The organism is Janthinobacterium sp. GW821-FHT03C08, assembly GCF_059420905.1.
The window spans coordinates 1-57,092 of the sequence record NZ_JBWKUP010000006.1 but is presented as its reverse complement, the minus strand read 5'-3'; the positions used below and the strand labels follow the sequence as shown (position 1 = coordinate 57,092).

The 57,092-nt window shown below is 63.7% G+C and carries 50 protein-coding genes, 1 pseudogene and 1 riboswitch; of the genes and pseudogenes, 28 read left to right on the top strand and 23 right to left on the bottom strand.

Features of this window, described 5'->3' with window-relative positions; genetic code table 11:
* The first annotated feature begins 62 nt into the window (after positions 1 to 62).
* From AC07VL_RS09675 to AC07VL_RS09665, 3 genes are all read left to right on the top strand, one after another.
* Entirely contained in the window at positions 63 to 1,343 is a 1,281-nt protein-coding gene (locus AC07VL_RS09675; protein WP_494805642.1) for a TCR/Tet family MFS transporter, read from the top strand.
* 100 nt (positions 1,344 to 1,443) lie between these two features.
* Complete coding sequence (locus AC07VL_RS09670) at positions 1,444 to 2,265, top strand: substrate-binding periplasmic protein (RefSeq protein ID WP_494805641.1); 822 nt, start codon at positions 1,444 to 1,446, stop codon at positions 2,263 to 2,265.
* A gap of 9 nt (positions 2,266 to 2,274) precedes the next feature.
* Entirely contained in the window at positions 2,275 to 3,132 is an 858-nt protein-coding gene (locus tag AC07VL_RS09665) for an EamA family transporter (protein WP_494805640.1), read from the top strand.
* On the opposite strand, the gene AC07VL_RS09660 is transcribed toward AC07VL_RS09665, so the two are convergent.
* Complete coding sequence (locus AC07VL_RS09660; RefSeq protein WP_494805639.1) at positions 3,129 to 5,072, bottom strand: CocE/NonD family hydrolase; 1,944 nt, start codon at positions 5,070 to 5,072, stop codon at positions 3,129 to 3,131. The two genes, AC07VL_RS09665 and AC07VL_RS09660, sit on opposite strands and share 4 nt — an antisense overlap.
* A gap of 296 nt (positions 5,073 to 5,368) precedes the next feature.
* Here AC07VL_RS09660 and trpS point away from each other — a divergent pair, with 296 nt between their 5' ends.
* From trpS to AC07VL_RS09645, 3 genes are all read left to right on the top strand, one after another.
* On the top strand, positions 5,369 to 6,445 hold the full coding sequence (trpS, locus tag AC07VL_RS09655) for a tryptophan--tRNA ligase (RefSeq protein ID WP_494805638.1): 1,077 nt from the start codon (positions 5,369 to 5,371) through the stop codon (positions 6,443 to 6,445).
* Between the two features lie 124 nt (positions 6,446 to 6,569).
* Complete coding sequence (locus AC07VL_RS09650) at positions 6,570 to 8,165, top strand: pyridoxal-dependent decarboxylase (protein ID WP_494805637.1); 1,596 nt, start codon at positions 6,570 to 6,572, stop codon at positions 8,163 to 8,165.
* A 44-nt stretch (positions 8,166 to 8,209) separates the two neighbouring features.
* Positions 8,210 to 8,284, top strand: a riboswitch (Fluoride riboswitch).
* A 95-nt stretch (positions 8,285 to 8,379) separates the two neighbouring features.
* Positions 8,380 to 9,642: a voltage-gated chloride channel family protein gene (locus AC07VL_RS09645; RefSeq protein WP_494805636.1), complete on the top strand. Its 1,263-nt coding sequence runs from the start codon at positions 8,380 to 8,382 to the stop codon at positions 9,640 to 9,642.
* Here the strand turns inward: AC07VL_RS09645 and AC07VL_RS09640 are convergent.
* Positions 9,639 to 13,511: a DUF3857 domain-containing protein gene (locus AC07VL_RS09640; RefSeq protein WP_494805635.1), complete on the bottom strand. Its 3,873-nt coding sequence runs from the start codon at positions 13,509 to 13,511 to the stop codon at positions 9,639 to 9,641. The genes AC07VL_RS09645 and AC07VL_RS09640 overlap by 4 nt on opposite strands.
* Positions 13,512 to 13,731: 220 nt before the next feature.
* Here AC07VL_RS09640 and AC07VL_RS09635 point away from each other — a divergent pair, with 220 nt between their 5' ends.
* A complete protein-coding gene (locus tag AC07VL_RS09635) occupies positions 13,732 to 14,463 on the top strand; it encodes a class I SAM-dependent methyltransferase (protein ID WP_494805634.1) in 732 nt (243 codons plus the stop codon).
* 7 nt (positions 14,464 to 14,470) lie between these two features.
* On the opposite strand, the gene AC07VL_RS09630 is transcribed toward AC07VL_RS09635, so the two are convergent.
* Positions 14,471 to 15,028: a helix-turn-helix domain-containing protein gene (locus tag AC07VL_RS09630; RefSeq protein ID WP_494805633.1), complete on the bottom strand. Its 558-nt coding sequence runs from the start codon at positions 15,026 to 15,028 to the stop codon at positions 14,471 to 14,473.
* Positions 15,029 to 15,079: 51 nt separating this feature from the next.
* On the opposite strand from AC07VL_RS09630, the gene AC07VL_RS09625 reads away from it, so the two are divergent.
* Positions 15,080 to 15,985 (top strand): DMT family transporter, encoded by a 906-nt coding sequence (locus AC07VL_RS09625; protein ID WP_494805632.1) that lies wholly within the window; start codon positions 15,080 to 15,082, stop codon positions 15,983 to 15,985.
* 3 nt (positions 15,986 to 15,988) lie between these two features.
* Here AC07VL_RS09625 and AC07VL_RS09620 read toward each other — a convergent pair whose 3' ends face one another.
* From AC07VL_RS09620 to AC07VL_RS09595, 6 genes are all read right to left on the bottom strand, one after another.
* Positions 15,989 to 16,936, bottom strand: a complete 948-nt coding sequence (locus tag AC07VL_RS09620; RefSeq protein ID WP_494805631.1) for a cupin-like domain-containing protein — start codon at positions 16,934 to 16,936, stop codon at positions 15,989 to 15,991.
* 52 nt (positions 16,937 to 16,988) lie between these two features.
* Entirely contained in the window at positions 16,989 to 17,981 is a 993-nt protein-coding gene (locus tag AC07VL_RS09615; protein WP_494805630.1) for a chemotaxis protein CheB, read from the bottom strand.
* 292 nt (positions 17,982 to 18,273) lie between these two features.
* The gene (locus AC07VL_RS09610; RefSeq protein WP_494805629.1) at positions 18,274 to 19,017 is read right to left on the bottom strand and encodes a DNA-binding protein; all 744 of its coding nucleotides are present in this window, start codon (positions 19,015 to 19,017) and stop codon (positions 18,274 to 18,276) included.
* Between the two features lie 150 nt (positions 19,018 to 19,167).
* Positions 19,168 to 19,785, bottom strand: coding sequence for an LON peptidase substrate-binding domain-containing protein (locus AC07VL_RS09605; protein WP_290603925.1), 618 nt, complete (start codon positions 19,783 to 19,785; stop codon positions 19,168 to 19,170).
* A gap of 67 nt (positions 19,786 to 19,852) precedes the next feature.
* Positions 19,853 to 21,091, bottom strand: a complete 1,239-nt coding sequence (locus AC07VL_RS09600; protein WP_494805628.1) for a DEAD/DEAH box helicase — start codon at positions 21,089 to 21,091, stop codon at positions 19,853 to 19,855.
* A 119-nt stretch (positions 21,092 to 21,210) separates the two neighbouring features.
* The gene (locus AC07VL_RS09595) at positions 21,211 to 23,433 is read right to left on the bottom strand and encodes a TonB-dependent receptor plug domain-containing protein (protein WP_494805627.1); all 2,223 of its coding nucleotides are present in this window, start codon (positions 23,431 to 23,433) and stop codon (positions 21,211 to 21,213) included.
* A 239-nt stretch (positions 23,434 to 23,672) separates the two neighbouring features.
* On the opposite strand from AC07VL_RS09595, the gene asd reads away from it, so the two are divergent.
* A complete protein-coding gene (gene asd, locus AC07VL_RS09590) occupies positions 23,673 to 24,521 on the top strand; it encodes an archaetidylserine decarboxylase (protein WP_494805626.1) in 849 nt (282 codons plus the stop codon).
* 15 nt (positions 24,522 to 24,536) lie between these two features.
* Here asd and AC07VL_RS09585 read toward each other — a convergent pair whose 3' ends face one another.
* Positions 24,537 to 25,442 (bottom strand): LysR family transcriptional regulator, encoded by a 906-nt coding sequence (locus tag AC07VL_RS09585; RefSeq protein WP_494805625.1) that lies wholly within the window; start codon positions 25,440 to 25,442, stop codon positions 24,537 to 24,539.
* 114 nt (positions 25,443 to 25,556) lie between these two features.
* Here AC07VL_RS09585 and AC07VL_RS09580 point away from each other — a divergent pair, with 114 nt between their 5' ends.
* From AC07VL_RS09580 to AC07VL_RS09570, 3 genes are all read left to right on the top strand, one after another.
* Positions 25,557 to 26,156: an FMN-dependent NADH-azoreductase gene (locus AC07VL_RS09580; protein WP_494805624.1), complete on the top strand. Its 600-nt coding sequence runs from the start codon at positions 25,557 to 25,559 to the stop codon at positions 26,154 to 26,156.
* 57 nt (positions 26,157 to 26,213) lie between these two features.
* Positions 26,214 to 27,089 (top strand): pirin family protein, encoded by an 876-nt coding sequence (locus tag AC07VL_RS09575; protein ID WP_494805853.1) that lies wholly within the window; start codon positions 26,214 to 26,216, stop codon positions 27,087 to 27,089.
* 117 nt (positions 27,090 to 27,206) lie between these two features.
* Complete coding sequence (locus AC07VL_RS09570; protein WP_494805623.1) at positions 27,207 to 28,157, top strand: cation diffusion facilitator family transporter; 951 nt, start codon at positions 27,207 to 27,209, stop codon at positions 28,155 to 28,157.
* Positions 28,158 to 28,297: 140 nt separating this feature from the next.
* On the opposite strand, the gene AC07VL_RS09565 is transcribed toward AC07VL_RS09570, so the two are convergent.
* From AC07VL_RS09565 to AC07VL_RS09555, 3 genes are read right to left on the bottom strand one after another with little or no spacing between them, the layout of a single operon-like run.
* Complete coding sequence (locus tag AC07VL_RS09565) at positions 28,298 to 30,550, bottom strand: RelA/SpoT family protein (protein WP_494805622.1); 2,253 nt, start codon at positions 30,548 to 30,550, stop codon at positions 28,298 to 28,300.
* A gap of 40 nt (positions 30,551 to 30,590) precedes the next feature.
* Positions 30,591 to 30,941, bottom strand: coding sequence for a RidA family protein (locus tag AC07VL_RS09560; protein ID WP_102294719.1), 351 nt, complete (start codon positions 30,939 to 30,941; stop codon positions 30,591 to 30,593).
* Between the two features lie 46 nt (positions 30,942 to 30,987).
* The gene (locus AC07VL_RS09555; protein ID WP_494805621.1) at positions 30,988 to 31,869 is read right to left on the bottom strand and encodes an alpha/beta fold hydrolase; all 882 of its coding nucleotides are present in this window, start codon (positions 31,867 to 31,869) and stop codon (positions 30,988 to 30,990) included.
* Between the two features lie 272 nt (positions 31,870 to 32,141).
* Between AC07VL_RS09555 and AC07VL_RS09550 the strand changes: the two genes are divergently transcribed.
* Positions 32,142 to 33,479, top strand: a complete 1,338-nt coding sequence (locus tag AC07VL_RS09550) for a dicarboxylate/amino acid:cation symporter (protein WP_494805620.1) — start codon at positions 32,142 to 32,144, stop codon at positions 33,477 to 33,479.
* Positions 33,480 to 33,719: 240 nt separating this feature from the next.
* On the top strand, positions 33,720 to 34,130 hold the full coding sequence (locus tag AC07VL_RS09545; RefSeq protein WP_494805619.1) for a DoxX family protein: 411 nt from the start codon (positions 33,720 to 33,722) through the stop codon (positions 34,128 to 34,130).
* A gap of 51 nt (positions 34,131 to 34,181) precedes the next feature.
* Here AC07VL_RS09545 and AC07VL_RS09540 read toward each other — a convergent pair whose 3' ends face one another.
* Entirely contained in the window at positions 34,182 to 34,832 is a 651-nt protein-coding gene (locus tag AC07VL_RS09540; protein ID WP_494805618.1) for a CoA transferase subunit B, read from the bottom strand.
* 20 nt (positions 34,833 to 34,852) lie between these two features.
* Positions 34,853 to 35,554 carry a CoA transferase subunit A gene (locus AC07VL_RS09535; RefSeq protein WP_494805617.1) on the bottom strand — a complete coding sequence of 234 codons (702 nt, stop codon included), beginning with the start codon at positions 35,552 to 35,554 and terminating at the stop codon, positions 34,853 to 34,855.
* A 146-nt stretch (positions 35,555 to 35,700) separates the two neighbouring features.
* Between AC07VL_RS09535 and AC07VL_RS09530 the strand changes: the two genes are divergently transcribed.
* Positions 35,701 to 36,267: a PAS and helix-turn-helix domain-containing protein gene (locus AC07VL_RS09530; protein WP_290603952.1), complete on the top strand. Its 567-nt coding sequence runs from the start codon at positions 35,701 to 35,703 to the stop codon at positions 36,265 to 36,267.
* A gap of 170 nt (positions 36,268 to 36,437) precedes the next feature.
* Here the strand turns inward: AC07VL_RS09530 and AC07VL_RS09525 are convergent, their stop codons facing one another.
* On the bottom strand, positions 36,438 to 37,214 hold the full coding sequence (locus tag AC07VL_RS09525; protein ID WP_034752351.1) for an SDR family oxidoreductase: 777 nt from the start codon (positions 37,212 to 37,214) through the stop codon (positions 36,438 to 36,440).
* Between the two features lie 251 nt (positions 37,215 to 37,465).
* Here AC07VL_RS09525 and AC07VL_RS09520 point away from each other — a divergent pair, with 251 nt between their 5' ends.
* The 3 genes from AC07VL_RS09520 (at position 37,466) to AC07VL_RS09510 (ending at position 41,717) form a co-directional block, all read left to right on the top strand.
* Entirely contained in the window at positions 37,466 to 39,142 is a 1,677-nt protein-coding gene (locus AC07VL_RS09520) for an electron transfer flavoprotein-ubiquinone oxidoreductase (protein WP_494805616.1), read from the top strand.
* 233 nt (positions 39,143 to 39,375) lie between these two features.
* On the top strand, positions 39,376 to 40,518 hold the full coding sequence (locus tag AC07VL_RS09515) for a flagellin N-terminal helical domain-containing protein (RefSeq protein WP_494805615.1): 1,143 nt from the start codon (positions 39,376 to 39,378) through the stop codon (positions 40,516 to 40,518).
* 95 nt (positions 40,519 to 40,613) lie between these two features.
* On the top strand, positions 40,614 to 41,717 hold the full coding sequence (locus AC07VL_RS09510; RefSeq protein WP_494805614.1) for a hypothetical protein: 1,104 nt from the start codon (positions 40,614 to 40,616) through the stop codon (positions 41,715 to 41,717).
* A gap of 55 nt (positions 41,718 to 41,772) precedes the next feature.
* Here the strand turns inward: AC07VL_RS09510 and AC07VL_RS09505 are convergent, their stop codons facing one another.
* From AC07VL_RS09505 to AC07VL_RS09475, 7 genes are read right to left on the bottom strand one after another with little or no spacing between them, the layout of a single operon-like run.
* On the bottom strand, positions 41,773 to 43,860 hold the full coding sequence (locus tag AC07VL_RS09505; RefSeq protein ID WP_494805613.1) for a flagellar biosynthesis protein FlhA: 2,088 nt from the start codon (positions 43,858 to 43,860) through the stop codon (positions 41,773 to 41,775).
* Positions 43,857 to 44,996, bottom strand: a complete 1,140-nt coding sequence (flhB, locus tag AC07VL_RS09500; RefSeq protein ID WP_494805612.1) for a flagellar type III secretion system protein FlhB — start codon at positions 44,994 to 44,996, stop codon at positions 43,857 to 43,859. Before flhB ends, AC07VL_RS09505 begins: the two co-directional genes overlap by 4 nt.
* Positions 44,986 to 45,786 (bottom strand): flagellar biosynthetic protein FliR, encoded by an 801-nt coding sequence (locus AC07VL_RS09495; RefSeq protein ID WP_494805611.1) that lies wholly within the window; start codon positions 45,784 to 45,786, stop codon positions 44,986 to 44,988. The genes flhB and AC07VL_RS09495 overlap by 11 nt, the downstream gene beginning before the upstream one ends.
* A gap of 11 nt (positions 45,787 to 45,797) precedes the next feature.
* Positions 45,798 to 46,070: a flagellar biosynthetic protein FliQ gene (locus tag AC07VL_RS09490; RefSeq protein ID WP_289905390.1), complete on the bottom strand. Its 273-nt coding sequence runs from the start codon at positions 46,068 to 46,070 to the stop codon at positions 45,798 to 45,800.
* 3 nt (positions 46,071 to 46,073) lie between these two features.
* Positions 46,074 to 46,844, bottom strand: coding sequence for a flagellar type III secretion system pore protein FliP (gene fliP / locus AC07VL_RS09485; RefSeq protein WP_494805610.1), 771 nt, complete (start codon positions 46,842 to 46,844; stop codon positions 46,074 to 46,076).
* Entirely contained in the window at positions 46,841 to 47,206 is a 366-nt protein-coding gene (locus AC07VL_RS09480; RefSeq protein ID WP_070220030.1) for a FliM/FliN family flagellar motor switch protein, read from the bottom strand. The genes fliP and AC07VL_RS09480 overlap by 4 nt, the downstream gene beginning before the upstream one ends.
* Position 47,207: 1 nt before the next feature.
* The gene (locus tag AC07VL_RS09475) at positions 47,208 to 48,083 is read right to left on the bottom strand and encodes a FliM/FliN family flagellar motor switch protein (protein ID WP_494805609.1); all 876 of its coding nucleotides are present in this window, start codon (positions 48,081 to 48,083) and stop codon (positions 47,208 to 47,210) included.
* Between the two features lie 550 nt (positions 48,084 to 48,633).
* Here AC07VL_RS09475 and fliE point away from each other — a divergent pair.
* The 10 genes and pseudogenes from fliE to AC07VL_RS09425 all read left to right on the top strand — a co-directional run.
* Entirely contained in the window at positions 48,634 to 48,972 is a 339-nt protein-coding gene (gene fliE / locus AC07VL_RS09470) for a flagellar hook-basal body complex protein FliE (protein ID WP_494805608.1), read from the top strand.
* Between the two features lie 60 nt (positions 48,973 to 49,032).
* A complete protein-coding gene (gene fliF, locus AC07VL_RS09465; RefSeq protein WP_494805607.1) occupies positions 49,033 to 50,766 on the top strand; it encodes a flagellar basal-body MS-ring/collar protein FliF in 1,734 nt (577 codons plus the stop codon).
* Positions 50,744 to 51,784: a flagellar motor switch protein FliG gene (locus tag AC07VL_RS09460; protein WP_290604001.1), complete on the top strand. Its 1,041-nt coding sequence runs from the start codon at positions 50,744 to 50,746 to the stop codon at positions 51,782 to 51,784. Before fliF ends, AC07VL_RS09460 begins: the two co-directional genes overlap by 23 nt.
* Complete coding sequence (fliH, locus tag AC07VL_RS09455) at positions 51,781 to 52,470, top strand: flagellar assembly protein FliH (RefSeq protein ID WP_494805606.1); 690 nt, start codon at positions 51,781 to 51,783, stop codon at positions 52,468 to 52,470. The genes AC07VL_RS09460 and fliH overlap by 4 nt, the downstream gene beginning before the upstream one ends.
* The gene (gene fliI, locus AC07VL_RS09450; protein WP_494805605.1) at positions 52,467 to 53,777 is read left to right on the top strand and encodes a flagellar protein export ATPase FliI; all 1,311 of its coding nucleotides are present in this window, start codon (positions 52,467 to 52,469) and stop codon (positions 53,775 to 53,777) included. Before fliH ends, fliI begins: the two co-directional genes overlap by 4 nt.
* Positions 53,778 to 53,785: 8 nt before the next feature.
* On the top strand, positions 53,786 to 54,223 hold the full coding sequence (locus AC07VL_RS09445; protein ID WP_494805604.1) for a flagellar export protein FliJ: 438 nt from the start codon (positions 53,786 to 53,788) through the stop codon (positions 54,221 to 54,223).
* A gap of 86 nt (positions 54,224 to 54,309) precedes the next feature.
* On the top strand, positions 54,310 to 55,713 hold the full coding sequence (gene fliD, locus AC07VL_RS09440; RefSeq protein WP_494805603.1) for a flagellar filament capping protein FliD: 1,404 nt from the start codon (positions 54,310 to 54,312) through the stop codon (positions 55,711 to 55,713).
* Positions 55,714 to 55,782: 69 nt separating this feature from the next.
* Positions 55,783 to 56,172, top strand: a complete 390-nt coding sequence (gene fliS / locus AC07VL_RS09435) for a flagellar export chaperone FliS (RefSeq protein WP_290604009.1) — start codon at positions 55,783 to 55,785, stop codon at positions 56,170 to 56,172.
* A complete protein-coding gene (fliT, locus tag AC07VL_RS09430; RefSeq protein WP_494805602.1) occupies positions 56,165 to 56,482 on the top strand; it encodes a flagellar protein FliT in 318 nt (105 codons plus the stop codon). The genes fliS and fliT overlap by 8 nt, the downstream gene beginning before the upstream one ends.
* Positions 56,479 to 57,092 (top strand): annotated as a pseudogene (locus AC07VL_RS09425) (hypothetical protein); the annotation flags it as partial. The gene fliT and the pseudogene AC07VL_RS09425, both read left to right, overlap by 4 nt.

The window sequence follows — 57,092 nt, the reverse complement described above, 5'->3', positions numbered from 1 at the left end:
CAACGCCAACAACTGAACCCCGCCGGCCGCATGGCGGCGCGGGGTGCGCGCCGAAAGCATGCATGTCCGATAAAACCAGCCCCGACCGCCCTTCCCCATCCGCCGCCGCGCCCGCGCGCGCCGGCAACCTCAACTTCATCCTCGTCTGCGTCTTCATCGACATGCTGGGCATCGGCCTGGTGGTGCCCGTGCTGCCCATCCTGATCGGCGACTATGTGAGCGGCAAGGAAGCGCAGGCCTTCTGGTACGGCATCATGGCAGCCGTCTTCGGCTTGCTGCAATTCATCTTCATGCCCATGCTGGGCGCCATCAGCGACCGCGTGGGCCGCCGTCCCGTGCTGCTGTATTCGATGGCGGGCATGGGCGTGAACTTCCTCGCCACGGCGCTGGCGCCGAACCTGGCCTGCCTGTTCATCGGCAGGGTCATCGGCGGCATCTCGTCGGCCAGCATGTCCGTCGCGTCCGCCTATGCGTCCGACATTTCCACGCCGGACAACCGCGCCAAGAGCTTCGGCAAGATCGGCGCCGCCTTCGGCCTGGGCTTCATCTGCGGCCCCATGCTGGGCGGGCTGCTGGGCGACGTCAACCTGCACCTGCCCTTCTTCGTGGCGGCGGGACTGTCGGCGGCCAATTTCCTGTACGGCTACTTTTTTGTCCCCGAATCGCTGGCGCCAGGCCCCCGCCCACCCTTCACCCTGGCCCGCATCAACCCGTTTGCCGCCCTGCTGAAACTGGTGCGCCGCGTGGACATCCGCGGCCTCGTGCTGGCCTTCGGCCTGATGACGTTTGCGCAAATGATGCTCAACACCACCTGGGTGCTGTACACGCACTTCCGCTTCGACTGGACGCCGCGCCAGAACGGCATCGCCCTGTTCTGCGTGGGCCTGTGCGCGGCCGTGGTGCAGGCAGGCCTGCTGGGCCTGCTGATCAAGCGCCTGGGCGAAGTGCGCCTGTCCCTGCTGGGCATGGCTTCGGGCGCCCTCACCTACCTGCTGTACGGCCTGGCCACGCAGGGCTGGATGATGTACGCCTTGATCCTGTGCAACCTGCTGGCCTTTGCCGCCGGGCCGGCCCTGCAAGGCATCATTTCGAAGTCATCAAGCGCCAGCGAACAGGGTGAACTGATGGGTTCCCTGCAATCGATCAGCAGCCTGGGCATCATCATCATGCCTTTGCTCGGCAGCATGATCCTCGGACAGGTGAGCCACCTGCCGCCACAGGACTGGCGCATCGGCAGCACCTTCTTCCTGTGCGCCATCATGCAAACCCTGGGCATCCTCGTGGCCTGGCGTTACTTCAAGGCGCGGCGCGCGGCGAGAATTGCGGTTTCCACCATAAAGTAGTCGGCAGGATAATATTGTATTTAAGAAATAAATAGGCGAGAATGGCGCAATCAGCCGCGCGTTACCGACGCCCGGCATTCGATGGTGAGCAAGGATGGGTATGACTGACTTTTATTCCAGCGCCTGGCGCCGAACCGTGGCCATGCTGGCGCTGGCGTTGCCGTCCCTGGCGGGCGCACAATGCTCGCGCGATATCCAGGTGCCCGTCTCGGCCATCGGCGCCAGCGTGGTGGTCAACGGCGCCAGCATCAGCGGCATCTACCCGGACCTGCTGCGCAGCCTGGGCGCCAAGGCCGGCTGCAATTTCATCTTCACGGCCGTGCCGCGCGCGCGCCTGGAAGCGATGTTTGAGGCGGGCAAGGCGGACCTGCTGATACCGGCCAGCAGCACGCCGCGGCGCGACCAGCACGGCCTGTTCATTCCCATGCTGGGCAACCGCCCCCTGCTCATCTCGCTGCAAGGCGCGCGCGCGCCCATCAACACCATGCAGGACCTGATCGAGCGGCGCGAACTGCGCGTGGCGCTCGTGCGCGGCTACGACTACGGCGCCTCCTACCAGGCGCTGGCCAAGGACTTGAGCAGCCAGGGCCGATTGTTTTATGAAGTCGATGCGCTGTCCGTGGCGCGCCTGATGCAAAGCGGCTTCATCGACGCCACCATCATGGGTCCCACCATCCTCGCCGGCGTGGCGCAAAACGACGCGCGCGTGTACGGCCTCGTCGACCGCCTGCGCCTGGAAGCGCTGCCTGAGTTGCCGTGGGGCATGAGCGGCGTCTACCTGTCGCGCAAGTCGCTGACGGCGGAAGACCAGGCCACTCTGCGCGAACTGCTGGAAAAGGCGGGCCGCTCGGGCGTGCTGATGGAAGGCTTCCAGCGCCACCACCGGCAGGAACTGCTCTCGCTGAGCATCCGTCCCCGCTAAGGCCGGCGCATGTCCGGCCTGGTCGTCGCCGTCGTCCTGTTCGCCGCCCTGCTGCACGCCAGCTGGAATGCCATCGTCAAGTCGGGCAAGGATACTTTCCTCACCACCGTGCTCGTCTCCGTGGGCGCGGCCCTGATCTCGCTGGCCGTCCTGCCCTTCGTCGATGCCCCCGCCGCCGCCAGCTGGCCCTACCTGGCTGCCTCGGCCGTGGCCCAGCTGGCCTATTACTCGCTGCTGGCGGCCGCCTACCGGGCGGGCGACATGAGCCACGCCTATCCGCTGATGCGCGGCAGCGCGCCCCTCATCGTGGCGCTGGCCAGCTGGCCCCTGATCGGCGAACGTCTTTCTTTCATGCAGATGGGCGCCGTCGCCTGCATCTGCGCCGGCATCCTGGCCCTGTATGCCGCCGCGCGCCAGCCCGCCAGCGCCACGGTGCGCAAGAGCACGGGACGCGCCACCGCCTTTGCCCTGGGCAACGCCTGCGTCATCGCCAGCTATACCCTGATCGACGGCCTCGGCGTGCGCCTGTCCGGCGCGCCGGCCGCCTATACCATGTGGATTTTTGTGCTGAACGGCGCGGGACTCTTGCTGTGGACGGTGCTGCGCCGCCGCGCCGGCCTGCTGGCGTATGCGCGAACGCAATGGCATCTGGCCGCCTTCGGCGGTTTCGGCACCCTGGCCTCGTACGGCCTGGCCCTGTGGGCCATGACGCAGGCCCCCGTGGCCGCCATCGCCGCCCTGCGCGAAACGTCGATTTTGTTCGCCATCGCCATCGCGGCCCTGTTCCTGCGCGAAAAAATCAGCCCCCGCCGCTACCTGGCCATCGCCCTGATCGCGGCGGGCGCCATGCTCATGCGCATGGGCTAGCGGGCGTCGAGCGGCGCGATCGGCAACTCGATGGCGCTGGCCGCCCCTGCCGCGTGGTACACGCGCTGCGTCGCCTTCCGATAATCGCCGGGCTGGGCCAGGAAGATGTTCGGCACGAAGGTTTGCGGATTGCGGTCGTACAGGGGGAACCAGCTCGACTGCACTTGCACGGCGATGCGGTGGCCGGGCAGGAAGACGTGATTGGCGTTCGGCAAGGCGAAGCGGTAGCGCTCGATCTTGCCGGCAGAAATCGCCGTCGGATGCTCGAGGCTGTCGCGGTAGCGGCCGCGGAAGATATCCATCGCCACGCCCAATTGATACCCGCCCAGGGCCGGCTGCGACGGCACTTCGTCCGGATACACGTCGATCAGTTTCACCACCCAGTCCGCATCCGTGCCGCTGGTGGCGGCGAACAGCTTGACCATCGGCGCGCCGGCGATGCGCACGGCCGTTTTCAACGGTGCGGAAACATAGCTGAGCACGTCCGTGCGGTCCGCATAGCCGCGCTGGTCGCTGACCAGCCACGGTTTCCACACGTCGCCATCGTTCAGGCGCACGGGACGGGGCACGAAGGGCACGGGCTTGGCGGGATCGGCCACGTAGTCGTCGAAGGCGCCGCTGGCCGCATCGGCAGCATTGGCGGGCGCCGCAAAGCCCAGTTTGTTACCATCCTGCAAGTAGATGGGCGTCAGCTTCGTCTCGCACGTTTCGCAAGCCAGCGGCCACTGCTGCAGGCGCTGCCACTGGTTCGTGCCGCTCTGGTACGACGTCACGGGCGCCGTGTTCGCTTCCGGCGCGCCATCCTTCAGGTACTGGTTGAGGAAGGGTTGCATGACCTTTTCGCGGAACTGGCGCGCCGTGTCGCCGTCAAACTTCAGGGCGCCCAGGCTGGAACCTTCATAGTTGACGCCGCTGTGGCGCCACGGGCCGATGGCCAGGTAGTTGAGGTTATTGCGCTTGTCGCGTCCTTCCATGGCCCAGTAGCTGGCGTACGGCCCATAGATGTCTTCCTGGTCCCATTGCCCCACCACGTGCATGGTGGGCACGATCAGCGGACGCTGCGCCAGGATCTTGTCCAGCGCCTGTTCCTGCCAGTAGCTGTCGTAGGCCGGATGCTCGAACAGCTTCTTCGTGTAGGTCAGCTTGTCGATGCCGAACTTCTTCGCGTAGTCGCCAGCCGAGCCGATGCGCAGATACGCGTCGTAATCGTCGTAGACGCCCAGGGCCGGCGATTCGCCGCCGCCGCGCACGCTCGTCTGGCCCGCGATGTAGGACAGGCTGGGCATGCGGAAGGCGCCGTTGTGGAACCAGTCGTCGCCGCGCCAGCCATCGACCATGGCGCTCATGGGGATGGCCACCTTCAGGGCCGGATGCGGGTCCACCAGGGCCATCAGCACCGTATGGCCTTCATAGGACGATCCCAGCATGCCCACCTTGCCATTGCTTTCCGGGACGTTCTTCACCAGCCAGTCTATGGTGTCCCATGCATCGGTCACATTATCGACCTTGGTATTGTTGAGCGGGCCGCGCACGGGACGCGTCATCACGTAGTCGCCTTCCGAGCCGTACTTGCCGCGCACGTCCTGGAACACGCGGATATAGCCATTTTCCACCAGGGTATCATCGCCCTGCGGCAAGGTGGCCAGCATGCTGGGACTGGCCGCGCGCTGGGCACGGCGCGCCGCATTGTAGGGCGTGCGCGTGAGCATGATGGGGGCGCGCTGCACGCCCTTCGGCACGACGATCACCGTGTACAGCTTGACGCCGTCGCGCATGGGCACCATCACGACGCGCTTGACGTAATCGTTCAGGTCGGGCATCACCAGTTTGGCGCCGATATCGGGCGTCATCGGCGGCGTTTGCGCCAGCGCGGAGGCGCTGAACAAGGTACTGACCAGCAGGGCCAGTGCGCCCAGGCGGATGGGGGATACGACAGGCATACGCTTCTCCAAAAAATTCATGTCGGCAATAGTACCCGGAAAGCAAGGTTGACATAAATCAAGCGTCCAGCGGCCCGCAGATAAATCGGGGCGCAACTTGACAGAACGCGTGCGAACTGCAACCATAACGCCATGAAATTTATCCCGTCACAACACGCCTGCTTGAATTGGTGGTCCCGCTCACTTTCGCGCGGCCACTGCATAGTGATGTGAATTTGATCCACGCCGCCTCGATCGGTGGCGTAACAGGCTCAGCCTGGATCAACCCCGATGCAGGCGGCTCAAAAGGAAACTTGATGAGCTTGCCTAACACCCCAGATACCCAAGACCAGAACGACGCCCCGGCAGCACCGCTGTCGGCCGCCGCCATCGCCTCGCAGTCCGTGATCCTGACGGGCGACCGCCCCACCGGCCCCTTGCACCTGGGCCACTTCGTCGGCAGCCTGCGCGACCGCGTCGCCTACCAGAACAGCTACAAGCAATTCATCATGCTGGCCGACGCGCAGGCGCTGACGGACAATATGGACGACATCGACAAGGTGCACCGCAACGTCGTCGAAGTGGCGCTCGATTACCTGGCCGTCGGCATCGACCCGACCAAGACGACCGTGTTCATCCAGTCGCAGATCCCGGAACTGGCCGAGCTGACCTTTTACTACCTGAACATCGTCACCGTGGCGCGCCTCGAACGCAACCCCACCGTCAAGGAAGAAATCCGCCTGCGCGGCTTCGAGCGCGACATTCCAGCGGGCTTTCTGACCTACCCGGCCAGCCAGGCGGCCGACATCACGGCCTTCAAGGCGGGCGTGGTGCCCGTGGGCGAAGACCAGATCCCGATGATCGAGCAGACGAATGAAATCGTGCGCCGCTTCAACCGCATGTACAACCGTGAAGTGTTGATGGAATGCAAGGCGCTGGTGCCCGACATCGGCCGCCTGCCGGGCATCGACGGCAAGGCGAAGATGAGCAAGTCGCTGGGCAACACCATCAACCTGGGCGCCACCCCGGCCGAAATCACGGCCGCCGTGAAAAAAGTCTACACGGACCCGCTGCACCTGCGCGTGGAAGACCCGGGCCACCTGGAAGGCAACGTGGCCTTCACCTACCTGGACGCGTTCGACCCGGAAAAAGCGGCCCTGGCGGAAATGAAAGCCCATTACGTGCGCGGCGGCCTGGGCGACAGCATCGTCAAGAAGCGCCTGGACGTGGTCTTGCAGGAAATGCTGGCGCCGATCCGCGCCCGCCGCGAAGAGTTCGCCAAGGACAAGGGCCAAGTCATCCAGATGCTCAAGGAAGGCACCTTCAAGGCGCGCGAAGTGGCGGCCCGCACGGCCGATGAAGTCAAGTCGGCGCTGGGCCTGAATTACTTCTGATTACCATTTACCAATAGCAAACTGATGCGCCTTGGCGGAGTCGGGTAAAATCCCGTCTCCGCCAGGGCGCAATGCATTTGGTACCGTGGCATCAGCAATCCGTAGAGAAGAAGACAAACGCGCAATGACCGATACCGCTATCGAACGGCTGCTGCAGCAGCATTTTTCCATCGATGCGCTGCAGCAGGCGCCCGCGCCCCTGCAGCAGGCCCTGCGCATGCTGGGCGGCTGGCTGTCCGCCGACCGCGACACGGCCTACCCGCATACGCCCTACACGGAACTGCTGACGCAACTGTCCGATACCTGCCTGCCCGCGCACGGCATGCCCGTGGCCGATTTCCTGCAAGAACTTGACGCCACCGTGCTGGCCAATACGGCCCAGCTGAACCATCCGCAATACATCGGCCACATGACGCAGGCCTTGCCCTGGATCAGCGTGCTGGCCGAAGCGTTCACGGCCACCCTGAACCAGAACCAGGTCAAGATCGAGACGGCGTATGTGTCGACCCTGATCGAAAAGCAGATCCTCGGCTGGCTGCACCGCCAGGTGTACCGGCAGCCGGACGCCCTCTACGCGCAAGCCATGGCCGCCACCAGCGGCGCGCTGGGCAATGTCGTCAATGGCGGCACCATGGGCAACTTGACGGCCCTGGCCGTGGCGCTGGAAAACCAGTTGCCCGGCACGCGCAAGCGCGGTTTGTTTGCCGCCATGCAGGAATCCGGCTATGCGGGACTAGCCGTGATCGGCTCGGCCCGCAGCCATTATTCCGTGAAAAAGGCGCTGGCGACTTTGGGCCTCGGTGAAGACGCCCTGCACCTGGTGGCCGTCGACCGCGACAACCGCATCGACATCGCCGCGCTGGAAGCGACCATTGCCGATTTGAAATTGCGCAAGATCAAGGTCGTCGCCATGATCGGCATCGCCGGCACGACGGAAACGGGCGCCATCGACCCGCTGGCCGCCATGGCGGCAATTGCCGCGCGGGAAAACATCTGGTTCCACGTGGATGCGGCCTGGGGCGGCGCCCTGCTGATCGCGGAGCAGTACCGGCCCCTGTACGACGGCATCGCCCTGGCCGACTCCGTCGTCATTGACGGGCATAAATTGCTGTGGGTGCCGATGGCGCAAAGCATGGTGCTGTTCAAGGACGGCGCCAGCCTGAACCGGCTGAAACACAACGCCAACTACATCTTGCGCGACAACTCGGGCGACCTGGGCCAGACGTCGCTGGAAGGCTCGCGCCGCTTCGATGCCTTGAAACTGTGGACCTCGTTCAAGGTGCTGGGCGTGTCCGGCTACACCACCCTGCTGCAGCAGGCCGCCACCCTGTCCGGCCAGCTGCAGGAGCTATTGGCCGACCAGCAGGATTTCGAACTCGTCACGCGCTCCGACACCTTCATTCTCACCTACCGCTACGTGCCCGCGCACTTGCGCCAGCGCATGGACGCCCTGCTGGCCGGCGGCCAGGCCGAGCAAGCCGCCGAATTGAACAAGCAGCTCAACACGCTCAATGCCAATCTGCAGAACCGGCAAAAGGCGGAAGGGCGCAGTTTCGTGTCGCGCACGGTGCTCGAATCGACGCGCTACCCGGGTCCCACCAACGTGCTGCGCGTGGTCATGACGAACGTCAGGACGCGCCCCCACCACTTGCGCGCCATTTTGACCGAACAGCGGGCCATCGGCCAGGCGCTGGTGGCGGAACTGAGCTTGCCGGATTGATTATTATCAAAATTCAATAGTCTGCGTCACGCGACAGTGCTAGAATTTTGGCTGGAGATGGCATTCCTCCCACGGATTTCTTCGTGAACCGCCTTCGGGCTGATGATGCCTGCACGCTTTCCTGGACAACCGGAAAGATGCAGGCACGCGGGCCGCGTTCATGCATCGTCCGCCGCCTGTCCAGGTCCGACCCACGCCAGACTGGACGCGCACGATGACACGACCTCCGCCCTCCCTGACTGCCCTTGCCGATTTATTGTTGCATCTCCTAAAATGGCTGCTGATCGCCGCTGCCGTGGCCATCCTGGCCGGCACCGCTTCAGCCGCTTTCCTGTTCGCCCTGGACTGGGCCACGCGCACGCGGCTGGCGCATGCCTGGCTGATCTGGCTGCTGCCGGTGGCCGGTTTCGCCGTCGGCTGGCTGTATCTGCGCTACGGCAGCGCGGTCGAAGGGGGCGCCAACCTGCTCATCGACGAAATCCACGACCCGAAAAAAATCATTCCCCTGCGCATGGCACCGCTGGTGCTGGGTGCCACCGTCGTCTCGCACCTGTTCGGCGCCTCCGTGGGACGCGAAGGCACGGCCGTGCAGATGGGCGGCGCACTGGCCGACCAGCTCACGCGCCTGTTTCGCCTGGACCAGGAAGACCGCCGCATCATCCTCATGGCCGGCATCAGCGCCGGCTTCGCTTCCGTCTTCGGCACGCCGCTGGCGGGCGCCCTCTTCGGCCTGGAAGTGCTGGCCATCGGCCGCCTGCGCTACGAAGCCATGCTGCCCTGCCTGCTTGCGGCCGTCATCGCCGACCAGGTGGGCCTGCTGTGGGGGGTGCAGCATACGCACTACGCCGTGCCCTTGATTCCCGCCCTCTCGGCCTGGCCCCTGGGCGCGATGGTCATCGCCGGCGTGCTGTTCGGCGTAACCGGTAAACTGTTTGCGCACGCCACGCACGGCGTGAGCAGCTGGATGAAGCGCAAGATTGCCTACGCCCCTCTGCGTCCGCTGGCCGGCGGCGTCATCATCGCGCTCGCCGTGTGGCTGCTGGGCACGGACCGCTACATCGGCCTGGGCATTCCCACCATCGTCGATGCCTTGCAGGAGCCGCTACCCGCGTGGGACTTCCTCGGCAAGATGGCATTCACCATTGTTTCTCTCGGCACGGGTTTCAAGGGCGGCGAGGTGACGCCCCTGTTCTTTATCGGCGCCACCCTGGGCAATGCGCTGGGGCCTGTGCTGCACCAGCCCGTCGCCTTGCTGGCCGCCATCGGCTTTGTCGCCGTGTTTGCGGGCGCCGCCAACACGCCCATCGCCTCGACCCTGATGGCCATGGAACTGTTCGGCGTAGAAATTGGCGTGTACGCGGCCATCGCCTGCGTCGTCGCCTACCTGTTTTCCGGCCATGCGGGCATTTACCGGGCGCAGCGCAGCGGGCATGCCAAGCGACAACTAGCCCCGCCGAAAAATGACAAGCGCGGTTAAAGACTGCTCGCTACCGGCAAGTCCATATCCGGCTTCCAAGCTAGCGCAAAGGCATCAGCAGCGGCGATTTTTCCGGCATCAAGCGCCGCCGCCAAGGACGTGCACCGCTCCGCGCCATATTGGCTATCGACATGTGTAGCAAGCTTACAATAGGTGTAGGACAGCACGGGATCAGCCTGCACACCCTGCCCGTTTTCATATAAACCGGATAGACTGAGCAACGCGGCGCTTTGCCCGCCCTTGGCTGCCAGGCGATATAACGTCAACGCCTGGGCATAGTCCTGCGCGACGCCTTTGCCGTTCTCATACATATCAGCCAGGTTATTCGTGGCCACCAGATTGCCATCGTCTGCCGCCTGTCGATACAGGCTAAACGCCCGGCTGAGGTCACGCTTGACGCCCAATCCACGGGCGTAAAAGTAAGCCAGCCTCGCCCTGCCTTCGGCATTGCCCTGCTCATCGAGCCGCTGATAAAGTGCTATGGTTTTGGACTTATCTTCCGGCACACCCAGGCCATGATAGTAAATGTTACCCAAGGCCAACATTCCGGTCGCATTGTCTCGTGCTGCAGCACGGGTAGCCCAGCGCAGGGCCTTGGGATAATTCAAGTGCAAGTTGTCCAGGTAATAGACTGCCAGTGCCCCCTGCGCCTGCACGATATTGCGCTCCGCAGCCATGCGCATATAGACGAATGCCTGCTGCATATCCTTTGCAACGCCTTCCCCGCGTTCATAGGAGAGTGCCAGGTTATATGCCGAGTTTCCACTCCCCGCTTCGGCGGCCTTCGCGTACCACTGTACCGCCGCGGCCTGGTCCAGCGGGACGCCCTCGCCAGCCCAGAACATCCACGCCAGCGCATTCATGCCCCCCTCGTCGCCATTCGCCGCAGCCAGTTCAAACCAATACTTGGCCAGCTGATAATCCTGCGGAATATACTTTCCGTGTAAATATAAGGTGCCCATTTCATATTGTCCCGCGGAGTAACCCGCGTCCGCGCTGGCGCGCCATTTTTCCACAGCTGTCGCATAATCTCCGCGCTTGAAAGCAGCCTGACCTAGATAGAAGTTTTCGTCTCGTTGTTTCCACCTGTCAACTTCCTTCCGCGCCCGTTCATATTGGGCAGAGCTGCGCAAGCCATCCACCTCATACCACAGGAAACCCCGCCTAGCCACCAACAGATCGTTGGCCAGCAGGGCTTGCTGAGCGATATAGAACCAGCTGTCGTTCAATGCCAGCTCCCGCTTATCGGCCGGAAACGTGTCTATCAGATTGAGCAAGGCATCCGTACCAAGCTCCCCAACCAGCATCGCAAGCAAGGGACGAGGCCAGACACCATCCGGAATTTCCCTGGCTAACTGCTCTACCTTGGGGGACAAAGGCTGCCGCGCTCTCTGTGCCAGGATGATCTCGTCAGCCAGGTCCAAACCTGCGGCGATGCTCGTGCCGGCAGCACCCCGTGCGACCCGATAAGCCGACATGGTCGCCAGGGCGGCATGGTCGTCGCCAGCATATGCCTGTGCCCAGGCCAGTTCACGCCAGTACGGGCTGTCGTCATGCAAGGAAACACTTTGAAAGAGGGAAACACTTTGAGTAAATTCTCCCAGCACATAGGACAAGCGCGCCAGACACAGCGCTGCATCGGCGCCCGGCTCCTCCCGCAACGCCTGCGCCGCTGTTCCGAACATGGCCCATATATCGTCCGTCGCCAGGTCGCTCAGGCGATATGCATTGATGAGCAGATCGCACGCTTTCGCCATACCTTCCGGTGTAGTCTGGTTTGCCTCCATGGACTGCGAAACGGCATGGCCGCTTCTAGCGACCAGCATGGCATCGCGCTCGCGCAAGGAGAATGACATGGCGCTCACCTCCGGCGTATCCACCGCATCGTAGCGAATGCGGAAAGCCGATTCCGCATACGCTCCCAGCAATTTCGCCTGTGCATGCAAGGCTGGTACGTCGGCCGCAGGCACGACAGCCTGCTTGACCCGATAATCAAGCATGTAGTCGAGGACATTACCTTTTAGCGTCAACTCGCTGCGCGCGCTGAAAACAGGATTATCGATAACCTTGCTGCCTATGTCCTGATTGACGCGCACGGTAGGCGGCCACTCGATCCGCAGGCGATAGCGCGACGCATACCTCCCCTTGGGCAACGCCAGGGGGTAATTGCGCACGATTTTTTTCGGCAGTCCCAAGCTTCCTTCCAGAATATGGCTGGCATAGTCGATCACATAAGCGCCATCCTCCTGGCGCACAGGCCTGGGCAGCTTGTAGCGCCCCGACATGGTAAAGACATTCGCCTCTGTATCATCCTCCATGCGGGGCGGAGTCATCAACGCCAAGCCCGGGTACAGGCTTTCATAGCGTTCCAGCATGCTCTTCGCCAAGTCGTTGCTGGACAGGCGGGGCGCTGCCGCGCGCATCGCCTCGGCATAAGCACCACGGAAGATTTGGCGCGTCTCCAGGACGGCATCGCCATCGAAGCTGCCGATGCTGATGTCGTCAGAGTGTTCGTACACGGGTCCTGCATCGCCGGGCTCGGGCAACACCGTCAAACCTGTAGATGCAGTGTCAACCACCAGTCCGTATGCGCCCGCAAAGACCGTAGTAAGCTTCTCCAGCGTCAACTTTTGTCCGCTTGCAACTGGGTCCACATAGTAAGTGCGGTCGTCAAGCCGCACTTGCACGACCACGTGGTCAAACATGGCAGGCGAGGCGATGATTTTCGCTGGCGCCTTCGGTGCACGGGCGTTGAGCAAGACCAGGCGGGCGGGTATTCCTAGCTGCTGGAGCAAGCTGACCAGTAGGTAACTTTTATCCTTGCAATCACCGTAGCGCCGCTTGAGCACGGTATCCGGCGTGTGCGGACGATGCGAATTCTCGCCGATGGAGACGCTGAAGTAACGGACTTCATCTTGGACCCAGCGCAAGGCCGTGCTCACCCGGGCAGCTGGAGTCGGTTGCCGGCTTATTTGGTCCGCCAGTGCCTTCAAGGCCGGCGTGACCGGCGCAGGGGGAAACAGGCCGTTGGCCCACCTGGCGACGCTGTTCCAGTCGTGGTGCTCACTCATCTGCAGCGCGCGTCCAGGCATATAATCGCTGGGAACGAACTCTTCCGATTCAAGAGCTTCCAGGCCCCGCTGCTCGAAACACAGCCGCTCTGTGCGCCCCTGGCGGGAAATATGAGGTGTCAACGGTGCAGCTTGGAAATCACCCAGCAGGCGCCAATGCATGGGGCGGTCGTGGGGATGAAACACCGTCAGGCTGCGACGCTCGACGGGCATCCAGGCATCCCAGGAAAACTCACTGGACCATTGCTTGCCAAACACCGGATTGCTGCCCTCGATACTGTAGGTAATCCACAGGGTGTCGCCCACGCGTATGTCGTCTAGCAATAATTGCAGCGTCATTGCCCCCTCGTACAGGCCCGCATCAATACCGGTTTCTCGTTCGAGCAGCCGTACATTGACGCCCTGCGTACGATCCATCCGCTGCGTGCCACGCAAGATGACCAGGCGATGCAAATGCAGTTTCTGATACGCGGGGAAATAGTCGATGCTGAACTGGCCGATGGCAGCCAATGCCGACTGCTCATTGACCTGAATGGCACGATTGTGCAACACCGCACTCCTGCCCCCCACCCATGCCTGGGTCTCGGCCAGACGCATCACGGCGGGATCCTTGCGCTCGGTTACAGGTATGTCCAGCAAGGGATCTGCCCATCCCGGCAAAGCCAGGCCGCGGCTGAATTGGTGCGTCGGGGGGATTGCAGCTTTCTTCGTCACGGCTGCGGCGATGCTGCTGCCGTTTGCGGGTTGAACGAAGACAAGTATCATGCTGCCTGCCAGCACCGCTAAAAGTTTGCGCATAGGAGCTCGGGAATGGATCAAATGGGTACCCATCAAAACAAGGGCAGCGGTACAAATGCTTTTTCAGGCCAGCCCAACCGCATGAAAAAATACCCAGCCGTGTTTTTATTGTAATTGAAAAATTAATAAAAAATCAAATCATCGTGCATGCATCGTCTGCCCAACTTCCTGCGTGGACAAGACTGGCGCCATGCAGGCATGGCTCCAGGACAGGAATGATATGACCCAGAATATCTACGACAACGACGCCTTCTTCACGGCCTACAGCCAGCTGCCCCGCTCGATCGGCGGACTCGACGCGGCACCCGAATGGCCGGCCCTGCGCGCCATGCTGCCCGATGTACAGGGGAAACACGTGCTGGACCTGGGCTGCGGCTATGGCTGGTTCTGCCGCTGGGCCGCGCAAGCGGGTGCGGCGCGGGTGCTGGGCTTGGACGTATCGGCAAAGATGCTGGCGCAGGCCGGCGGCATGGGGGAATACGCGGCGCTCGCCTATGCCAGGCTTGATCTGGAACAACTGGCCTTGCCGCCGGCCAGCTACGATCTCGTTTACAGTTCGCTGGCCTTCCAGTACATCGAGGATCTTGCCGCCCTGCTGGCCGCCATCCGCCACGGCCTGAAACCGGGCGGCAAGCTGGTGTTTTCCATCGAGCACCCGATCTTCATGGCGCCGCGCCAGCCCGGCTGGCTGACGGATGGGCAAGGCCGCAAGACCTGGCCCGTCGACAGTTACCAGCAGCAAGGAGCGCGCGTCTCCGACTGGCTGGCGCCCGGCGTGGTCAAGCAGCACCGCACCCTGGGCACGACCATCAATGCCTTGCTGCAAGCGGGCTTCCAGCTGGAACATGTGGAAGAATGGGGACCGACCGACGAACAGGTGGCGCAGCAGCCGGCCCTGGCGGAAGAACGCGAGCGGCCGATGCTGCTGCTCATCGGCTGCCGCTTCCCGTAAGGCGCCCTCAGCTGGCCACGTTGCGCGTAAAACGCAGGATGGCCTCGCCCGCATTCACATAGCTGTACGCCTGCGCGCTGCTGAACACGAAAAAATCGCCCGTGGCCAGCCGTTTTGTTTCCGCCGCCAGTTCCAGCTGCAGCTCGCCCTCCAGCACGTAGAGCATTTCGCTGAAACCGGGCGGATCCGCTTGCGCATCGTAGCGCTCGCCCGGCGCCAGGGTCCACGACCACAGTTCCACCTGGCGGCTGGCGGGCGCGGCACCCAGCAGCACGGCCTGGCTGGCGGGCGAGACACCTTGCCACATCAGTACGCGCAAGCTGTCGTGCGGCTGCCGGGGCGGCTGCACCAGGTCGACGAAGGCCACGTTCAAGGCGGCAGCCACGTGGTCGAGGTTGGCCAGGCTGATATTGGTGCCGCCCGCCTCGACGCCGTTGACCATGCGCCGGCTCAGGCCCGACAGGCGCCCCAGCTCTTCCTGGCTCAGGCCCGCGGCGAGGCGCAAACGCCGCAGATTTTTCGCCAGGTGTTCCAGTACGCCACCGGCCTCGGCTTGACTGCGCAATATATTGCTCCTATGATGATGGGAAATATTTTGCTCATAGCATAGCCTCCCATGAAAACACACGCAAGTCCCCCGCCCGCCCTCGGCCTGCCCGAACTGGCCCTGATCGCCATCACCTTCATCTGGGGCGGCACTTTTCTCATCGTGCAGCATGCCGTGACGGTCAGCGGCCCGCTGGCCTTCGTGGCCGCCCGCTTTGCCGTGGCCGCCAGCATCGGCGCCCTGATCTGCCGCGGCCAGCTGAAGCAGCTGAGCAAGGCCGAGCTGTTCACGGGCATGGCCATCGGCGTGAGCATCTTTGGCGGCTACGCGCTGCAAACCTATGGCCTGATGCATATCACGAGCAGCAAGTCGGCCTTCATCACGGCCTTCTACGTGCCCATCGTGCCCCTGGTGCAATGGCTGGTCTTCCGGCAGCGGCCCCGCCCTGCCGTCTGGGCGGCCGTGGCGCTGGCGTTCGCGGGCTTGCTGATGCTCACCGGCACGGATGGCCTGAGCATGGAGTTCGGCACGGGCGAGCTGATGACGGCCGTGGGCGCCATCGCCATCGCCCTGGAAATCATCCTGATCAGCCGCGTCTCGCCGCAGCTGAACATCCTGCGCGTGACCATCGTGCAGCTGGCCACGGCCTCGCTGATCGCCCTGCTGCTGATGCCCGTCATGGGCGAAGCGCCGCCAGCCTTGAGCAAGACTTTCATCTTCAGCGTGCTGGCCCTGGGCTGTGCCAGCGCCTTGATTCAATATGTGATGAACTGGGCGCAAAAGCGCATTTCCGCCACCAAGGCCACCCTGATCTATGCGGGCGAGCCCGTGTGGGCCGGCGTGATCGGGCGCATCGCCGGCGAACGCCTGCCGGCCCTGGCCATCTCGGGCGCCATCCTGATCATCGCCGCCGGCATCCTCAGCGAGTGGCGGCCGAAGCGGCGCACTGGCACGGCCAAAGCCGTTCAGCCATAGCGACTATTCCACTTCCCGCCGCAGCGCCGGTTCGCCACGCAGGGCGAACGGCACGGCCCTGGCCCAGCGGTTCGAGGACAGGGAAAACGTCAGCGCGCGCACCTGGTGATACCAGCCGGCGGGCACGTACAGCATGTCGCCCGGCTCGACGATGCATTCGATCAGGCAGGCCTGGCGCGCCAGGGGAAAGCGCGCGAAATCGGGCGCTTCCGGGTCGAATGGCGAACCGAACAGGATGGCGTTCGCTTCGCTGGGATACAGGAAGGCATCGTGGTGCGGCGGCGACAGGAAGATGCGCTTGCGGCCCCACACTTGCGCAAAGATATTGTCGTCGTAATCGCAATGCAAGGGCGTCACCGTGCCGGCCGGCCCTACCCAGAAGCGCGGCGGGCCCATCTTGTCGAAATACGCGGGCCAGTGGCACAGGCGGTTCAGCTCGCGCAATTCCAGGTTGCCCAGGTATGGCGGCAGCGCATGCGTCCCCGCGTCCACCAGGTCCAGGTAGTCCCCCATCGACATGTCCTGCATGGCGCGGTCCGCCGCGAAGGCCGTGTTGATGTAGTCGCCCACGCGCGCCCGCACGGGAACGTGGCCGTAGCGCTCGCGCAAGACTTCCGGTCCCAGCGCGGACAGGGGCCAGCGCTGCACCAGCCCGCGCATCAGGAATGGCAGGCCCTGCGCGGCCCGCGCGCGGAAGGCGGCAGCGTCCAGCATGCCCAGGCGCGGCACCTCGGTGATGGCAGGCAAGGCGCGCGCCGCGTGGCGGATGGCCTCGCGCATGGCGTGGATGGAGGTGACGCCGCGCACCTGGGCATCCCTGTCCTCGCGCGCTTGCTTGTGGGCAAGCGCCTCTTGGGGCGAACTGAAGCTGGCGGGTGGCCGGGGCGGCAAGGCGCGGGGCGCGCCGGGCACGGCTGCGGGAGGGGACGGCAAATTTTTCTCTGCTGACATAAACCTTCTTTACGATAGACGCGTGCGCGGCACGGCGCGACAGGGTGCTATTTTAAGCCAGCAAGGTCCGCCTAAGCACATCGGCCTGCTCGCGCGCCTGGCGCGCCCTGGCGCCGTACTCGCTGGCCGCACCCGGATGCAGCCAGGCATGTGCCTTGGCGGCCAGGTCCAGGTACAGTCTTTCCTTTTCCTGCAAGGCCCGCACGGCGGCCCAGATGGCCGCTTCCGCCTTGTCGTGCTGCACTTCGCCGAGGATTTTCGCCGTGAAACCGTGGCCCGTATGGCAGCGAAAGCGCTGCGGCTGCTGGCCGTGCAATTCCCACAGCGTGCCCTGGCATTCCGGGCAGGTAAACGTCGATGGCGAGGCGATCTTTTCCAGTTGTTCCATGTTCCCCACTCCCCGGGCAAAACGGTTTTCCATGGCGATCCAGTGGGGTGCAGGCTGCTGCGGCTGGGCCGGCTGGGCCGAGGCCGGCTTGCCGCTGGCCAGGGCCAGCAGGGCCGGCGCGATCTGCGCCACCGGCAGGCGCCAGTCCACGTCCACGTGGTCGATGGCGCTTTGCGGCATCGATGGCGCCACGGCCTCCGACGGCTCCTGCACCAGCGCCTTGCCGCCGCAGGCCTTGATGGCTTGCAAGCCCGCCGTGCCGTCGTCCAGGTAGCCGCTGAGGATCACGCCCACGGCCTTGCGCCCATACGCGGCCGCCGCGCTGCGGAACAGGGGGTCGATGGCGGGACGCGTGTGGTTTTCCTTCGGTCCCCGCGTCAGTTCGATGCTGGGCTGGCCGGCCGCGCTGACGACCAGCATGTGCCGGTCCGGCGGCGCCAGCAGGATGCGCCCGGGCCGCACGGGCTCGCGCTCCTCGGCAAAGCGCACGGGCAAGGCGGAAGTCTTGCCGAGGATCTCGGGCAAGACGCTATGGCGCGCCCCCAGGTGCGCGACGGCCAGCACGGGGGCCGGCATACTGGCGGGCAGAGCGGAAAAAATGGCGGACAATGCTTCCATGCCGCCCACGGAAGCACCGATGAGTATCAACGCCTCCATGCCAGCCCCCTTCGCGCGATCCGTCCCGCAGTCATTCTGCGGTGCCGGGCATCCCGCTTCCGTGCGCCGCTTAACATAGGGCGCACCAGACTTGACCAGCTTCATCTTATGGACGCGGCGTCACACCAGGCCCGTCAACAAGATGCTGCCGCATCAAACAGTCAACGTATCGACGCCTGGCAAAAGCGTCGCGAGCGGAAGGTAGAGGTGGCCGAGAAGCGCAACCGCACTGAAGTGCGGTGAGCATCGCAGGCCGCCTATACCGACGCGCAGCAGCTTGGGCCAGGCGTCCTCAGACAGGCGTTTTGAAGATGGGATCGACGATGAACTGCTGCGCCTTGATGCGCAGGGTGCGCTCTTCGTCCAGCTCGGCGCGCGTCTCGCCCAGCTCTTCGCGCTCCGCTTCCAGTTCCAGGCGCACCGTGGCCAGTTCCGTTTCCACGCGGGTCAGGCTTTCCAGCTTCAGCTGGGCCTGGATCAGTTCGGCGCGGGCCGCTTCGGCCGCCTCTTCCAGGCGGGGGATGCCTTCGAGCTTGAACTGTGCCTTGGCCAGGTCCATGCGCGCCTGCTCGGCCGCCTCTTCCAGGCGCGGCAAGCCTTCCAGGCGCAGCTGCGCCTTGGCCAGGTCCGTGCGGGCCTGGTTCGCCACTTGCCGCTCGCGCTCGAGTTCCTCGCGCAGGGAGGCCAGCTCGCCTGCCTGCTGGTCGAGCAATTCCTGCTGGCGTTCGTTCTCGCTGGCCAGGTCCATCAATTCCTGTTGATTGTCGTTCATCTCGGCTTCATGCGCGCTGTGGCTGGCGCTCAACTCCTGTCCTACAAAATCGAGGATGGCCTTTTGCAGCACGGGCGACAGCTCGGCGGCAGCGGCGATCTGGCGCTGGGCGCCGGCCTTGCGGCGCTGCAGCAGCTTGCTGATGGTGCCCAGGCAGGCACCATTGCCCAGCCGCTCGCGCAAGGCGCGCAGCGTGACGGCCTGGCCTTCTCCCGCCAGCGCTTCCATTGCCGCATTGATCTGTTCCGCGCTTACTTTTGCCATGTCGTCCACTCTTGAATATTGCTCAGGGTCATCTGGGACTATCTTTCCCAGGGGCATCATCTTATGCCAGCGGCGGCAAAGCGTAAAGTATTTCTCAATAGAAATTGCAATTGCACAACGGAATCGCGTGCAAGCATGCGGCCCGGCGCCTCATTCTTCGAGCAGGCCGTTTTCGGTCAGCATGTCCTGCACCAGTTCCAGGCGCAGCACGGGATTGTCCTGGCTCAGCAGCAGCTGTTTCTGCATGGCGCTCAGCGACAGCAGTTCGCACCAGCGGTTCGCCACCCAGCCGCACTCGTCGAGCCGGTAAGGCGGCTGCAGCGGCATCTGCTCGGGCGGGATCTTTTGTTCCTGCAAGGTGCGTATCAGCGCGCCCAGGGCATCGGCCACGTTCTGCTGTTCCTGCGGGATGGGAATGATCTTATCGGGCGGCAAGGTTTCAATCCGCGCCGTCCATAAGCCGTGTTTCAGCTGTTCGCTGGCCACGATGTGGAAGCGCTGCTGGCCCATGCATTTGATTTGCAGCAAGCCCGACAGGGGCGCGGCCCAGTCGATAACGCGCGCCAGGGTCCCCACGGGCGCCAGGGTTTCCCGCTGGCCCGGCTTGCGCACTTCAGTGCCGTCCAGCAGCTGCACCACGCCGAAGGGCTGCTCGCCCATGATGCACTGGCGTATCATGTCCAGATAGCGTACCTCGAAGATCTGCAGGGGCAGATAGCCATCGGGATACAGCACCGTATTGAGCGGGAACAAAGGTATCGAGGTCATAGGCGCATGATGGCACGAATGGCATATCCGTGCAGCGCGCCTTGCCCTGCCTGGCGAACTTTCCCGCTTACTTGTAGAAGCGGCGTTTTTTCGCCCGCTCGGCCGCCTTCGGCGCCAGCACTTTGACGGCTTTTTTCTGGATCGTGCCGCCGGCGGACGTGCCCGGCACGCGGTGCTCCGCTTCGTAACCTGGCTCTTCGCTGCGCTTGAGGGTTTGCCGGGTCAGCGCTTCCACGGCCGACAGCAATTCCACTTCATCGGCGCAGACGAGGGAAATCGCCTCGCCCGAGGCGCCCGCGCGGCCCGTGCGGCCGATGCGGTGGATGTAGTCTTCCGCGACCGTCGGCAAGTCGACATTGACGACGACGGGCAACTGGTCGATGTCCAGGCCGCGTGCCGCCACGTCGGTGGCCACCAGCACCTGCACCTCGGCCGCCTTGAAACGGGCCAGTGCGCGCAGACGGTTCGGCTGCGTCTTGTCGCCGTGGATGGAATCGGCGCGCACGCCCTGCTCCAGCAAGGTGTTGACCAATTGTTCCACGCCCTTGCGCGTCTTGACGAAGACCAGCACCTGGCCCCAGCGCTTTTTCTTCAGCAGGTGCAGGAACAGTTCCGGCTTGCGTTTCTTGTCGCACACGATGACGGATTGCTTCACGGCCTTGACCGTGCTGTTGCGCGCGCTCACCTCCACCGACACGGGCTCCTTCAGCATGGTCTTGGCCATGGCGCGGATGGCGTCCGAGAAGGTGGCCGAAAACAGCAGGGTCTGGCGCTGCTTGGGCATGGTCATCAGCAATATATCGAGTTCGCGCTCGAAACCCAGGTCCAGCATGCGGTCGGCCTCGTCCAGCACCAGGGTCTGCACCTGCTCGAACTTGACGGCGCCCTGCGTCTGCAAGTCCAGCAAGCGGCCCGGCGTGGCCACCAGCACGTCCAGGCCCTTGCGCAGCTTGCTGATCTGCGGCTCGATGGGCACGCCGCCATAGGCGACAAAGCTGCGCAGCGGCAAATTGCCGCCATAGCTGCGGAAGCTGGCATACACCTGCTCGGCCAGTTCGCGCGTGGGCACGAGCACGAGCACGCGCACACACTGGGGCGCCACCACGCCTTCCAGGGTCAGGCGCTGCAGCAAGGGCACGGCAAAGCCGGCCGTCTTGCCCGTGCCCGTCTGGGCGGCGGCCATCAGGTCACGCCCCGCCAGCACGGCCGGAATGGCCTGCGCCTGCACGGGCGTGGGCTTGGCATAGCCGAGCTCTTCAAGTTTGCGGACGAGGGGATCGATCAGGCCGAGGGAGGAAAACGTCATGGGAAAGGCAATCTTGGCAAAGGAAAAGGCGGCGCGCACGGACGGGCCGTGCGCGCGATTGCCGAGATTATAGGCCAGCGGGGCTGCCGGCCACGGTTTTCACCGATAAAACTTGTCCGTCAGAACTTCATTTCCATCGTCGCGCGCGCCTGCGGCGAGCTGGGTGAAATGCTGTTGCGGATGATGGTACCGCTGGCGTCCGTGTAACTGCTGCTGCTTTCAAAATCCTGCGCCAGCAGGTTCGACATGGCCAGGCGCAGCTGGTTCTTCGCATCGAATTTCCACAGCGCATAGATGTCGAGATCGCGCCGCGGCGTCGTATAGGCGCTCTGGCGCTCGGTGATGCGCACGGGGCCGCCATTGCGGAAGTTGAAACTGCCGCCTGTCGTCAGCACGCCGTCCGGCGTCTTGTAATCGAGACCGAAATTGCCGCTGACGGGGGTTTGCTGGTCGAGCCGGTTATTCGGCCCCGGTACCTGCTCCACCTGCGACCAGTTGCGGCTGATGCTGGCGCGCAAGTCCAGCGCGGGCACGGGCGCGGCCAGCACGGCGCGCAGGGGGAACTTCGCTTCCAGTTCCACCGTCTGCGTATTCGCGCGGCCGTCGTTGACGGGCGTGGAGACCCAGCGGTCATTGATGAACAGCAAGCCCTGGCGCGTGTAGCCGTCGATGCGGCGGGCCGAGGCGCGGGCGCTGAGCAAGGCGCCTTCCGCCCAGTAATGCTCGTACGAGGCATCGATGCCCAGCGCCAGCTCCGGCTTCAGGTTCGGATTGCCCTCGCGGTCGGGCTCGCTCTGGCTATTGTTCGTGGACAGGCTGCGGCGCGGAATCAGGCTGCCCGTCTGCGGCGCCTTGTAGGTGCGCGTGAGGGCCAGGCGCACCTGGTCGCCCTTGGTATCGGGCAACTTCCACAGGGTTTGCAGCAGCGGACTCCAGACGCTGCTGCGCTGCTGCACGGCATCAAAGCTGTCGCCATCGCTGCGCGTGTCGATGCCTTCCCAGCGCACGCCCGCATACATGGACCAGCGCGGCGTGATCTCCCACTCGTCCTGCGCATACAGGGCCAGGCGCTTGATGTCGGCGTTGTAGTCCTCGTCGCTGTTGACGGGCGGGCGGCCGCCAGGCAGGGCCAGCTCGCGCTGCCAGCGGTCTTCCTCGCGCCGCGTGAAGGCGCCGTCCCAGCCCATGGACAAGGCATGGCCAGGGACCCAGGGCGCCGCATACTTGCCCGTCGAGGACAGGCCCCGCTCCGACGCTTCCACCCGCACGGTGCGGTCCAGCGCCAGCCCCACGCCGTCGATGTAGCCCACGGGGTGGCCATCGGCCGTGCTGCCGCTGCCCGATGCACCGAACTTGAGCTCGAGCTTGGCGCCCCCTTCCAGCTTGTGCGCCCAGGTCAGGTCCGCGCGCCCGTAACGGAAATCATTGTCATTCTGGCTATCGGTGGTATCGTAATCGGGGCGCATGCCCAGCTCGGTTTCACTGCGGCTGTGGCTGCGGTTTTCGCTGCGCCCCGCGCTGAGGAAAAACTGCGCCGTCAGGGTGTCGCCGCCGGCCAGCGTCCAGTTCAGCCTGGGCGACAGGTTGATGCCCTGGGAGCGGCCGTCGCCCGTGCCATTCACGCGGCGCTGCAAGCTCTGCCTGCCATCGGGCAAATAGGCGAGATCCATGCCCGGATTGTCGTAGTGGTAATCAAAGCGGTACAGCGCGCCTGCCAGCGAATACGAAAAATTGCCGTCGCGGTCGGACAGCTGCACATTCAAGGTGGGCGAGAAACTCACCTTGCTGCCCTGCACGCCCAGCTTCACTTCGCGCTGCGCCGTCTTGACGGCCTTCTTCAGCACCACGTTGATGGTGCCGGCGATCGACTGCGTGCTGTATTCGGCGCTGGCCGCGTGCAGGATCTCGATGCGCTCGATGACGTCGGGCGACAGGGTGTCGAGCGAGAAGCCGGCCGGCGCCCGTTCGCCATTGAGGAGGATCTGCGTGTAGCCGCTGCCCAGTCCGCGCATGCGGATCTCGCCGCCGGAGCGCCCCGCCGCGCCGGACACCGTAATGCCGGGCAGGCGCTTGAGCACGTCGGTGACATTCGTGTCGCCATACTTGAGGATTTCCTCGCTGCTGACGATCATCTTGCTGGCCGTATCGTCGCGGCGCGGATCATAGCCGCTGCCCTTGACTTCCACCGTCTGCATGGCGGGCGCCGCAGGCTTTTCCGCCTTCGGCGGCGTAGCGGGGACGGGATCGGCGGCGGATGCTTCGGATTGCTGGGCCTGGACATGGCAGGCAAACAGGACGGCGGAGGCAACAACGGTGAGGCGCAGGGTACGGCGTGGCATCATGACTGGGCTGAAAAAGTTGGCTGAATAAAAATGGCTAAATGCTAAAAAACAGGCAGCCGTATTTTGCGGCAATTTTGCTCTTATGGCACAGTTTCCTGAAAATATTTCCTATAGCAAATTAAATTCGGTGCAAGCCCAGGAAAGCCACCGTGCCGCGCGGCCCGTATCATTGCGCGCCACATCGCCGCTATAATGCGTTTTCATCATTGTTCCCATCCCCCCGTCAAAGGCTTCCCATCGTGTCTGACCGTCTTGCCGTCCTGCCCCAATATCTGCTCCCCAAGGGAGCGTTGACCAACTTCGCCGGCCGCATCGCCGGCGCCAAGGGCGGCGCCATGACCACCCGGTTGATCCGCTGGTTCGTCGGCCGCTACAACGTCAACATGGATGAGGCGCTGGACCCGGACATCACGCACTACGCCAGCTTCAACGACTTTTTCACGCGCGCCCTGCGCCCCGATGCCCGTCCGCTGGCCAAGGCCGACTACGTCTGCCCCGTCGATGGCCGCATCAGCCAGTTCGGCACGATCGACAAGGACCAGATCTTCCAGGCCAAGGGCCACCACTTCAGCACCACGGCCCTGGTGGGCGGCGACGCGGCCCTGGCGGCCCGGTTCGAGCACGGCAGCTTCGCCAACCTGTACCTGAGCCCGCGCGACTACCACCGCATCCACATGCCGTGCGACGGCCGTTTGACGCGCATGATTTATGTGCCCGGTGAATTGTTCTCCGTCAACCCGACGACGGCGCGCGGCATCCCCGGCCTGTTCGCCCGCAACGAGCGCGTCGTCTGCGTGTTCGACACGGCCCACGGCCCCTTCGTCATGACCCTGGTGGGCGCCACCATCGTCGGCAGCATGGCCACCGTCTGGCACGGCGTCGTCAACCCGCCCCGCACGGGCCAGGTGCGCGACTGGAGCTATGCGAACGACAATGTCGTGCTGAAACAGGGCGAAGAACTGGGCCGCTTCCTGCTCGGCTCCACCGTCGTCATGCTGTTCCCGAAAGACACCGTGGCATTCAATGCCGGCTGGCAGCCGGCCGGCCCCGTGCAGCTGGGTGAAGTCATGGGCAACCTGCCCAGATAAGCCAACGGGACGCGCCTACACGGGCGCGTCCGTTTGATACATTTCCTCCATCAAGTCCAGGAAAGCCCGCGTCTTGGCCGGCATCAGGCGCCGGCCGGGAAACACGGCCCAGCCCGTGACCAGCGGAAAACTCCATTCCGGCAACACGCGCACCAGTTCCCCCGTCGCCACATACGCCTTGGCAAAGCGGTCCGTGCTGGCCGCGATGCCCACGCCCGTGCAGGCCATGCGCACCAGCAATTCCGGCGAATTGGCCAGCAGGCGCACGGGCAAGTCGCGTTCCCACGTCGTCTTGCCGCGGATCAAAGTCCAGTGCACGAGGCCATGCACGGACCGTGGCAAACTGAGCAAATCGTGGCCATACAGATCGTCGGGATGCTCGGGCAAGCCGTGCACGCTCGTGTATTGCGGCGAGGCGTACAGCGCCAGGGTGCTGAAGGCCACGCGGCGCGCCGCCAGGCTGGCGTCGTCGGGCAGGTTGCCCATGCGGATGGCCAGGTCGAAGTTCTCTTCCAGCAAATCCACCCGGCGCGCCGACAAGTCCAGTTCCAGCGAAATGGCCGGGTAGCGGCGCACGAATTCGGCCAGCACCTGGCGCATCAGCGCGTCGCCGAAGTCGGCCGGCATGGAAATGCGCAGCAGGCCGCTGGGTCCCGCCTGGCGGTGCTGCGCCAGCGCGCCGGCCGCCTCCGTTTCCTCGACCACCTTGCGCGCATGCTCGAGCAGGCTGGCGCCAAATTCCGTCAGCGCCAGCTTGCGCGTGGTGCGCAGCAGCAGGCGCTCGCCCAGCCGCGCTTCCAGCTGCGAGATGCGCCGCGACAGGGTCGACTTGGGCAAGTCCACGCGCACGGCGGCGCGACTGAAACTGCCGCATTCGACGACGCGGGCAAACAGCAGCAAATCTCCGGGATCGATGTCCATATCGTTTCATTGTTCCATGAGTGGATTAATGTTATCCATTTTAACGGCTTCCGCATCGATTTTGGAATTGCTATAGTTCATCCATCGCAAGACACCTCACAACGGAGAAACAAGATGAACATCCTGCAAATTAATTCCAGCGCCCGCAGCACCGGTTCCGCCTCGACCCGCCTGGCCGATGCCATCGTTGCCCGCGTGCAAGCAGCCAATCCTGAAGCCACCCTGGCACGCCGCGACCTGGCTGCCGAACCGCATCCCGTGCTCGACGAGCCGACCCTGCAGGCGCTGTTCACGCCAGCCGACCAGCGCACGCCGGAACAGGCGGCCCGCATCGCCCTGGACGACGCCCTGATTGCCCAGGTACAAGCGGCCGACGTCATCGTCATCGGCGCGCCGATGTACAACTTCGGCATCACCGTGCAACTGAAAAGCTGGTTCGACGCGATTGCCCGCGCCAACGTCACCTTCAAGTACACGGAAAACGGCCCCGTGGGCCTGTTGACCGGCAAGAAAGTCTACGTGGGACTGTCCCGCGGCGGCCTGCACCGCGACAGCGCCAACGACAGCCAGGTGCCATACCTGAACACCATGTTCGGCTTCCTGGGCATGACCGACGTGCAATACGTGTATTCGGAAGGCATGGGCATGGGTCCGGAAGCCGTGGCCAAGGCGCAAGCCCAGGCGGACGCCGAGATCAACGCGATTCTGGTGTAATCCCCAGCAGTGAAAGGGACGGCGCACTGGCGCCGCCCTGGCCTAGAGGAGAGAATGATGAGCGATACCACCACCGTCACCAAGCCACGCGCCGTCGAGCGCGTGATCGCCGGCCAGGCCGTCATGGATGGCGCCGGCGTGAAGATCAACCGCGTGCTGACGCAGCAGCTGCAGCGCCGCCTCGACCCGTTTTTGATGCTGGACAACTTCGCCAGCGACCAGCCGAACGATTATATCGCCGGCTTCCCCGAGCATCCGCACCGCGGTTTCGAGACGGTGTCGTACATGATCACGGGCCGCATGCGCCACAAGGACAGCGCGGGCCACGAAGGCTTGCTGACGTCGGGCGGCGTGCAATGGATGACAGCAGGCAGCGGCGTGATCCACTCGGAAATGCCGGAGCAGGAAGACGGCGTGATGGAAGGGTTTCAGCTATGGCTGAACCTGCCCGCGCGCGACAAGATGCGCACGCCGTGGTACCGCGATTTCACGAGCAGCGAAATCCCCCGCTACACGACGGACGGGGGCGTGGCCGTGCAAGTGATCGCCGGCGCCAGCCATGGCGTGGCGGGCGCCGTGCAGCGCGAGGTGACGCAGCCGCTGTACCTCGATATCGACTTGCCGGCAGGCAGCAGTTTCGAGCAGCCCTTGCCGGAAGGCCATAACGCCTTCCTGTACACGTTTCGCGGCGAAGTGCAGGTGGACGGCAAGGCCGTGCCTGCCCTGCGCATGGCCATCTTCGCCAACACGCCGGGCAGCGACGGCGTGCGCATCGCGGCGCCCAACGGTGGCCGCGTGATCCTCGTCGCCGGCAAGCCCTTGAACGAGCCCATCGCCCAGTACGGTCCTTTCGTCATGAATACCCAGGCGGAAGTGTTCCAGGCCGTGCAGGACTTCCGCGAAGGCAAGTTTGGCGAGACTGCCGCGCAGTAAAAATGTTTGCTTAAGAAAAAACCTGCAACGCCTCCGGGCTTGCAGGTTTTTTGTCGTGCCGACTATCTTGTTGCTTTTCAATTACACTGGCGGCAACCTCAATCCACAAAGCATGCCATGCAGCCGACGCACACCGAACACGACGCCACCCATTTGCACGCGCACCGCAAAGGCGACGCCAAGCACACCCATTCTTTCGAGGGCCGCAGCCAGAGCATCCTCGCATGGGCGCTGGGCCTGACCCTGTCGTTTGCCGGCATCGAGGTGATCGCCGGCTTCCTGTCCAATTCGCTGGCCCTGATTTCCGACGCGGGCCACATGGTCACGGACGCGGCCGCGCTGGGCCTGGCCCTGCTGGCGCAGATTATCGCGCGCCGCCCGCCATCGCCGCGCCACTCGTTCGGCTTTGGCCGCGCCGAGGCGCTGGCCGCCTTCGTCAACGGGCTGGCCATGCTGTGCGTGGTGGGCTGGATCTGCTATGAAGCCGTGCTGCGCTTTTCCGCCCCGCAAACCGTGCAGGGCGGCATGGTCTTCATCGTCGCCTTCATCGGCCTGCTGATCAACCTGGTGGTGGCGTGGGTATTGTCCAAGGACAAGCAAAGCGTGAATACGCGCGCCGCCCTCGTGCACGTGATGGGAGACATGCTCGGTTCAGTCGCCGCCATCGTCGCGGGCGCCGTGATTTACTTTACGGGCTGGATGCAGATCGACCCGCTGCTGTCCGTGCTAGTGTCCCTGCTGATCCTGAAATCGACGTTTGGCGTGCTGCGCGAGTCCTACCACTTCCTGATGGAAGGCGTGCCCATACACCTCGACTACATCGAGGTGGGCACGGACGTGGAGCAAGTGGACGGCGTGATTGCCGTGCACGATCTGCACGTGTGGGACATGTCGCCGGGCCAGCCGGCCCTGATCGGCCACGTGGAAATCGAGCACCTCGACCATTGGCCAAAGGTCTTGCGCGCGATCAAGAAGATGTTGCTGGCCAAGCATGGGATAGACCACATCACCCTGCAGCCGGAGACGGCCACGATGGCGGGCTTGCATGAAGGCGACAAGACGCATTAACACCAGGTTCAACAAGCGTCACAACGCCTGACAAAACCGTAGCGAGCGGAAGGGAGAGGTGGCTAAGAAGCGCAACCGTACGAAGGTACGGTGAGCATCGCAGGCCGCCTATACCGACGCGCAGTAGGTTTGGTCAGGCGTCAGCTACGGCGCGCCTCAAGCACCCCGCTCACGTCTTTAATTACATTCAGCGCCTTCAACAACTGCGCCGTCGAGCTGATCTCGGCCGTAAACGTCATGCGGGCCTGGCCCTTGGCGCTTTGGGTGTTGACGCCGATGACGTTGATCTTTTCGCGCGAAAAGATTTCGGAGATGTCGCGCAGCAAGCCCTGGCGGTCGCCGGCCAAAATAAAGATGTCGACCGGATACACCGTATCGTGCCCGCCCGTGCTGCCCCACTCGGTAAAAATCACGCGCTCGGGCGCCTTAGCGCGCATTTCCTCGAAATTCTTGCAAGTGGCGCGGTGGATGGAGACGCCCTTGCCGCGCGTCACAAAGCCGACGATGCTGTCCGGCGGCGCCGGCTTGCAGCACTTGGCCAGGACCGTCATCAAGCCCTCGGTACCCACCACCAGCACGCCGGACTTGGCGCCCTGCTCCACGCTGGAGGCGCGGCTCTTGCCCACCAGCACGGCGTCTTCCGGCACCACCACTTCGCCATTGTCGTGCAGCGCCTGCTCCACGTGGCGCAGGCTGAATTCATCCTTGCCCACCGACAGGAACAACTCGTCGACCTTGGCAAAGCCCAGCTTTTGCGCCAGCGCCTCGAGGTTGACGGCCGTCTTGCCTTCGCGCTGCAGCGACTTTTCCACCAGCGCGCGGCCGTGGGCCAGGGTTTCCTGCATGTCGATGGCATGGAACCAGGCGCGGATTTTTGACCGCGTGCGCGTGCTGACGGCGTAGCCGGCGCTGAGCCAGTCGCGCGACGGCCCGGCCGTGCCCGGCGCGCCCTTGGCCGTGATGATTTCGCAGGTCTGGCCATTCTTCAACTGCGTATTCAGGGGCACCATGATGCCGTCGACCTTGGCGCCACGGCAGCGGTGGCCCACGTCCGTATGCAAATGATAGGCAAAATCGACGGGCGTGGCGCCCACGGGCAATTCCAGCACCCGCGCCTGCGGCGTCATGACGAAGATGCGGTCATCCAGGGTGGCGGATTTCAGTTTTTCCACCCATTCGCGCTGGATTTCTTCCTGGCCCACGACGGCGTCGGCCACCTCCGTCTTCCAGGCCAGCAACTGGCGCAGCCAGGCGATCTTTTCGTCGTATTTCTGGCCGGCAAAGTTCGACCCGCCCTCTTCCTTGTAGCGCCAGTGCGCCGCCACGCCGTATTCGGCAAAGCTGTGCATTTCATTCGTGCGTATCTGCACTTCCAGCGGCCGGCCGTCTTCCGCCGTCACCACCGTGTGCAGCGACTGGTAGCCATTCGGTTTTGGCCGCGAAATGTAATCGTCGAATTCCTTCGGAATGGGGGTCCAGATATTGTGGACCACGCCCAGCACCGTGTAGCAGGTCTTCACGTCGGCAACGATGACGCGGAAGGCGCGCACGTCGTACAGGGCCGTGAAGTCCAGTTCCTTGCCGCGCATCTTGTTCCAGATGCTGTAAATGTGTTTCGGGCGGCCAAATACTTCCGCCTGGATGCCGGCCGACGCCAGCTCCGTCTGCAGGCGCAGAATCGCCGAGGATACGAAGCCCTCGCGCATCATGCGCTTTTCTTCCAGCATCTTGGCGATGCGCTTGTACGCTTCCGGCTCGATGAAGCGGAACGACAAATCTTCCAGTTCCCACTTCAGCTGCCAGATGCCGAGGCGGTTGGCCAGCGGCGCATACAAGTCCAAGGTTTCCTTGCCGTACTCGCGCGTCATTTCGTTGAACAGTTTCAATTCAGCAAAATAGCGCAAGGTCGTCACGCATGCTGCCAGGCGCACCAGCACGACACGCATGTCGGAGGCCATCGCCAGCAGCATCTTGCGCAGGGTTTCCACCTGGGCCACGGCTTGCTGCGCCGCATTCTTGCCCCGGCCGGCGCTGCCGCCATGCTGAGCCTGGGTCAGGGCGCGCAAGCGGATCAGCTGGCGCACGCCCGTGGCCAGGTCGCACACCTGCTTGCCGAAGCGCGGCTCGATATCGGCCGCGGTGTCCGGCTCGAGCAGGGTCAGCTCGAACATCAGGCCGGCGATGCGCGTTTCCGCATCGCTGCGCAGGAAAGCCAGGGTGGTGGCCACTCCGATGGCGAACTCCAGCGCGGAGCGGCCGGCGAAGGTCTGCTTGTCGCCATACGCTTCGGTGGCATACGCGAGCGCATCCAGCACGCGCGCGCTGTCCGGCGCACTCAGGCCCTCTACCAGTTGTTCCGAGGTGGCGCTATTCGGGGCCGAGATGGAAACCATGTGATACCTTATAAACTTAACAACTCAATAACTGGATAACTTAGCGCTCTGCAGCGATGATGACGATTTCCACCAGACAAGCCGGATTGGCCAGCTTGGCTTCCACCGTGGCGCGCGGCGGCGTGTGGCCGGAGGCAACCCAGTCATCCCACACTTCATTCATGCCGGCAAAATCCTTCATGTCGGCGATATAGATCTGACAAGACAGGATGCAGGTCTTGTCGCTGCCCGCTTCCATCAGCAAGCGGTCGACGTGGCCCAGCACTTCGCGCGTCTGGCCGACGATGCCCTGCGTCGTGTCTTCCGCGATCTGGCCCGCCAGGTAGATGGTGTTGTTGTGTATGGCTACTTCGGAGAGGCGTTTGCCTACGTGCAGTCGTGTGATTTCCATGCTTTTACTTTCGGTTGTTTCAAAATCTGTACAGCGTTATTCCTGATTACTTGCCCAGCAAAAACTGGCGCGCGATGGCGATCTGGTCGTCGTGGATGAAGGTGGGCGCATGCCCCACGCCGGCGATTTCCACCAGTTGCGCCTTCGGGCCGCGGCCCAGCATGATCTGCGCCGTCTCGTGCGACAGCAGATCCGATTCCGCGCCGCGCACCAGCAAGGTGGGACAGCGCACGGCATCATACGCGGCCCACAGCATGGCTTCATCGCTGGCCGCCGATTCGGGCGTGGCCGAGCGGAACGGCAGGGCCAGTCCCATATCATAGTGGCGGCGCCAATGGCCGTCCTTATCCTGGCGCAAGACATCCACCGCCAGTTTATGCCATTCGGCATCCGTGTGCGGGCCGAAGCTGGCGGACACGTCGCGCACAAACTTGGCACCCTGCTCGAACGTTTCGAAGCGCAGGTCCTGGCCGATGTAGTCGCCGATGCGCTGCAAGGCTTCCGGCGCCAGGGTCGGGCCGATATCGTTCAGCACCAGCTTGCTGATCGGGCTGCCGGGCAAGGACGCCAGGCCCAGGCCGATCAAGCCGCCCATCGACGTGCCGAACCAGTCCACCGTCTGGCGCTCGCCGTTGGCCAGCACGCGCGCCAGCAGGGTCACCATGTCGCTCACATATTGCGGCACGCGGTAAAACTGCGGATTGGCCAGCCAGTCCGAGCGGCCGCGCCCCACCACGTCGGGACAGATGACGCGGTAATCGCTGGCCATGGCGCGCGCCAGGCTGTCGAAGTCGTCGGCCACGCGCGTCACGCCATGGGCGCAGACGAGCACGTTCGGATTGTCGGGCGCGCCCCACTCCTTGTACGACATGCGGTGCAGGCCCGCCGGCGAAATGCATTGCACTGACTTGATGCTGGCTTCGATCATGCGATTCCTTATAACGCCGGACAAAACCTGCTGCGCGCCGATTTTGTGAGGCGTCGTTATTGGGTAGTAAAAAACAAAGAAACCGGCGATTTGCCGGCTGCCCCGCGCGTGACTCTTCGGCAGTGTAGCGCAGCGCGGGCAATGCTCCAAGCGCGCGCCTGAAATGCTGCGCCGCAGCACAGCACTCGCACGCCCGCCATGGCGCAATACCCGATATAGCGAAAATGCATATCTGCGGTTATCCACAATTGAGCCGGCCTGACTATGGGCGGATGATCGCAGCATCAACCCGCAAGAGGAGACCACTCGTGAAAAAACCATTTTATAAAATCCTGTACGTGCAGGTGCTGTTCGCCATCGTGGCTGGCGTGCTGCTGGGCGTGTTCTACCCCTCGAACGCCGTCGACATGAAACCGCTGGGCGACGGCTTTATCAAACTGATCAAGATGATCATCGCCCCGGTGATCTTCTGTACCGTGGTCTCCGGCATCGCCGGCATGCAGGACGTCAAGAAAATCGGCAGAGTGGGCGGCAAGGCCCTGCTGTACTTTGAAATCGTCTCCACCTTCGCGCTGGCCATCGGCCTGCTGGTGGCGAACATCCTGAAACCGGGCGCCGGCTTCAACGCCGATCCGGCCCACCTGGACGCCAAGTCGATCGCGCAATACACGCACGCCGAAGGCCTGTCGACCGTCGACTTCCTGATGAATATCATCCCGAAGACCTTCGTTGACGCCTTCGCCAAGGGCGACATCCTGCAAGTGCTGCTGATCGCCATCCTGTTCGGCTTCTCGCTGTCCCTGCTGGGCGAGCGCGGCCGTCCCGTCACCAAGCTGATCGACGAACTGTCGCATGCCATCTTCGGCATGGTCAACATCATCATGAAAGTCGCTCCCATCGGCGCGTTCGGCGCGATGGCCTTTACCATCGGCAAATACGGCCTGGCATCGCTGATCCCGCTGGCAAAACTGATGGGTTCGTTCTACCTGACCTGCTTCCTGTTCGTCTTCGTCGTGCTGGGCGCCATCGCCAAGTACACGGGCTTCTCCATCGGCCGCTTCTTGCTGTACATCAAGGAAGAACTGCTGATCGTACTCGGTACCAGCTCGTCGGAATCGGCGCTGCCGGCCCTGATGAAGAAACTCGAGCGCCTGGGCTGCTCCAAGCCAGTCGTCGGCCTGGTCGTGCCTACCGGCTACTCGTTCAACCTGGACGGCACCAACATCTACATGACCATGGCCGCCCTGTTCGTGGCACAGGCCACCAACACGGACCTGACGATCTGGCAAGAGCTCACCATCCTGGGCGTGGCAATGCTGACCTCGAAAGGCGCGTCCGGCATCACGGGCGCCGGCTTCATCACCCTGGCCGCCACCCTGGCCGTGGTGCCGACCATCCCCGTGGCCGGCATGGCGCTGATCCTGGGCATCGACCGCTTCATGAGCGAATGCCGCGCGCTGACGAATTTCGTGGGCAACGGCGTGGCCACCATCGTCGTGTCGAAATGGGAAAAGGAACTGGACATGGACAAGCTGAAAAGCGAACTGGCCCATCCGACCCACCCGACCGACGACGCCTATGTCGCCCCGACCGTGAATATCGTCAAGTAAGCAGCAGCGAGCTGTACCCCGGCAAGGCCCCGCGGAGCGATCCGCGGGGCTTTTTTTATTTCCGGCACGATGGCGCCATCATCAACAATCAGTAAATGATGCATCAATACTTATCAGGATGATCAATAAATGAAAAACCATTACAGTACGACCACCTGTTCGCCACCAGGCTCGCGCATAATGACATTGCGTTAATGCAAGCCTGACAGCGAACCATCCACCTTTCGAATGGAGTATCCCATGTCCCTCACGCCCGCCTTCTACGCCACCTGGTCCCCACGCCTGCTGGGCCTGCTTCGCATCATCCTCGGCTTCCTCTACATCCAGCACGGCACGGCCAAGCTGTTCGGCGTACCGCATGTGGCCATGTTCGACGGCCTGCAGCTGTTTTCCCTGATGGGCGCGGCCGGCGTGCTGGAACTGGTGGGCGGCGCCCTGCTGCTGGTCGGCCTGTTCACGCGTCCCGTCGCCTTCATCCTGTCGGGCCAGATGGCCGTCGCCTATTTCCTGATGCACGCGCCGGCCGCCTTCCTGCCCATCCTGAACGGCGGCGAAATGGCCGTCATGTACTGCTTCACCTTCCTGTATCTCGCGGCGGCGGGCGGCGGCGCCTACAGCCTCGACGCCGTGCGCGGCAAGGCCGGCGCATAAAAAAGGGCGGACATCGCTGTCCGCCCTGCTTCCCTGCGACACGCCGCTAGCTTACACGGCGGAAACGTCCAGTTCCGCGCCCGTGGCCGCCTGCACCTGTTCCTTGCTCACGCCCGGCGCCAGTTCCACCAGCTTCAAGCCGTTTTCCGTCACGTCGATGACGCCCAGGTCGCTGATGATGACGTCGACCACGCCCACGCCCGTCAGCGGCAAGTCGCACTGTTTCAGCAGCTTGTGCGACGTCGTGCCATCCTTGGCCGTGGCCACGTGTTCCATCAGCACGACGACGCGCTTGACGCCGGCGACGAGGTCCATCGCGCCGCCCATGCCCTTGACCATCTTGCCTGGAATCATCCAGTTCGCCAGGTCGCCCTTTTCCGACACTTGCATGGCGCCGAGGATGGCCAGGTTGATCTTGCCGCCGCGGATCATGCCGAAGGAATCGGCCGAGCTGAAGTAGGCGGCGCCCGGCAAGGCCGTCACCGTCTGCTTGCCCGCGTTGATCAGGTCAGCATCGACTTCGTCGTCCGTGGGAAACGGGCCGATGCCCAGCAAGCCGTTTTCCGACTGCAGGAATACTTCGATATTGTCCGGCACATAGTTCGCCACCAGGGTCGGCAAGCCGATGCCCAGGTTCACATAAAAACCGTCCTGCAATTCCTTCGCCGCGCGCGCGGCCATTTCGTCACGTGTCCAAGCCATAATAATCTCCGTATTCTTTTTTATGCGTCAGTGCGCACGGTGCGCTGCTCGATGCGTTTTTCCGGGTTCGCGTTGACCACGATGCGGTGCACGAAGATGCTGGGGGTGTGCACCTGGTCCGGGTCGATCTCGCCCACTTCGACGAGTTTTTCCACTTCGACGATGGTGATCTTGCCGGCCATGGCCACGTTCGGGTTGAAATTGCGCGCCGTCTTGCGGTAGACCAAATTGCCCGCGCGGTCCGCCATGTAGGCTTTGACCAGGGACACATCGGCCACGAGGCTGCGTTCCATCACGTACTGTTCGCCGTCGAATTCGCGCAGTTCCTTGCCATCGGCAACGATGGTGCCCACGCCCGTCTTGGTGAAGAAGGCGGGAATGCCGGCGCCGCCGGCGCGCAGTTTCTCGGCCAGCGTGCCTTGCGGCGTGAATTCCAGTTCCAGTTCGCCGGCCAGGTACTGGCGCGCGAATTCCTTGTTTTCGCCCACGTAGGAGGCGATCATTTTCTTGATCTGGCGCGTGGTGAGCAGCTGGCCCAGGCCGAAGCCGTCCACGCCCGCGTTGTTGGAGATGGCCGTCAGGCCAGTCACGCCCGAATCGCGCAAGGCGCCGATCAGGGCTTCGGGGATGCCGCACAGGCCGAAGCCGCCGACGGCGATGGTCTGGCCATCTTGGACGATACCGGCCAGCGCCGAGGCGGCGTCAGGATAAACTTTATTCATGGGTGTCCCTCTATCTTTTGTTAAGCTTTGGTCTTGAGTCCATGACTCAGGCAGCTACTCAGCATAAAATACGCGAGTGGAAAGTACAATACCGTAGAACTACCGGCGCCGTGCCGGCCATCCCCTGTGAGAGTGATACGCATCAGATGAACGCCGCGTCAGCCATCGATTATGAAAGTATCTTCCTGCACGCGCCCGTGGGCATGTGCATGTCGGAAAACCGCATCATGCGCAGCTGCAACGAGGCGCTGGCCGGCATGTTCGGCTATGCTCGCCCCGAACTCGATGGCCAGTCCTTCGAAGTACTCTACCCCACGCACGACGAATTCCTGCGCACGGGTGAACGCATCATTCCCATCATGAATGCCAAGGGCCGCTATTCGGACGAGCGCATCATGCGCCGCAGTAATGGGGAATTATTCTGGTGCCACGTGACGGGCCACGCCATGCTGTCCGCGCAGCCGCTGGGAGCGGGCATCTGGACGTTCGAGGATGTCAGCGAGAAACGTCCCGTGACGGCGGAACTGACGCCGCGCGAGCGCGAAATCGCCGCGCTGCTGGTGGAGGGCAAGACGAGCAAGCTGATCGCCCGCCAGATCGACCTCAGTCCCCGCACGGTGGAAATGCACCGCGCCAAGCTGATGCGCAAGTTTGCCGCCTCGACGTCATCGGAGCTGGTGCACAAGCTGGTGGGACTGCAGCTGCCGCGCTAGGGCTGCAGCCAGGGTGACTTTTCGTTTAACGCCAAGTAAAACCGTCGCGAGCGGCAGCGAGGCTCGGCGCCCCCCTGTAGTCAAGAAGCGCAACCGTGCTCTCGCACGGGGGCGCCGAGCCGGTAAGCATCGCAGGCCGCAAAGCGCGACGCGCAGCAGGTTTTATGGCGTTAAAAAGTGCTCATGCCGCCATCGGCGGAGATAATCGCGCCGTTGATGAAATGCGAATCCTCGCCCGCCAGCAACAGCAGCAGGCCGTCGAGGTCTTCCGGCTTGCCGGGGCGTTTATTGGGCAGCATCTCGATCAGTTTCTTGCCCTGCTCGGTGGCAAAGTAATCCTCGTTGATTTCCGTGGAAATATAGCCGGGGCAGATGGCGTTGGTGTTGATGCCATATTTACCCCATTCCACGGCCATGGCGCGCGTCATGTGCACCATGCCCGCCTTGCTCATACAATACACGCCGATCTGCGGCAGCACCTGCAAGCCCGCCATCGAGGCGATATTGATGATGCGGTGCTGTTTCTTCGGGTCGCCCTTGGCGCGCGCGATCATGCGCTTGGCCGTCTGCTGGGCCACGAAGAACGATCCGCGCAAATTGGTGTCCATCACGAAGGAGTAATCTTCGGGCGTGACATCGACCAGGCGTTGCGTGGTGGACACACCTGAATTGTTGACGAGAATATCGATGGGGCCGGCTTCCGTTTCCGCATGCGCGATGGCCGACTTGATGCTGGCGAAGTCCGTCACGTCGAGCGACACCACGTGCGCGGCGCCGCCGTCCGCCTCGATTTCGGCGCGCAACTCCTTCAGCCGTTCGGTGCGGCGCGAGGCCAGCACGACCTGCGCGCCGGCCTGGGCCAGCACTTTCGCAAAGCGCGCGCCGAGGCCGCTCGATGCGCCGGTAATCAGGGCAATCTTGCCCTCGAAATTGACTTCTATGCCCACGAGCTACTCCTGTTTTATTTTAGATAACACTTTACGCCGTGCCGCCGGCACCGGGGCAAAATACCCTGCGCCGTACTTGAGCAAAGGTAAACGCCATCATTACACAAAATGGCCGGATTTAGATTGCGGCGAGGGGCAATGTCACGCAAAATGGCGCCAAAGTTGCAATCCTCGCCAAAAACAAGCACACTCGTGCTTAAATTTCTTCGAAGATTCCTCACCCACCCATTTAGTGACTATAAATCGAGACCATGACACAGCCTAATAACTTAGTTGAACAGTACGGACCGCGCGAGACCATGGAGTATGACGTGGTCATCGTCGGCGGCGGCCCCGCAGGCCTGGCGGCCGCGATCCGCCTGAAGCAGCTGGCCGCTGAAAAGAACCAGGAAGTGTCCGTCTGCGTGCTGGAAAAAGGCGGCGAACTGGGCACGCACATCCTGTCGGGCGCCATCATGGACCCGAAGGCTTTGAGCGAACTGATCCCGAACTGGAAGGAACTGGGCGCTCCCCTGAACACGGCCGTGACGGAAGACCGCATCCTGTTCCTGACGGAAACCAAGGCCTACAAGACGCCAAACTTCGCCGTGCCGGCCTGCTTTGAAAACCACGGCAACTACATCGTCTCGCTGGGCAATGTGGTGCGCTGGATGGGCCAGCAGGCGGAAAACCTGGGCGTGGAAATCTTCCCGGGCTTTCCTGCCGCGGAAATCCTGTACAACGACGACGGCTCCGTGAAGGGCGTGGCGACCGGCAACATGGGCGTCAAGCGCGACGGCCAGCCCGGCCCCGACTTCCAGCTGGGCATGGAGTTGCACGCCAAGTACACCCTGTTCGCGGAAGGCGCGCGCGGCCACCTTGGCAAGCAGCTGATGGCCAAGTATGACTTGAACGCTGGCAAGGACCCGCAATCGTACGGCATCGGCATCAAGGAACTGTGGGAAATCGACCCTGCCCTGCACCAGCCGGGCCTGGTGATCCACTCGACGGGCTGGCCGCTGGACGCGAAAACCTACGGCGGCTCCTTCCTGTATCACCTGGAAAACAACCAGGTGATGGTCGGCTACGTCGTCGGCCTGGCCTACGAAAACCCCTACCTGTCGCCGTACGAGGAATTCCAGCGCTACAAGACGCATCCGGAAATCCGCAAGTTCTTCGAAGGCGGCAAGCGCATCTCGTATGGCGCGCGGGCGATTACGGCCGGCGGCCTGCAATCCTTGCCGAAACTGGTGTTCGCGGGCGGCGCGCTGATCGGCTGCGACGCGGGCTTCCTGAACATGAGCCGCATCAAGGGCAGCCACGCGGCCATCAAGAGCGGCATGCTGGCGGCCGAGGCGGCCTTCGGCGCGCTGGGCGAATCGCGCCAGCACGACGAGCTGTCCAGCTACCCGGTTGCCTTTGAGCAATCCTGGCTGCACGAAGAGCTGCACGTGGCGCGCAACGTCAAGCCATGGCTGTCGAAAGGCCTGTACCTGGGCAGCCTGATGACGGGCATCGACCAGATCATCTTCCGCGGCAAGGCGCCATGGACCCTGCACCACACGCATGGCGACCACGAATGCCTGAAGCCGGCGGCCCAGTCGAAAAAGATCGTATATCCGAAACCGGACGGCAAGCTGACCTTCGACAAGATGTCCTCCGTCTTCATCTCGAACACGAACCACGCGGAAGACCAGCCCATCCACCTGACCTTGAAGAACGCCAGCGTGCCCGTCGACGTCAACCTGGCCACGTACGCGGGTCCGGAAGCGCGCTACTGTCCCGCCGGCGTGTACGAGTTCGTGAAGAACGACGACGGCGCCGAACGCCTGCAGATCAATGCGCAGAACTGCGTGCACTGCAAGACCTGCGATATCAAGGACCCCACGCAGAACATCGTCTGGGTGACGCCGGAAGGCGGCGGCGGCCCCAATTACCCGAACATGTAATCCGGGTATCTACGCCGGGCAAGCAAGCTGCCTGGATGGCGATAGCGACAAGGCGCGGCCCGCAAGGTGCCGCGCTTTTTTCATGGGCCCGGCATGCATTCCTGGCAAGCTCTGAAAATAATTCAAAAAATTTCTCATAAGCATTTAATTTAGTTGGAGCAATGGTCGTCTTGTACTTGGGAGAGCGCAAATACTGCTGCTCCGCACCGTAACCAACTAACTGGAGCATCTTCATGCTGAGCCTTCACACCAATGCAGCGGCCTTGTCCGCACAAAATTCGATCTCGAAAACCCAATCGTCGCTGTCGACCTCGATGACCCGCCTGTCCACCGGCTACCGCATCAACTCGGCAATGGATGACGCTGCAGGCCTGCAAATTGCAACCCGCCTGAAGGCACAAACGAGCGGTATGGCCATGGCCATGCGCAACACGCAAAACGCCACGTCGATGATCCAGACCGCCGACGGCGCGCTGAGCGAAGCCAACAACATCCTGGTCCGCATGAAAGACCTGGCAACCCAGGCTGCGGACAGCTCCGCCAATGCCAGCGACAAGACCGCCATGCAGTCGGAATACGATGCACTGGGCACCGAACTGACCAACATCCTGGGCAACACCTCCTTCGGCGGCCAGAAACTGCTGAACAGCGCAGCAAGCGCAGCCGACAAAGCGGCCGCGACCCTGGCCAAGACCACTGCCGCTACCGCCGCTACTGCCGCCAGTGGCGTAGCCGCTGCGTCGCTGACCGCTTACAGCGCTGCGCAAACCGCCTACGCGGCTTCCGGCACCGTCGCCGATGCCGACGCCATGAACCTCGCTCAGGTACAGTACAACAAGGACCAACTGGCAGCAACCACGGCCAGCGCCCAGAGCACTGCAGCAGTCGCCTACGAGGCCGCGGCGCTGGCAGCTGGCAACGGCGGCAAGTTCTCCACCTCCCTGAGTTTCCAGATCGGTGCTTCGACGTCGGAAACCATGGGCCTGGACGTCTCCACCACCCTGACCACGATGCAAACGGCAGTCAAGGCAACCAGCGTCAACTTCAACGGTTTCGGCGCTGCAACGGGCGTCACCGGCACCGAATTGACAGCAGGCACCGCGTCGCCAATGATCGACAAGCTGTCGACGGCGATCGATGCGCTCGGCTCCCTGCGTTCGGCACTGGGCGCCGCTGGTAACCGCCTGGACCACGTTGCCACCAACCTGGCCAACGTCAGCACCAACACGCAAGCTGCTTCGGGCCGCATCATGGACACCGACTTCGCGACCGAAAGCTCGAACATGACCGCTTCGCAAATGCTGCTGCAAGCTGGTACCGCAATGTTGAAACAAAGCAACAGCATGTCCTCGATGGTCATGTCCCTGCTGCAATAATAGTCCCCGCGTCCTGACCTGGCTCAGGTCAGGCCGACCAGAGCCAACTGCGCAAGCAGTTGGCTTTTTTTTATTCATCCCACGCGGAGCGAGCAATGGCGATAGAGCGTGTGTCCGCAGGCAATCCCCTGCCCCTGATTACCCAGCGCCTCGACGTCAGCCCCGCTACGCCGATGACGCCAGGCGTGGTGCAGCCGCTGGTGCCCGTCGGCCCCTTCATGGCACCCGCCCCCGACGCCGGCACCCTGCCCGCGCAATTGCAGCAGGCGCAGGATGGCCTGGCCGCGCTGATCAAGCCGAACGCGGATGGCGCCGGCGGTGGCGCGACGGCGCGCGACAGCAGCGCCATGCAGGTCAATCAACTGTTTTTTACGCGCCAGCTGGTGTGGCAGCCGCCCGACCCGGCGCAGCTGGCCGCTTCCTGGCGCGTGATGGTCAGGACCTATGGCGAACAGTACGCCGCGCTGCAGGAGCAGGCGCGCGGCCAGCACCTGCCGGGCAAGCTGTTCATGGCCGAACAGCAGCCGGCGCTGCTGCGCGAAGGCGCCCGGCCGCCGCTGGCCATGGATGGCGAAGCATGGCGCTTTGCCGTCTACGGCTGGAGCGGACAGCGCCTGCTGCTGCGCGTGCTGGCCAGCGATGGCGACGAGGAACATGCGCCGCGCCGGCGCCAGGCCAAGGTGGCCCTGCGCGTCGAACTGCTCATCTTCGGCATCGGCCGCGTCCTGGTGCAGATGGAGCCGGTGGCCGATGGCGTGCTGCTGGAACTGGCCGCCGATGAAGAGCCGGCGGCCCTGCGCCACCTGCGCCGGGCCCTGCCCGCGATCGCCGACGCCGTGCGCCGCGCCGGCCTGCGCGTCGTGCGCTGCCGCCTGAACCGCCAGCTGCACGCCCAGCGCGTGCACGGCAACTACCCCATGCAGGCGGCGGCTGCCGCATTGTCGCTGCCCCTGTTCCGCGCCATGGCCGAAGTGGCGCTGCTGCTGACGCAGCCGGAAACGGAAGCGGCCGTCGAGCCCGAGGCGCCCGCCCCGCCAGCGCAGCAGGAGGAAGCGCCCATCGTCTCGCGCGAGGTGGCGGCGCCGCTGGGCTATGACTACGGCGATAACATTGATCTGCTACAAGAAGAGGTCTTGCTGCTGGCCGGCGAGCCCGCGCCGCAGCCGGACCTGCTGCCGCCCATCGACGAGCAGGATTGATACAGCACAATAAAAACGGCGCCCGAAGCGCCGTTTTTATACCTTACCTCACCGTTTACCCCACCGTGCCGATGATGCTCACTTCGCGGTTTTCCGGGATTTCGTTGTACGACAGTACATGCAGCCCCGGCGCGAACAGGCGCGCGTAGCGAGCCAGCAGCGGACGGATCTGCGGCAGCACGAGCAGCAGCGGCGGCGTCGCCTGCTGCTTCATCTGTTCGCGCGCCACCGGCATGTTCACCTGCAGCTGCGACAGCAGGTGCGGGTCGATCGGATAGTTATCCAGGGTCACCTTGCCCGCCTGGCGCGCCTGGTTCAAGGAACCGAGCAGCATGTTTTCCAGTTCGCCGCCCAGGTTGAACGCCTGCATTTCCATCTTCTGGCCGAACAGGCCGCTGACGATCTGGCGCCGCAGGGCGCAGCGCACTTCGGCCGCCAGCAGGATGGGGTCCTTGGTCGTCTCGGAGCTGTCGAGCAAGGTGGTGGCGATGGGCACGATATCCTTCAGGGACACATTTTCGGCCAGCAAGACGCGGAACACGCGCAGCAGCTGCGTGTGCGTCAGGGCCTTGTCCAGCGCCCCGGCGAGCTTGGGCGACAGGGCCGTCAGGCGTTCCATCATGTTGGAGACGTCTTCGTGGCGGAACAGCTCCGGAAGATACTCGCGCACCATCTTCGACAAGTGCGTGGCGATCACGCTGGGCGCCTCGATGACCTGGTAACCCAGGCCCAGCGCATGCGCCTTGTCGCCCGGCTCGATCCACGTGACGGGCATGCCGTAGGCCGGTTCGATGCCGGGAATGCCATCGAGCTGGCCATACACATTGGGCGACGGGATCGCCATCAGGCGGTCGGCCTGCACTTCCGCCTGCGCCACCACGGTGCCGGACAGCACGATCGCGTATTGCGACGGCTTCAGCGCCAGGTCGTCGCGCACGCCGATATTCGGCAACAGCAAGCCCATGGATTCGGACAGGCTCTGGCGCACGCCCTTGACGCGCTTATTTAAAGGTTCGCCCTGCGTCTTGTCCACCATGCCGACCAGCTTATAGCCCAGCATGACCATCAGCGGCTGCACGGCGGGCAGCTGCTGCCATTCCAGTTCGGCCGGCTTTTCCTCGCGCAGGGCCGCCTCGATGGCCGCCATGCCGGCCGCGTCGGGCGCCTTCACGCGCTTGGTCAGGCGCCATGCAACGAAGCCCAGCACGGCGGCAAAGGTCATGAACATGAACCACGGCATTCCCGGGATCAGGGCCAGCGCCACCATCATGCCGGCCGCGCTGAAGATCACCGTGGGCGACGTCAGCACCTGGCCTGCCACCTGCTGCTCGAAATCACCCGAATCGCTGATGCGCGTGACGAGGATGGCGGCGGCGGCCGACAGCAGCAGCGCGGGGATCTGCGCCACCAGGCCGTCACCGATGGTGAGCAGCGCGTACTGACGGAAGGCATCGCCGAACGACAGGTCGTGCATCAGCGAGCCGATGGCCACGCCGCCCACCATGTTGATGATCAGGATCAATATGCTGGCGACGGCGTCGCCGCGCACGAACTTCGAGGCGCCGTCCATGGCGCCATAGAAGTCCGCTTCGGCGGCCACGTCCTTGCGGCGCAGCTGGGCTTTTTCCTGGTTGATCAGGCCGGCGTTCAGGTCGGCATCGATGGCCATCTGCTTGCCTGGCAAGGCGTCCAGGGTGAAGCGCGCGGACACTTCCGAGATGCGCTCGGCGCCCTTGGTGACGACGGCGAAGTTGATGATCATCAAGATCACGAAGACGACGATGCCGACGACGAAATTGCCGCCAATCACCACGTTGCCGAAGGCCTCGATGACTTTACCGGCCGCATCCGCGCCCGTGTGGCCATGCAGCAGCACCACGCGCGTGGAGGCCACGTTGAGGGTCAGCCTGAGCATGGTGGTGGCCAGGATCACCGTCGGGAAGACGGAGAAATCGAGCGGCCGCTTGGCCGAAACGCTGACGAGGATGACGATCAGTGCCAGCACGATATTGAACGTGAACAGGATATCGAGCAGCACGGGCGGCAGCGGCAGGATGATCATTGCCAGGATCACCAGCAGGAACAGCGGCGTGGCGAACTTGTGGCGGCGCATTTCAGCAACCAACCGGTTCAGGAAATTCATGAAGGTACTACCTCGCTCAAATGAGATGGCACGACCACCTCGGTGGGAAATGGGGGCTGGGCAGCACGCTGCCCAGAACGGAATGCTTTCAGCTGCAGGATGTAGTTCAGCACCTGCGAGACGGCCTGGTACAGCTGCACGGGAATCTGCTGCTGCACCTGGCTGGTGTTGTAGATGGCGCGCGCCAGCGGCGGCAGCTCCAGCGTTTCAATATCGTGTTCCTTGGCAACTTGGCGGATATACAGGGCCATCTCGTCGACGCCCTTGGCGACGACGAACGGCGCCTCGGCGCGGTCCTGGTCGTACTTCAGCGCCACGGCGTAATGCTCGGGGTTGACGATCACCACGTCGGCGTCGGGCACGGTCTTGCGCACGCTGCGCCGGCCGATCTGCTGCTGCAGCTGGCGGATGCGCTGGCGCACTTCGGGCCGCCCTTCGCTGCTCTTGTGCTCCTCCTTGACGTCCTGCTTGCTCATGCGCTGGTTGCGGGCAAAGAAGAAGGCCTGCGCCGGCACGTCGATGATGGCGAACAGCACGAACACGGCCACGAGGGCCATCAGGCCGTCGAGCATCAGGGCCGAGCCGTCCAGCATGGCCTGCTGCAAGGGCCGGTGCTGCAGGTCCACGTACTGCGTCAGGCTGGAGCGGCTCACGTGCACCAGCACCATGCCCAGCACGGCGGCCTTGGCGATGGACAGGCCGAATTCAAAGCCATGCTTGGGCGACACCAGCCGGCCCAGGTTCTTGGCCGGGCTCAGGCGCTCCATCTTCGGCATCCAGTTCTTGCCGCTGATGACCCAGCCGCCGGGGATCAATGAACCGAGCACGACGAACAGGGGCACGCAGAACAGGGGCACGATCATCTTGATCAGCAGGCCCACCGAAGTGGTAAAGGCCATCGACATGGCATTGTCGAGCGCGCCTTTGCTGTCGAGCGGCATGAAGGACATGGCGAACAGCTGGCGGAACGTGTCCAGGTAGCCGGGCAGCAGGAAGACGAACAGCTTCATGCTGATCAGGATGCCCAGCGCCGTCGACAGGTCGCGCGAGCGCACCACCTGCCCTTCCTGGCGCGACTTCTTCAGCTTTTGCTGTGACGCCTTCTCGGTCTTGTCGCCGGTGCTGCTATCCGCCATGGGCCACCCGCATCTGTTCGGCGATCATATCGAGCACGCGATTCGTCATGGCGATATAGTGTTCGGGAATGAAGCGCACGATCTGCGCCAGCATCAGCAGGCCGAACACGGTGATCATGGAAAAGCCCAGCGAAAACAGGTTCAGCGACGGCGCCACGCGGTTCAGGAAGCCAAAGCCCAGCTGCACGACCATGGTGGAAAACACGATCGGCAAGGCCAGCAGCATGGCGGCGGCGAAAAGCCACGCCACGTTGTAGGCCACCGTCTGCAGCAGCAGCGGGGCATAGCCCTGCCCCACGGGCCAGGCCTTGAAACTGGCGCCGATCACGCCCGTGAGCACCAGGTGGCCGTCGACGGAAAAGAAAACGATCATGCACATGATGGTCAGCAGGCCCGTGATGACGTCCGACGAGGTGCCGTTCAGCGGGTCGTTCATGACGGCCATGGAAAAGCCCACCTGGCTCGACACGAGGTAGCCGAGCACGGACATCACCGACATGGCGAAATGGAAGGCCAGGCCCAGGATGAAGCCGATGACGGCCTGTTCCAGCGTGGCGACGACGGCATGCAGCGAAAACGGATCGATCTTCAGCAGCTCCTGCGAGGCGCCCGACGCCTGCATCACGGGCAGCATCAGGATGGCCAGCACCAGCGACAGCAGGATGCGCACGGTGGCCGGCACGGCGCCGTCGCCGATCACGGGCGAGGCGCTGAGCATGGCCAGGATGCGGCAGAACGGCCACCACACGGCCAGCAGAAACGGCAGCACCTGGTTGAAAATCTGGTCCATGGCGCGCGGCGCTATCCGACCAGGGTGGCGGCGCGCTGAAAAATGGACACGCAATAATCCATCAGGTAGCCGGCCATCCAGCGTCCGGCCAGGATCAGGGCCAGCAGTGTGACCAGCAGGCGCGGCAGGAAACTCATGGTCTGCTCATTGATGGACGTGGCCGCCTGTACCAGCGCGACCAGCAAGCCCATGAGCAGGCCGGGCACGACGAGGATGACCACCAGCAGCATCACAACATGCAGCGCTTCGATGATCAGGTCGACGGCGACTTCAGGGGTCAACATGGATCAATACGCCTGTATGCTGGTAACTAAGGTGTTGACGGTCAAGGTCCAGCCGTCGACGAGCACGAACAGCAGCAGCTTGAACGGCAGCGAAATGACCAGCGGCGACAGCATCATCATGCCCATCGCCATCAGCACGGACGCCACCACCAGGTCGATGATGAGGAACGGTATGAACAGCATGCACCCGATCTGGAAAGCCGTCTTGAGTTCGGACAAGACAAACGCGGCCAGCTTGACCGTGAAGCTGTGGTCCTGCGGGCGCATGGTCGACGGTTCGCCGGCCAGGTGGGCGATCTGCGCCAGCGCCGCCTTGCTCGTCTGCGCCAGCATGAAGCGCGAAATCGGCACTTCGGCGATCTTCAGGGCTTCCTGCATGCCGATCTGGTCGCGGTCGTAGGGCACGAAGGCTTCCTTCCACACCTGATCGCCGATGGGACGCATGACGAGCAGGGTCAGGATCAGGGCGATGCCGGTGACGATGCGGTTGGGCAAGCCCTGCTGCAGGCCCAGGGCCTGGCGCAGCAGCGACAGCACGATGACGAAGCGGGTAAAGCTGGTCATCATCATGACCATCACGGGCAGCAGCCCGAGCAGGGTCATGACGACGAGGATCTGCATCTTCACCGACAGGTCGGTCTTCGCGCCCGGCACCACGCCGGACAGCAGGTCCTGGGCGCCGGCGGCGCTGCAGCACAGCATCAGAACGGGCAAGGCAAGCGCGGCGGCCAGCGGGCCGTGGCGCCGGGTCACACCGGGTACCGCCAGCTTCATGCTGTCATCAGGTCGAGATTGAGGCCGTCGAGGTCGATGACTTTCAAGCCATAGTTTTCACCCGCCACCACCACTTCGGCACGGCCGATGGGCGTGCCATTGACCTTGATCACCAGCGGCTCGCCGGCCAGCATGTCGAGTTCGATCACGCTTTCCGGGCCGATGGCCATCAACTCCTCCAGCGAGATGCGCGCCGAGCCCACTTCCAGCGTGAGGGTCACGGGAATCTTGCGCATCATTTGCGGAATGTCGCGCCGCGCGCGGGTGCTGGCCACGTCGGCGACGTCGCCCTGGTCGATGATCATATCGTCGCCCAGGTCTTCCAGCAGGGTTTCGCTCTGGTTGGTATCGGTCATATTCATATTATTCGACATCTTCAAATGAGGTTAAACAGAGCTTGCCCTTGTGTTCGGAAACGGCTGCTGTAAATAAACGGGAATCGTCGAGCATCACGTCGGTGCGACTCAGGCTGACGGGAATCACGTCGCCCACGCGCAGGTCGAACAGGGCGCCCAGTTGCACCTGCTTGCTGACGAGACGGCCCTCGAGGGTCACCTGCAGGCGCGACGCCAGCGGGCGCACGCTGCGCAGGGCCTTCTTCGCCTGCGCGCGCTCGGGCAGCAAGCCGCGCAGCACGTCGGCCATCAGGCGCTTGTCGAGCGAAAACCAGAAGCTGCCGCTCTGCCCCGCCTCGACATCGCTGAGCGAGACGGTGACGATCCAGCTGCCGCGCGCCGGATGCACGCCCGACTGCACGGCGACCTCGGCACTGGCATCGATGGCGCTGTCCTTGCCCAGCGCTTGCAGGTTCTTGTGGATGCGCGCGAACAGGCTGGACACCAGCTGTTGTCCCAGCACCACAGCCAGGCGCTCTTCCGTCGCGGTCACGCGCACGCGGGCCGGATCGGGCAGCGCGCCCTTGGCACCGGCACTGCCGTAACGATAGTTGAGCACGCTCAAGAGTATCTGGCGCTCGAGCGTGAAGCCGGCCTGGCCGGCGGACGTGGAGAAACTCAGCCAGCGGTTCACGCTGTCTTCGCTCTCGACGCGCGACAAGGCGACGGCATCGATCTGGAAATTGCCCCAGTAGCGGCGGCTCATGGGCTGGCGCAAGGCCACGGCCAGGTCGTCGCGCAGCTGGGCGCCGAAGACATGCAGCAAATGGACAGGACGTCCGAGCAGACAGGAATCCAGGACTTGATGGCGCGTAGTTTGATCTGTCTTGGTAATGGTTGTCATGTAGTAGTCATGTCGGTATTGCGGTGGCAGAACAAATTATACGGATCGCCCGAAATTAAATACAGCATCATCTTGGCCTTGCCGATGGCAATGCCGGCAAACGATTGCGCATCGTATCGCATGCTGCATGATTACGGTGCTGAACAATACAGGAAAAACCTAAATATTGCCATGTATCAATATTTCTTGAGCCAATCCTCTCTTTACTTTATAGTTGCCGCGAGGTAAGCTTATAGCGACAAAAATTAGATTTGCAGTGCGCCATTCCGCTTACCTGATTCCGGTTTTTATGGCAGTTTCCAGTCCCTCTTATTGCCACCTGTAGAAACTTTATCAGCTCTATATTGGTTGTCATGGCCATGTAAATCGCGTCGGCGTGGGTTTGCTGGATTTGTTTCGATCTGCTTGCAGCGGATGGTGTGGCAACTGATAAGACTGATGGGCCCTGGGAATCGGGCCGGGCGGGTGGCAGGACGATGGCCTTCCGCTGGCATGGCAACACCAGTATTTCTGATTGATACGTCACCGCATATTGAAAGTAGAGGGCAAGATGAGCAATGAACTCGCAGGTCTGATCAAGGCCGATCTGGCAGCACTGAGCAACGACGCGCGCGCCCTGGGCGCCAGCATCGCGCCGGCCGCCCACTTCGGCGGGCCGGAACAATCCGGCTTTTCCTTCGCACAAAGCATGAAAGACGCCGTCGGCAAGGTCAACAACGATGACCGCATGGCCGCGCAGAAAATGGGCGACGTCGACAGCGGCAAGAGCGATGACCTCGTCGGCGCCATGCTGGCCAGCCAGGAAGCGAGCCTGTCCTTCTCCATGTTGATGCAGGTACGCAACAAGGTCATGGGCGCCGTCGACGAACTCATCAAACTGCCCCTGTAAGATCCACGCCCAGATCCACGCCCTGCCTCCCAGCGAAAGTTACTCCAAGTGATTACCCCCATGAAGTCCGCATTTGCGCGCTGGCGCCTTGGCGCCCAGCCCGCCATCCCGCCCGCCCTGCTGAAAAACCTGGTTCCCATCGTCGCGCTGGCCGTCGGCATCACCGCCATGGTGACCATGTATGCCTGGCGCGACCAGGCCAACTACAAGCCGGTCTTCGGCGCGCGCGAAAAAGTGGCCGTGACGGACATGATGGCGACGCTGGACGCGGAACACATCCCCTACCGCCTGCATCCGGACAGCGGCCAGGTGCTGGTGCCCGACGCCATGCTGGGCAAGGTGCGCATGCTGCTCGCCTCGAAGGGCGTGACGGCGCAGCTGCCGGCCGGCCTGGAACTGATGGACAAGAACGACCCGCTGGGCGTATCGCAGTTCGTGCAGGACGTGCGCTTCCGCCGCGGCCTGGAAGGCGAGCTGGCGCAAAGCATCATGACGATGGACGCGATTGCTTCGGCGCGCGTCCATCTGTCGATTGCCAAGTCGACCTCCTTCGTTGCCAGCGATGGCGACAAATCGTCCGCCTCCGTGGTGGTGGCCCTGAAACCGGGCCGCACCCTGGCGCCGGAACAGATCGCCGCCGTCATCAACATGGTGGCCGGCAGCGTCGCCAGCCTGGCGCCCACGCGCGTGAGCCTGGTCGACCAGGGCGGCAACCTGCTGTCCTCGCACGTCGACCTGAGCGATGGCTTCGACGCTTCGGCGGCCGGCAATGAAGGCGCAAAACGTTTCCAGGATGACATCCGCCGCAACGTCACGGGCTTGCTCGGCCCCGTCATCGGCGAAGACAACTTCAAGCTCAGCGTGACGGCCGCCGTGAACAACGACCGCGTGGACGAAACGCTGGAAAAATACGGCGAAGCGCCGAAAGTGACGAGCGAAGCGATGCGCGAAGAGCAGGAACGCAACCGCACCGTGGCCGGCATTCCCGGCAGCCTGTCGAACCGTCCGCCCGCCGCCGCCGTGCCCGCCCCTGCCGATGCGGCCGGCGCCGCGCCCGCCGATGGCGCGCCGAAGCCGTCCGACGACGGCACGGCCCGCAAGAATGCCACCACGCGCCAGTACGCCTACGACCGCAGCATCACGCAGATCAAGCGCAGCCGCGGCCGCCTGGAAAAACTCAGCGTCGCCGTCGTGCTCAACAGCGCCGCCGCACCGAACCCCAAGACGGGCTGGACGCCTGCCGAACTGGGCAATATCGAAGCAATGCTGCGCAGCGGCCTGGGCATCAACACCCAGCGCGGCGACAGCCTGAGCCTGACGGCCCTGGCCTTCCCTGCCAAGGCGCCCGTGGCCCAGTGGTGGGAAGAACGCGACACCGTCGTCGACTTCAGCAGCTGGCTGCTGTATGCGCTCGGCGCCGTGCTCGGCTACTTCCTGATCCTGCGTCCGCTGCTGCGCCTGCTGACTGCGCGCCTGGCGCCGCCCGTGCTGAAACAGCTCGATCCTGCCCCGGCCCTGGCCGGCAGCAGTACCGCCGCCGGCGCGAGTGGCGCGGCCGTCGCCGGTGCGCCGGCCCTGGGCCTCAATGGCATGCCGGCCCTCGAAGGCGAAGCGGCCGCGACGGGCAGCATGCCGGTCGTGCCGCTGCTGGAAAACTATGACTTGCCGCCGCCTGGCTCGGCGGTCGACGTGATGGTCGACCACCTGAAAGTGCTGGCTGAAAAAGAACCCGAGCGTGTCGCCGAAGTCGTCAAACAATGGATGCAGAAAAATGGCCGAACTCAACAACAATAATTTCCCTGACGACGCAGAAGTCGAGAACGTCAGCCTGAGTCCCGTGGAACAGGCCGCCATCGTGCTGCTGAGCATGGGCGAAGAACAGGCAGCCAACGTGCTGCGCTGCCTGTCGCGCGAAGAATTGCTGGAAGTCACGCAAGTGATGTCGCGCATGAGCGGCATCAAGGTCGAGGCCGTGAAAACGGCCATGCAGACCTTTTTTGATGATTACCGCCAGCAAAGCGGCGTGCACGGCGCCTCGCGCAGCTACCTGAAGCGCTCGCTGGACATGGCGCTGGGCAGCGATATCGCGAACAGCGTGCTGAACAACATTTACGGCGATGCCATCCGTCCCAAGATGGCGCGCCTGCAGTGGGCTTCGCCGAAATGGCTGGCCGAATACATCGTCAACGAGCACGTGCAGATGCAGGCCGTGTTCCTCGCCTTCCTGCCGCCCGCGCTGGCCGGGCAGATCCTCGACGCCCTGCCCGCCGAAGGCCGCGACCTGGTCCTGCTGAACCTGGCCCGCCTGGACGAGATCGACCGCGACCTGCTGGTCGAGCTTGACGAACTCGTGGGCCGCTGCCTGGGCACGCTCGACACGCAGAGCACCAGCGTGGAAGGCATCCGCCAGGCGGCCGAGATCCTCAACCGCATGCCGGGCAACCGCGCCGCCCTCGTCGAGCTGCTGCGCGCGCACGACCCGGAGGTCGTGTCCGAGATCGAACTGAGCATGTACGACTTCCTGATCCTCGCCACGCAGAGCGATGTCACGCTCACGCGCATCCTGGAAGACGTGCCGATGGAACAGTGGGCCATCGCCCTGAAGGGCGCGGAACCGTCGATCCGCGAAGCCGTGCTGAAAACCATGCCGCGCCGCCAGGCGCAGAGCTTCGAGGACATGATGCGCCGGTCCGGCCCCGTGCCGCTGTCGCGCATCGAACAGACGCGCCAGGAAATCATGGCCACCGTCAAGGGCCTCGCCGATGCGGGCGAGATCGAGGTGCAGCTGTTTGCCGAAGCGGTGATCGAATGAAGCACTTTCGCTCGTATCGTTTCCCGCCCCTGTCGCAATTCATCGCCGCCGGCCAGCGCGCCTCCGCCGAGGACACGGACGGCCAGTGGCAGGCGTCCGTCTCGGAAGGCTTCGAGCAGGGCCAGCGCGACGGCTACGAAGTGGGCCTGGTGCAGGGCCAGCAGGATGGCTACGATGCCGGGCGCAGCGATGGCATGGCGCAGGGCCGCGAGGAAGGCCGCAATGAAACCCTGGTGGCCCTGGACCGCCTGGCGCGTCCCGTCGACGCCATCCTGCGCGACCTGAAAAAGGTGCGCGCCGACTACCGCGCCGCGCAGCGCAAGGAAGTGGTCGATCTGGTGGCCAAGGTGGCGCGCCAGGTGATCCGCGCCGAACTGGCGCTGCAGCCCGTGCAATTGCTGGCCCTGGTCGACGAGACCCTGGCCTCGATGCCGCCCACGCGCGAGGAAATCGACGTCTTCCTCAATCCGGAAGAACTCAAACGCATCAGCGAACTCGATCCGAAGCGCGCCAAGCGCTGGAACCTGATCGCCGACGCGCGCCTCGATGCGGGCGAATGCCGCATCAAGGCGGGCGACAATGAAGTCGACGCGGGCTGCCACCAGCGCCTGTCGGCCTGCATGGAACAGGTCAGCAGCCACCTGGCGCTGGCGGCCGAACACGCGGACCAGGGCGCGCCTGCATGATCGCCGACACGCTGCGCAGCTTCGAGATCGGCGATATCCCGGTCGCGACACCCACCGGCCGCCTGGTCGGCGCGTCCGGCCTGCTGCTGGAAAGCGCCGGCTGCCGGTTGCACACGGGCCAGCGTTGTCAAATTGAAACTGTGAATGGCGAGTGGCTCGACGCGCAAGTGGTGGGTTTCCGCGAAAAGCTGTCCTACCTGATGCCGTTCAAGAAGGCCACGGGCCTGACCACCGGCGCGCGCGTGCTGCCCCTGCCCGACAAGGCCAGCCTGCAGATCGGCCCCTCGTGGCTGGGCCGCATGGTCAATGGCCTGGGCGAGCCCATCGACGACCTGGGCCGCCTCGGCGGCGAGCACATCCTGGAAGTGACGCCGCCGAAGATCAATCCCCTGAAGAAACAACCCGTGGTCGAGCCCCTGGACGTGGGCGTGCGCGCCATCAACAGCATGCTGACCCTGGGCAAGGGCCAGCGCGTGGGCCTGATGGCCGGTTCCGGCGTGGGCAAGAGCGTGCTGCTGGGCCTGATCACGCGCCAGACGGTGGCCGACGTCGTCGTCGTCGGCCTGATCGGCGAGCGGGGCCGCGAAGTGCGCGAATTCGTCGAAAAATCGCTGGGTGCGGAAGGCTTGAAGAAAGCCGTGCTGGTAATCGCCCCGGCCGATGAATCGCCCTTGATGCGCATCATGGCCACCGAACTGTGCCATTCCATCGCCGCCCATTACCGCGACCAGGGCAAGCACGTGCTGCTGCTCGTCGATTCGCTCACGCGCTATGCGATGGCCTTGCGCGAAGTGGCGCTGGCTCTGGGCGAGCCGCCCGCCACGCGCGGCTATCCGCCGTCCGTCTTTTCGAACCTGCCGCAGCTGGTGGAAAGCGCCGGCAACGGCGCCCACCAGGACGGCAGCATGAGCGCCATCTATACCGTGCTGGCCGAAGGCGACGACCAGCAGGACCCGGTGGTCGACACGGCGCGCGCGATTCTCGACGGCCACATCGTGCTCACGCGCGAACTGGCCGAGCGGGGCCACTACCCCGCCATCGACATCGCTGCCTCGATCAGCCGCTGCATGGCGCAAGTCATCACGCCCGAGCACATGCAGGCGGCGCGCGCGCTGAAAGCGTCGATGGCGCGCCATGCGCGCGTGCGCGACCTGATCCCGCTGGGCGCCTACGTGCCCGGCGCCGACCCCATCACCGACCGCGCCGTGCAGCTGCACGGGCCGATCGAGGCCTTCCTGTGCCAGGGCACCAAGGAAGAGGCGCCGATGGGGCCATGCATCGAACAACTTGAACACATCATGGCCTAGGAGTATTTGTGAGCGACGCGCATACCATCCGCAACCTGACCACCCTGGTCGGCCTGCGCAGCACCGAGGTGGAACGCCTGCAAGGCGAAATGGCGGCACAGACGGCCGTGCGCGAGCGCTACCAGAAGAACCTGGAGCGCCTGACGGGCCTGTACACGGATAGCGGCCCCAGCGGTGCCCTGCCCCTGGCCCTGTCCGTCAACTGCGGCAATTTCAAGCAGGCCGTCATGCAGATGGCCGACCAGCACCGTACCGACTTGCACCTGCACGAGGCCAACATGGCCATCTCGCAGCGCGCCCTGAACACGGCCTGGGCCAAGCGCGAAGTGCTGGACCAGGTGCTGACGCAGAAACAGAAGCATGTTACAAATGAGCAACAACGAGTGGATGCCAAGCGGCAGGATGAACTGGCAACGCAATTCTGGTTCCGCGGGCAGGTAAAATAATGTTTTGCAGAAATAATTTCAGAAAAGTGGATATTTGGTCGCCTTGTCATTGGGTATATCCTGCATGCTAATTTTAGGAGTTTGACATGGCCCTTTCCACCAACGCTTCGAATACATACGATCCGACGGCATCCGCCCAGGCATTGACCGACAAATACACGGCCGACCTGCAGGCGCGCATTACCGCCCAGACCAAGGCGGCGACGGCCACATCGGGTGGGCTGACAAACCTGAAAATGGCCTTGACCACGTTCAGTTCAAGCTTGCTGGGACTGACCAACGGCAAGACCCTGCTGACACAGAGCGCCGCCCTGAGCAACACTGCACTGGGCAGCGCCACGGCTTCTGCGACGGCGGCTCCTGGCACCTACTCCCTGTTCGTGGAACAGGTCGCCACAAATCACCAGGTGTCGTTCGGTAACCTGGGGGATACCCCTGCCGCAGCGGCTGGCACGCTGAAGATCAAGGTGGGCACAGGTGATTTCACGGTGGACTTGAGCAAGGCCAACAGCAATGGTGATCAATTGCTGTCGGTCAAGGAAATTGCCGCCGCCATCAATGCGGAACCGAAGAACAACTCGCGCGTAACGGCGTCCGTCATTACCATCGGCGGCGTGGCCCAGCTCGTATTGACCTCGAATGTCAGCGGCACGGAAGGAAAGCTGGACTTCGACACCAGCGCGCTCGGTGGCGGTGCCCTGGAAACGGCGATGACACCCCAGCCGAAAGAGCTGGTCGAAGCCAAGAACGCCATCCTCTGGGTCGGCGCCAGGCCTGCCGATGGACAGGACAACGGCAGCCGTATCGAACAATCGTCGAATACCTTCAGTAACATCGACGGCGTGAAGATGACGTTTACCAAGGCCCAGGCCATCGGCGACGCGCCGATGACGCTGACCGTGGCGCTCGATTCGTCCGCCACGACGACCAATGCGCAGAGCTTTGTCACCGCCTACAACAAGCTCAAGGCCGTACTCGACGGTTTGACCGATCCGGGCGATCCATCGTCCGGCAAGGCGGCAGGCGTCTTTTCGGCCGACAGCGGCGTGCGCGTGCTGCGCGACCAGCTGGTGCGCACCCTGCGCGAGACGGCCGCGGGATCGCTGGCCACTTTCGGCATCACGGCACAGCGAAACGGCACCCTGGCGCTCGACACGACCAAGTTCGACGCGGCGATGAAAGCCAATCCGGCCGGGCTGGACAAGGCAATCGGTGACTACTCGAGCAACACACCGAGCGGTATCGCAGGCAAGCTCAACAAGTTCGTCGACAGCTGGACTTCCGCCAACGGCATGCTGACGCAGCGCGAAACCTCGGTATCCAAGCTGCAAAAGTCGCTCGACGAACGCCAGGCCAAGTTCGAAGCCGACTACACGGCCATGTATAACCGCTACAAGGCGCAATTTACGCAACTGCAAGCCTTGCAGGCGCGCATGTCGCAAACGACGGATATGTTCGATGCCCTGTTCGGCAGCGACAAGACTAAATAGAGGCAGTCGCCGTCCGTGCGCGGACGGCGACTGCCTGCCAGCGACACCCAGCTTTTAGAGTGAGAAAAAATGATGAATCAAGATGCATACAGTAATTACCACGCCGTCAACCTGGATGCGCAGACGTCGCGCGCCACCCCAGTCGAACTGGTCTTGCTGCTCACCGACGGCTTGCTGGAAGAACTGGCGCGCGCGCGCGGACATATCGTAGGTAAGCGCTACGAACAAAAGGCCATCAGCCTGGACAAATGCACGGAAATCATCAATGGCCTGTCGAGCTCGCTCGATTTCGAGAATGGCGGCGAGGTCGTGGCCAATCTGGGCCGCCTGTACGAATATTGCACGGGCCGCCTGTACATGGCCGGCATCACCCTCGACCCTGCCCTCATCGATGAAGTGACGACCTTGTTGACGACCATCAAGCAAGGCTGGCTCGGCGTCCAGGCCAAGAATGGATAGGACACCGGCCTTGCAGCAACTGACGCGCGAACTGCACGCCGCCGCCGGCCAGCAGGACTGGAACGCGCTCGAGCAGCTGGAGCGCAAGCTGGCGCAGCAATTGCCGCTGCTGGCGGGACAGGGCGCGCTCAGCGACAGCGAACACACCGCCCTGCTCACCCTGCGCCGCGTGCATGGGCAGGCATTGCAAATCTGCAGCAACGAAAAACAGCGCCTGGGCCTGCACATGGGCGAGATACACTCGAAACAGGAAGGCTGGGTTGCATATGCGCTTGAAAGCGATATGTACCAGGATGGAAATCAAGCATGAACATCAGTTTTAACATGACAGCCACTATGGCCGCCCCTACTCCAGCCGGCGCCGGCATCGTTGCTGGCGCGGCAGTCAATCCGCCGGCCGATGCCGCCACCAGCGCGCCGCCGCCTGCCCTGCCCGCCCAGTACGCGGCGCTGCCGTCGGGTTTGCCGCTGTTCGCGCAGGCGCTGGGCGTGGCCATGAATGACGCGGCGACGGCCCTGCCGCCGCCGGCCGGCACGCAGGCCGACGTCCCCGCCAAACCGGCCGAGGCCGGCGACAGTGTTCCCGCCGACATCGCCCAGGCCGGCGCCACGCCCGATGCCGGGCTGGCCGCCATGGCGCCGCCCCTGATGCCGCCCGCGGCCATGCCCGTGCCGCCGGCCCTGCCCGCCGCCACGCCGGTACCGGCACCGGCCGGCAGCGCGGCAGACGCAGAGGCGACCGCGCCGCGCCTTGCCGTCATTTCCGCACAGCAAATCAGCGTGCAGCAGAATCCCGCCCTGAACATCAGCCTGCATCCGGCCGCCGTGACGCTCAATGCGCCAGCGGCGCCGGGCCGCGACGCGCGCGAGCCGCTGGCGGCCGCGTTTCCGTCGCCCTCCGCCGACGGCGACGCCGGCGC

Bases quoted from the DNA above. Each gene is read 5' to 3' on its own strand.
- AC07VL_RS09550 (WP_494805620.1), top strand. From the start codon at position 32,142: ATGATCGCAGCATCAACCCGCAAGAGGAGACCACTCGTGAAAAAACCA.
- AC07VL_RS09675 (WP_494805642.1), top strand. From the start codon at position 63: ATGTCCGATAAAACCAGCCCCGACCGCCCTTCCCCATCCGCCGCCGCG.
- fliS (WP_290604009.1), top strand. From the start codon at position 55,783: ATGATGAATCAAGATGCATACAGTAATTACCACGCCGTCAACCTGGAT.
- AC07VL_RS09545 (WP_494805619.1), top strand. From the start codon at position 33,720: ATGTCCCTCACGCCCGCCTTCTACGCCACCTGGTCCCCACGCCTGCTG.
- fliD (WP_494805603.1), top strand. From the start codon at position 54,310: ATGGCCCTTTCCACCAACGCTTCGAATACATACGATCCGACGGCATCC.
- AC07VL_RS09490 (WP_289905390.1), bottom strand. From the start codon at position 46,070: ATGTTGACCCCTGAAGTCGCCGTCGACCTGATCATCGAAGCGCTGCAT.
- AC07VL_RS09505 (WP_494805613.1), bottom strand. From the start codon at position 43,860: ATGAATTTCCTGAACCGGTTGGTTGCTGAAATGCGCCGCCACAAGTTC.
- AC07VL_RS09495 (WP_494805611.1), bottom strand. From the start codon at position 45,786: ATGGACCAGATTTTCAACCAGGTGCTGCCGTTTCTGCTGGCCGTGTGG.
- AC07VL_RS09475 (WP_494805609.1), bottom strand. From the start codon at position 48,083: ATGACAACCATTACCAAGACAGATCAAACTACGCGCCATCAAGTCCTG.
- AC07VL_RS09520 (WP_494805616.1), top strand. From the start codon at position 37,466: ATGACACAGCCTAATAACTTAGTTGAACAGTACGGACCGCGCGAGACC.
- AC07VL_RS09460 (WP_290604001.1), top strand. From the start codon at position 50,744: ATGGCCGAACTCAACAACAATAATTTCCCTGACGACGCAGAAGTCGAG.
- trpS (WP_494805638.1), top strand. From the start codon at position 5,369: ATGAGCTTGCCTAACACCCCAGATACCCAAGACCAGAACGACGCCCCG.
- AC07VL_RS09610 (WP_494805629.1), bottom strand. From the start codon at position 19,017: ATGGCAAAAGTAAGCGCGGAACAGATCAATGCGGCAATGGAAGCGCTG.
- fliT (WP_494805602.1), top strand. From the start codon at position 56,165: ATGGATAGGACACCGGCCTTGCAGCAACTGACGCGCGAACTGCACGCC.
- AC07VL_RS09480 (WP_070220030.1), bottom strand. From the start codon at position 47,206: ATGAATATGACCGATACCAACCAGAGCGAAACCCTGCTGGAAGACCTG.
- AC07VL_RS09640 (WP_494805635.1), bottom strand. From the start codon at position 13,511: ATGCGCAAACTTTTAGCGGTGCTGGCAGGCAGCATGATACTTGTCTTC.
- AC07VL_RS09535 (WP_494805617.1), bottom strand. From the start codon at position 35,554: ATGAATAAAGTTTATCCTGACGCCGCCTCGGCGCTGGCCGGTATCGTC.
- fliH (WP_494805606.1), top strand. From the start codon at position 51,781: ATGAAGCACTTTCGCTCGTATCGTTTCCCGCCCCTGTCGCAATTCATC.
- AC07VL_RS09670 (WP_494805641.1), top strand. From the start codon at position 1,444: ATGACTGACTTTTATTCCAGCGCCTGGCGCCGAACCGTGGCCATGCTG.
- AC07VL_RS09625 (WP_494805632.1), top strand. From the start codon at position 15,080: ATGAAAACACACGCAAGTCCCCCGCCCGCCCTCGGCCTGCCCGAACTG.
- AC07VL_RS09575 (WP_494805853.1), top strand. From the start codon at position 26,214: ATGAGCGATACCACCACCGTCACCAAGCCACGCGCCGTCGAGCGCGTG.
- AC07VL_RS09555 (WP_494805621.1), bottom strand. From the start codon at position 31,869: ATGATCGAAGCCAGCATCAAGTCAGTGCAATGCATTTCGCCGGCGGGC.
- AC07VL_RS09600 (WP_494805628.1), bottom strand. From the start codon at position 21,091: ATGACGTTTTCCTCCCTCGGCCTGATCGATCCCCTCGTCCGCAAACTT.
- AC07VL_RS09605 (WP_290603925.1), bottom strand. From the start codon at position 19,785: ATGACCTCGATACCTTTGTTCCCGCTCAATACGGTGCTGTATCCCGAT.
- AC07VL_RS09510 (WP_494805614.1), top strand. From the start codon at position 40,614: ATGGCGATAGAGCGTGTGTCCGCAGGCAATCCCCTGCCCCTGATTACC.
- AC07VL_RS09645 (WP_494805636.1), top strand. From the start codon at position 8,380: ATGACACGACCTCCGCCCTCCCTGACTGCCCTTGCCGATTTATTGTTG.
- AC07VL_RS09650 (WP_494805637.1), top strand. From the start codon at position 6,570: ATGACCGATACCGCTATCGAACGGCTGCTGCAGCAGCATTTTTCCATC.
- fliE (WP_494805608.1), top strand. From the start codon at position 48,634: ATGAGCAATGAACTCGCAGGTCTGATCAAGGCCGATCTGGCAGCACTG.
- AC07VL_RS09570 (WP_494805623.1), top strand. From the start codon at position 27,207: ATGCAGCCGACGCACACCGAACACGACGCCACCCATTTGCACGCGCAC.
- fliP (WP_494805610.1), bottom strand. From the start codon at position 46,844: ATGAAGCTGGCGGTACCCGGTGTGACCCGGCGCCACGGCCCGCTGGCC.
- AC07VL_RS09515 (WP_494805615.1), top strand. From the start codon at position 39,376: ATGCTGAGCCTTCACACCAATGCAGCGGCCTTGTCCGCACAAAATTCG.
- AC07VL_RS09615 (WP_494805630.1), bottom strand. From the start codon at position 17,981: ATGGAGGCGTTGATACTCATCGGTGCTTCCGTGGGCGGCATGGAAGCA.
- AC07VL_RS09580 (WP_494805624.1), top strand. From the start codon at position 25,557: ATGAACATCCTGCAAATTAATTCCAGCGCCCGCAGCACCGGTTCCGCC.
- AC07VL_RS09635 (WP_494805634.1), top strand. From the start codon at position 13,732: ATGACCCAGAATATCTACGACAACGACGCCTTCTTCACGGCCTACAGC.
- fliF (WP_494805607.1), top strand. From the start codon at position 49,033: ATGAAGTCCGCATTTGCGCGCTGGCGCCTTGGCGCCCAGCCCGCCATC.
- AC07VL_RS09665 (WP_494805640.1), top strand. From the start codon at position 2,275: ATGTCCGGCCTGGTCGTCGCCGTCGTCCTGTTCGCCGCCCTGCTGCAC.
- fliI (WP_494805605.1), top strand. From the start codon at position 52,467: ATGATCGCCGACACGCTGCGCAGCTTCGAGATCGGCGATATCCCGGTC.
- AC07VL_RS09595 (WP_494805627.1), bottom strand. From the start codon at position 23,433: ATGATGCCACGCCGTACCCTGCGCCTCACCGTTGTTGCCTCCGCCGTC.
- AC07VL_RS09620 (WP_494805631.1), bottom strand. From the start codon at position 16,936: ATGTCAGCAGAGAAAAATTTGCCGTCCCCTCCCGCAGCCGTGCCCGGC.
- flhB (WP_494805612.1), bottom strand. From the start codon at position 44,996: ATGGCGGATAGCAGCACCGGCGACAAGACCGAGAAGGCGTCACAGCAA.
- AC07VL_RS09530 (WP_290603952.1), top strand. From the start codon at position 35,701: ATGAACGCCGCGTCAGCCATCGATTATGAAAGTATCTTCCTGCACGCG.
- AC07VL_RS09660 (WP_494805639.1), bottom strand. From the start codon at position 5,072: ATGCCTGTCGTATCCCCCATCCGCCTGGGCGCACTGGCCCTGCTGGTC.
- AC07VL_RS09585 (WP_494805625.1), bottom strand. From the start codon at position 25,442: ATGGACATCGATCCCGGAGATTTGCTGCTGTTTGCCCGCGTCGTCGAA.
- AC07VL_RS09560 (WP_102294719.1), bottom strand. From the start codon at position 30,941: ATGGAAATCACACGACTGCACGTAGGCAAACGCCTCTCCGAAGTAGCC.
- AC07VL_RS09565 (WP_494805622.1), bottom strand. From the start codon at position 30,550: ATGGTTTCCATCTCGGCCCCGAATAGCGCCACCTCGGAACAACTGGTA.
- AC07VL_RS09540 (WP_494805618.1), bottom strand. From the start codon at position 34,832: ATGGCTTGGACACGTGACGAAATGGCCGCGCGCGCGGCGAAGGAATTG.